At 68.6% G+C, this 57350-nt stretch carries 49 protein-coding genes (2 of these 49 cut by a window edge); 15 read left to right on the top strand and 34 right to left on the bottom strand.

The genetic code is table 11. From position 1 onward, the window contains the following. The 4 genes from AB8M46_RS35885 to AB8M46_RS35870 all read right to left on the bottom strand — a co-directional run. Positions 1-964, bottom strand: partial view of a MoxR family ATPase gene (locus tag AB8M46_RS35885; protein WP_037346290.1) — the 5' portion only. It extends 119 nt beyond the left edge of the window; only the first 964 of its 1083 coding nucleotides appear in the window; the start codon lies at positions 962-964; the stop codon falls past the left edge of the window. Positions 965-977: 13 nt separating this feature from the next. Then, the gene (locus AB8M46_RS35880) at positions 978-2771 is read right to left on the bottom strand and encodes a hypothetical protein (protein ID WP_394363059.1); all 1794 of its coding nucleotides are present in this window, start codon (positions 2769-2771) and stop codon (positions 978-980) included. 170 nt (positions 2772-2941) lie between these two features. Beyond that, entirely contained in the window at positions 2942-3658 is a 717-nt protein-coding gene (locus tag AB8M46_RS35875; protein ID WP_378424546.1) for a S1 family peptidase, read from the bottom strand. Between the two features lie 149 nt (positions 3659-3807). Beyond that, positions 3808-4842 (bottom strand): CdaR family transcriptional regulator, encoded by a 1035-nt coding sequence (locus AB8M46_RS35870; protein WP_125735656.1) that lies wholly within the window; start codon positions 4840-4842, stop codon positions 3808-3810. A 96-nt stretch (positions 4843-4938) separates the two neighbouring features. On the opposite strand from AB8M46_RS35870, the gene AB8M46_RS35865 reads away from it, so the two are divergent. From AB8M46_RS35865 to AB8M46_RS35845, 5 genes are all read left to right on the top strand, one after another. After that, positions 4939-5841 (top strand): alpha/beta hydrolase, encoded by a 903-nt coding sequence (locus AB8M46_RS35865; protein WP_394363058.1) that lies wholly within the window; start codon positions 4939-4941, stop codon positions 5839-5841. Next, positions 5838-7580, top strand: a complete 1743-nt coding sequence (locus AB8M46_RS35860; protein ID WP_394363057.1) for an ABC transporter ATP-binding protein — start codon at positions 5838-5840, stop codon at positions 7578-7580. Before AB8M46_RS35865 ends, AB8M46_RS35860 begins: the two co-directional genes overlap by 4 nt. Further along, positions 7577-9277, top strand: a complete 1701-nt coding sequence (locus tag AB8M46_RS35855) for an ABC transporter ATP-binding protein (protein WP_394363056.1) — start codon at positions 7577-7579, stop codon at positions 9275-9277. The genes AB8M46_RS35860 and AB8M46_RS35855 overlap by 4 nt, the downstream gene beginning before the upstream one ends. A gap of 31 nt (positions 9278-9308) precedes the next feature. Further along, the gene (locus AB8M46_RS35850) at positions 9309-10505 is read left to right on the top strand and encodes a GNAT family N-acetyltransferase (RefSeq protein ID WP_394363055.1); all 1197 of its coding nucleotides are present in this window, start codon (positions 9309-9311) and stop codon (positions 10503-10505) included. A 188-nt stretch (positions 10506-10693) separates the two neighbouring features. After that, a complete protein-coding gene (locus AB8M46_RS35845; protein WP_394363054.1) occupies positions 10694-11899 on the top strand; it encodes an acyl-CoA dehydrogenase family protein in 1206 nt (401 codons plus the stop codon). Between the two features lie 57 nt (positions 11900-11956). Here the strand turns inward: AB8M46_RS35845 and AB8M46_RS35840 are convergent, their stop codons facing one another. The 4 genes from AB8M46_RS35840 to AB8M46_RS35825 form a co-directional block, all read right to left on the bottom strand. Continuing rightward, entirely contained in the window at positions 11957-12922 is a 966-nt protein-coding gene (locus AB8M46_RS35840) for a sporulation protein (protein WP_037346276.1), read from the bottom strand. A gap of 120 nt (positions 12923-13042) precedes the next feature. Next, a complete protein-coding gene (locus tag AB8M46_RS35835) occupies positions 13043-14386 on the bottom strand; it encodes an erythromycin esterase family protein (protein ID WP_394363053.1) in 1344 nt (447 codons plus the stop codon). A 192-nt stretch (positions 14387-14578) separates the two neighbouring features. Then, positions 14579-15421 carry a carbohydrate-binding protein gene (locus AB8M46_RS35830; RefSeq protein WP_037346274.1) on the bottom strand — a complete coding sequence of 281 codons (843 nt, stop codon included), beginning with the start codon at positions 15419-15421 and terminating at the stop codon, positions 14579-14581. A gap of 78 nt (positions 15422-15499) precedes the next feature. After that, entirely contained in the window at positions 15500-16405 is a 906-nt protein-coding gene (locus tag AB8M46_RS35825; protein WP_037346272.1) for an AraC family transcriptional regulator, read from the bottom strand. 135 nt (positions 16406-16540) lie between these two features. Between AB8M46_RS35825 and AB8M46_RS35820 the strand changes: the two genes are divergently transcribed. The 6 genes from AB8M46_RS35820 to AB8M46_RS35795 all read left to right on the top strand — a co-directional run bounded on the left by AB8M46_RS35820 (position 16541) and on the right by AB8M46_RS35795 (position 22395). Continuing rightward, positions 16541-17719 (top strand): glycosyltransferase 87 family protein, encoded by a 1179-nt coding sequence (locus AB8M46_RS35820; RefSeq protein WP_394363052.1) that lies wholly within the window; start codon positions 16541-16543, stop codon positions 17717-17719. Between the two features lie 72 nt (positions 17720-17791). Continuing rightward, complete coding sequence (locus tag AB8M46_RS35815) at positions 17792-18184, top strand: GntR family transcriptional regulator (RefSeq protein WP_037346270.1); 393 nt, start codon at positions 17792-17794, stop codon at positions 18182-18184. Beyond that, positions 18181-19068 carry an ABC transporter ATP-binding protein gene (locus AB8M46_RS35810; RefSeq protein ID WP_394363051.1) on the top strand — a complete coding sequence of 296 codons (888 nt, stop codon included), beginning with the start codon at positions 18181-18183 and terminating at the stop codon, positions 19066-19068. The genes AB8M46_RS35815 and AB8M46_RS35810 overlap by 4 nt, the downstream gene beginning before the upstream one ends. Next, positions 19065-20111 carry an ABC transporter permease gene (locus AB8M46_RS35805; protein WP_394363050.1) on the top strand — a complete coding sequence of 349 codons (1047 nt, stop codon included), beginning with the start codon at positions 19065-19067 and terminating at the stop codon, positions 20109-20111. The genes AB8M46_RS35810 and AB8M46_RS35805 overlap by 4 nt, the downstream gene beginning before the upstream one ends. A gap of 10 nt (positions 20112-20121) precedes the next feature. Continuing rightward, entirely contained in the window at positions 20122-20871 is a 750-nt protein-coding gene (locus tag AB8M46_RS35800) for an SDR family NAD(P)-dependent oxidoreductase (protein ID WP_394363049.1), read from the top strand. Between the two features lie 267 nt (positions 20872-21138). Further along, positions 21139-22395 (top strand): DUF222 domain-containing protein, encoded by a 1257-nt coding sequence (locus AB8M46_RS35795; RefSeq protein ID WP_394363048.1) that lies wholly within the window; start codon positions 21139-21141, stop codon positions 22393-22395. 25 nt (positions 22396-22420) lie between these two features. On the opposite strand, the gene AB8M46_RS35790 is transcribed toward AB8M46_RS35795, so the two are convergent. Next, positions 22421-23617, bottom strand: a complete 1197-nt coding sequence (locus AB8M46_RS35790) for an FAD-dependent monooxygenase (protein WP_394363047.1) — start codon at positions 23615-23617, stop codon at positions 22421-22423. A 19-nt stretch (positions 23618-23636) separates the two neighbouring features. Then, positions 23637-24206, bottom strand: a complete 570-nt coding sequence (locus AB8M46_RS35785; protein ID WP_394363046.1) for a TetR/AcrR family transcriptional regulator — start codon at positions 24204-24206, stop codon at positions 23637-23639. 189 nt (positions 24207-24395) lie between these two features. Between AB8M46_RS35785 and AB8M46_RS35780 the strand changes: the two genes are divergently transcribed. Further along, the gene (locus AB8M46_RS35780) at positions 24396-24584 is read left to right on the top strand and encodes a hypothetical protein (protein ID WP_037346258.1); all 189 of its coding nucleotides are present in this window, start codon (positions 24396-24398) and stop codon (positions 24582-24584) included. Positions 24585-24593: 9 nt separating this feature from the next. On the opposite strand, the gene AB8M46_RS35775 is transcribed toward AB8M46_RS35780, so the two are convergent. Continuing rightward, positions 24594-25550, bottom strand: a complete 957-nt coding sequence (locus tag AB8M46_RS35775; protein ID WP_037346256.1) for a GlxA family transcriptional regulator — start codon at positions 25548-25550, stop codon at positions 24594-24596. 86 nt (positions 25551-25636) lie between these two features. Here AB8M46_RS35775 and AB8M46_RS35770 point away from each other — a divergent pair, with 86 nt between their 5' ends. Continuing rightward, positions 25637-25780: a hypothetical protein gene (locus tag AB8M46_RS35770; protein ID WP_394363045.1), complete on the top strand. Its 144-nt coding sequence runs from the start codon at positions 25637-25639 to the stop codon at positions 25778-25780. Positions 25781-26129: 349 nt separating this feature from the next. Then, complete coding sequence (locus AB8M46_RS35765; RefSeq protein WP_037346253.1) at positions 26130-27875, top strand: BCCT family transporter; 1746 nt, start codon at positions 26130-26132, stop codon at positions 27873-27875. A 63-nt stretch (positions 27876-27938) separates the two neighbouring features. On the opposite strand, the gene AB8M46_RS35760 is transcribed toward AB8M46_RS35765, so the two are convergent. From AB8M46_RS35760 to AB8M46_RS35655, 22 genes are all read right to left on the bottom strand, one after another. Continuing rightward, positions 27939-28304 (bottom strand): DoxX family protein, encoded by a 366-nt coding sequence (locus AB8M46_RS35760; RefSeq protein WP_360127441.1) that lies wholly within the window; start codon positions 28302-28304, stop codon positions 27939-27941. Continuing rightward, positions 28304-28780, bottom strand: coding sequence for a carboxymuconolactone decarboxylase family protein (locus AB8M46_RS35755; RefSeq protein WP_037346248.1), 477 nt, complete (start codon positions 28778-28780; stop codon positions 28304-28306). The genes AB8M46_RS35760 and AB8M46_RS35755 overlap by 1 nt, the downstream gene beginning before the upstream one ends. 29 nt (positions 28781-28809) lie before the next feature. Next, positions 28810-29673 (bottom strand): sigma-70 family RNA polymerase sigma factor, encoded by an 864-nt coding sequence (locus AB8M46_RS35750; RefSeq protein WP_378424501.1) that lies wholly within the window; start codon positions 29671-29673, stop codon positions 28810-28812. 72 nt (positions 29674-29745) lie between these two features. After that, a complete protein-coding gene (locus tag AB8M46_RS35745) occupies positions 29746-31638 on the bottom strand; it encodes an OmpL47-type beta-barrel domain-containing protein (RefSeq protein ID WP_394363044.1) in 1893 nt (630 codons plus the stop codon). 70 nt (positions 31639-31708) lie between these two features. Then, complete coding sequence (locus AB8M46_RS35740; protein WP_394363043.1) at positions 31709-35674, bottom strand: ThuA domain-containing protein; 3966 nt, start codon at positions 35672-35674, stop codon at positions 31709-31711. Between the two features lie 19 nt (positions 35675-35693). Beyond that, a complete protein-coding gene (locus AB8M46_RS35735; protein WP_037346237.1) occupies positions 35694-36710 on the bottom strand; it encodes a multicopper oxidase domain-containing protein in 1017 nt (338 codons plus the stop codon). Between the two features lie 14 nt (positions 36711-36724). Then, on the bottom strand, positions 36725-37612 hold the full coding sequence (locus AB8M46_RS35730) for a sugar phosphate isomerase/epimerase family protein (RefSeq protein WP_394363042.1): 888 nt from the start codon (positions 37610-37612) through the stop codon (positions 36725-36727). Between the two features lie 10 nt (positions 37613-37622). After that, the gene (locus AB8M46_RS35725) at positions 37623-38627 is read right to left on the bottom strand and encodes a sugar phosphate isomerase/epimerase (RefSeq protein WP_037346231.1); all 1005 of its coding nucleotides are present in this window, start codon (positions 38625-38627) and stop codon (positions 37623-37625) included. Further along, positions 38624-41683 (bottom strand): ThuA domain-containing protein, encoded by a 3060-nt coding sequence (locus AB8M46_RS35720; protein ID WP_394363041.1) that lies wholly within the window; start codon positions 41681-41683, stop codon positions 38624-38626. Before AB8M46_RS35720 ends, AB8M46_RS35725 begins: the two co-directional genes overlap by 4 nt. A gap of 192 nt (positions 41684-41875) precedes the next feature. Next, positions 41876-43249, bottom strand: coding sequence for an alkaline phosphatase family protein (locus AB8M46_RS35715; RefSeq protein WP_125735676.1), 1374 nt, complete (start codon positions 43247-43249; stop codon positions 41876-41878). Next, positions 43246-44316, bottom strand: a complete 1071-nt coding sequence (gene eboE / locus AB8M46_RS35710; RefSeq protein ID WP_394363040.1) for a metabolite traffic protein EboE — start codon at positions 44314-44316, stop codon at positions 43246-43248. Before eboE ends, AB8M46_RS35715 begins: the two co-directional genes overlap by 4 nt. Further along, a complete protein-coding gene (locus tag AB8M46_RS35705; protein ID WP_037346221.1) occupies positions 44313-45176 on the bottom strand; it encodes a TatD family hydrolase in 864 nt (287 codons plus the stop codon). Before AB8M46_RS35705 ends, eboE begins: the two co-directional genes overlap by 4 nt. Positions 45177-45180: 4 nt before the next feature. After that, positions 45181-46593, bottom strand: coding sequence for an EboA domain-containing protein (locus AB8M46_RS35700; protein ID WP_394363039.1), 1413 nt, complete (start codon positions 46591-46593; stop codon positions 45181-45183). Further along, positions 46590-47438 (bottom strand): SCO3242 family prenyltransferase, encoded by an 849-nt coding sequence (locus AB8M46_RS35695; protein ID WP_378424563.1) that lies wholly within the window; start codon positions 47436-47438, stop codon positions 46590-46592. Before AB8M46_RS35695 ends, AB8M46_RS35700 begins: the two co-directional genes overlap by 4 nt. Beyond that, on the bottom strand, positions 47435-48592 hold the full coding sequence (locus tag AB8M46_RS35690) for an inositol-3-phosphate synthase (RefSeq protein WP_037346212.1): 1158 nt from the start codon (positions 48590-48592) through the stop codon (positions 47435-47437). Before AB8M46_RS35690 ends, AB8M46_RS35695 begins: the two co-directional genes overlap by 4 nt. 109 nt (positions 48593-48701) lie before the next feature. After that, positions 48702-49871: a Gfo/Idh/MocA family protein gene (locus AB8M46_RS35685; protein WP_394363038.1), complete on the bottom strand. Its 1170-nt coding sequence runs from the start codon at positions 49869-49871 to the stop codon at positions 48702-48704. A gap of 42 nt (positions 49872-49913) precedes the next feature. Continuing rightward, a complete protein-coding gene (locus tag AB8M46_RS35680; protein ID WP_016331780.1) occupies positions 49914-50966 on the bottom strand; it encodes a substrate-binding domain-containing protein in 1053 nt (350 codons plus the stop codon). Between the two features lie 22 nt (positions 50967-50988). Further along, the gene (locus AB8M46_RS35675) at positions 50989-51966 is read right to left on the bottom strand and encodes an ABC transporter permease (RefSeq protein ID WP_228694672.1); all 978 of its coding nucleotides are present in this window, start codon (positions 51964-51966) and stop codon (positions 50989-50991) included. 35 nt (positions 51967-52001) lie between these two features. Next, positions 52002-53504, bottom strand: a complete 1503-nt coding sequence (locus tag AB8M46_RS35670; RefSeq protein WP_016331778.1) for a sugar ABC transporter ATP-binding protein — start codon at positions 53502-53504, stop codon at positions 52002-52004. Further along, the gene (locus tag AB8M46_RS35665) at positions 53501-54718 is read right to left on the bottom strand and encodes an ROK family protein (RefSeq protein WP_394363037.1); all 1218 of its coding nucleotides are present in this window, start codon (positions 54716-54718) and stop codon (positions 53501-53503) included. The genes AB8M46_RS35670 and AB8M46_RS35665 overlap by 4 nt, the downstream gene beginning before the upstream one ends. A 341-nt stretch (positions 54719-55059) precedes the next feature. Continuing rightward, the gene (locus AB8M46_RS35660) at positions 55060-56262 is read right to left on the bottom strand and encodes an ROK family transcriptional regulator (RefSeq protein ID WP_016331776.1); all 1203 of its coding nucleotides are present in this window, start codon (positions 56260-56262) and stop codon (positions 55060-55062) included. A gap of 85 nt (positions 56263-56347) precedes the next feature. Continuing rightward, the gene (locus tag AB8M46_RS35655) at positions 56348-56506 is read right to left on the bottom strand and encodes a hypothetical protein (RefSeq protein WP_394363036.1); all 159 of its coding nucleotides are present in this window, start codon (positions 56504-56506) and stop codon (positions 56348-56350) included. 186 nt (positions 56507-56692) lie between these two features. On the opposite strand from AB8M46_RS35655, the gene AB8M46_RS35650 reads away from it, so the two are divergent. Next, positions 56693-57304, top strand: a complete 612-nt coding sequence (locus tag AB8M46_RS35650; RefSeq protein WP_394363035.1) for a TetR/AcrR family transcriptional regulator C-terminal domain-containing protein — start codon at positions 56693-56695, stop codon at positions 57302-57304. Here the strand turns inward: AB8M46_RS35650 and AB8M46_RS35645 are convergent. After that, a protein-coding gene (locus tag AB8M46_RS35645; RefSeq protein WP_037346196.1) for a response regulator crosses the window boundary here: on the bottom strand, positions 57255-57350 show its final stretch. The gene runs 567 nt beyond the window's last position; 96 of the gene's 663 nt are visible here — the last part of the coding sequence; its start codon lies beyond the right edge, outside the window; it ends in the stop codon at positions 57255-57257. The genes AB8M46_RS35650 and AB8M46_RS35645 overlap by 50 nt on opposite strands.

Genomic DNA, 57350 nt, shown 5'->3' with positions numbered 1-57350 from the left:
GCCCGCCTTCCGCCTTGCTCCGTTCGGCGAATTCCCGGATGAGCCGGTCGCGGTGTTCACCGTTCTCGCCGACCAGATGACCGGCCACGATCGCGGCGAGCTGCTCCTCGTCCGGGTTCTCGATCCGCAACTGCAGGCACCGGCGCAGGAACGCGGGCGGGAACTCCCGCTCCCCGTTGCTGGTCATGACGACGATCGGGAAGGCGTGACAGGCGATCCGGCCGTCGCGGACCACGGCGGTGCGCTGCGGGTCGGCGGTGTGCACGGTGACTTCGGGATGCCGGTTGCGCACACGGGTCAATTCCTCGATGGAGAATTCGCCGTCCTCGAAGATCGAAAGCAGATCGTTGGGGAGATCCGCCTCGGATTTGTCGAGTTCGTCGATCAGCAGGACGCGCGGCAACCTGCTGGGGAGGAACGCGGTGCCGAGCGGGCCGAGCCGGACGAAATCGCCGATCGGCGGTTCCTCCACCTCGTCCCCGCGCTGGGCCTGACTGGTCGCGGCCGCCTGGACCCGGCCGATCGCGTCGTAGCCGTACAACCCGGAACTCAGCGCGGTATGACTGGTGATCGCCCAGCGCAACACCCTGCCCAGCCCCAGTTCCCTGGCGATCCGGTACGCGAGGCTGGACTTCCCGGTGCCCGGGTTCCCGGTGACCAGCAACGGGCGCCGCAGATACAGGGCGGCGTTGACCATGTTCAGTTCGGCGGCGTCGGCGTCCTGCTCCGAAAGCGTGAACGCGGTACCGAGACGGCGTTCCGCCTCGCCGTCGTCCGGCGGCGGTACGTCGTTCTCCGGCGGCGGATCACCGCGATAGGACCGCCACGGTGGTGGCGCGGGCAGCAACTGCGCGAGATCGATGTCGTGAATGGGCATCCCGGTGCCCCGGTAGATCCACCAATCGGGTGCGTCGAGCCGAGGGGTCCGGCCGTCCACGGCCGCGTCCTGATCGTTCCCGCTCATCCGCGGTATCCCCTTACAGTCGAGTCGGGATCAACGGCTGGTCCAGAACGATCACGCGTTTGGGGTCGTCCCACATTACCACCAGATCGTGAGCCAGAGAATTCTTGAACGGTACCGCCATACCGGAATTCGCCAGTTTGCGACGATCCGGAAGTTCGTTGAAACCGCTCTCCGCGGCCAATACCCAGTCGAGCAACTCGCGCAGGGTCTCCGGCTCGGCGTCCGGATGCCAGAGCACGACCGGGAGGCCGCTGCGGAGCGCGCTCGTCAGTTCGTCCGGCGGCCCATCCGGTTTCGCTTGGGGCGACGGGGGTTTCGCCAATACCAGACCGACCCAGTGCTCGTCGCTCAGGATGGCGTCGATCGGGTGATCCTCGACCTCCGGGCAACCGGAATAGTGCAGCCGGTCGGCGGCGGGGTCCTTCACCATCGAATCCCAGCGAACATGCCATGCGCGATGCCAATGCCTCGCCCGCATCCTCTCCAAAGAGCGTATTCCGAGACGGTACCCGTAGCGCAACGGCTGGGGTTGACCGGTCTCATGCTCCTTCGCCCACCGCTGCACCGGCAAATTGATCAATGTCCTGGGCAGGAGGAATTCCACCGAGGCGGACATGCTCTGACCGGACCAGACCGCCTCGGTCTCCAGGATGACGTCATCGACCCTGAGCTCGACTTCTTCGATTTCGATTTCACGCACGCCGCCGAGGGGCGGCGGCCAGACGTCCGGATCGTCCTGTCTCCAGAACGCGAGTGTGCACCGCGTCGGATCAGCGGAAACCGGTTCGAGCATGATCATCAGATGCAGATGGGGGCGGTCCGGAATCGGCGGCCTGGTCAGCCGCTGATGCCCGAGCGCCGGAGCGAGCCGCAGGGACCGGGCCTGGTTCGCCAGCCAGCCCTCGATCATCGCGTCCGCTTTGCCTTCCGCGTTTTCGGCCAGCAGCCCGAGAAAGGTCAGCGCGGGCGGGATGCCGTCCGGTCCCGCGTTGAAGTCCGTGAGCAGCTGAAAGGCTTCCCACGCGTCGGTGACGCCGTCCAGCCGCGGCGGCTGGACCGCGGGGCCGAGCGCACGGCTCATCATGATCGCGAGATTCGGGATCCTCATTCCGGTCAGATGGCGACGCAGGCCCACCAGATCCTTGCGGGGGACCAACTCCAGCACCGGACCGGCCACGTCGGCCGGAAAGAGTTCTTCGGCGCGCACCACCACCGAATCCGCGATGGCTTCCCCGTGCAGCCGTAAATAAGCCATTCCGGTGAACGTCTTCACTGAAACAGGTAGCGGACGGTACAACTCGGGCAACAAACCCGGGTCCTTCTCGATGACGTCCGCGAAGAAACGCTCCGATGAGATGAAGGCGATCATCCGATCGGATTCGGCGAAGGCGTCCTTCACCGGTTGCGCGTCGAGAATGCGAAAAGCGATATCGACCGCGTCCCCGACCCAGCCGTTGTCGTCGCCGATCACTTCGCCGGCGTTGAGGCTCACCCTCAGCCGCATCTGCGCCTGCGGTGTCCGCGTGTGGTTGTACCGGCGGAGGGCGACCCCGAGCCGATCCGGCAGCAGGTCCGCGACCAGGCTTTTGGTCGTACCCGGCGGAAGCAGGACCAAGACGCCGTCGCCGCGGTCCTCGTGCGCGCACGAATCGAAGTCGATACCGCTTTCGGCGAACGCGATCTTCAAGACCTCGTACATGCCCTGGTGCACGGCCAGCCGGTCGAGACGGTTGCGGTCCGGCGCGGTGAACCCCACGACGTCCACCACGACGATCGTGCGGTCGAGAGCCCGCGTCGGTCGCGCCACTGGCCCCCTCCCAAGGTCCACGGCGCCGACCCACCGGCGCCGACCGCCACATTATCGCGTCGACCGGCCCGGAGTTGAGTGTCAATTGACAAATAGGAGGCTGCGGTTCGGTGTTAACGCTCGTGCGTGGTGAGGACGGTTGGAACCGTCCTCACCACTCACGAAAGGGGTCAGACTCCGGCGACCTGCTGGATCCAGCTGCGGTAGCGGGTGATGTTGGTGTACGCGGTGTTGTTCGACCGGTCGCTGGTCGAGGCGACGCCGACCTGACGGCCACCGGAGAACATCGGACCGCCCGAGTCACCGCCGGCGGTGATGCCGTCGACGCGGTTCGCGCAGACCGCGATCCCGCCGTTGTAGTCGCTGCAGCTGACCGAGTTGACCCGGACGGTGGCGACCTTCAGGTAACGGGACTGGCAGTTGATCTCCGAACCGCACTGGCTGGTCGCGCCCCAGCCGTAGACCTGGACGTTCTGCCCGACGGCGACGTTGCTCGTGGTGCCGAGCGGCGAGTAGGTGGCGTTGACCGAACTGGTCAGCCGCACGATGGCGAGGTCCGCGCCCGAGTGGCGGGTGATGCTCGCCGCGGTGGCCATGGTGCCGCCGCTCTGCTGGTCGAGGCTGCCGATGCGGAACGTGTAGCTGCCGCTGCTCGCGACGCAGTGCTTGGCGGTGAGGATGTACTGCGGCGCGATGATCGTGGCGGTGCAGTTCTGCTGGCCGTTCACGAACAGCCGGGCCGCCCAGGGAGCGTTCTGCGCGTACTGACCACCGATGATCATCGGCTGCACGCCCGAGGGTTCGGCGGCGGTCGCGGCGGGGGCGGTCGAGCCGAGCAGTGCCATGAAGGCGGTGCCGGCGAGCAGGACAAGGGAGCGCAGTCGCATGTTCCGACTCATTTCTGCGGCGGGGATCCCGCCGCTTCAGTGGGGACGAACGCGCTGATTCTGTGTCGTGCCAAGGGAAGCCGGAAACCGACGAAAGTTCGCGTGGGCTACCTATTTATTTCGAGGGCCCGGCGAAGATCACTAGGTAGTCACTCGCCTAGCAGGCGCCAAGCGGTGAGGGCGAGCCTCACCCGCGTCAGGCCGAGCGGATCGGTCAGATCGACGGACAAGCTTTTGCCGATCTGGGTGAGCCGCCGCGCCACACTGCTGTGGTGCAGGTGCAGGGAATCGGCGGCTTGGCGCACGGAACCCGTGGCGCAGTAGGCGTCGAGCGTCCGCAGGTCCTCCGGATCCGCGGCCAGCTTCGTGATCGCGACGACGTCGGCGTTGGCCCGCGTGTCCTCCTCTGGAATCCGCGCGAGCAGCGCGAGGGCTCCGAGGTCGCGATAGTGGATCACCGGACGGCGCGCGGTCGTGAACCGCAGCGCGGTCGTCGCGTCCAGCCAGGACCGATGCGGGCATTCGGCGTCACCGATCCCCGCGCGGACGTCTTCGGGGAACCGGGCCGGATCCACCGCGGCGGCCAGGATGATGCCGACGTCGCCGAGTGACGCGGCCTTGACCGGGCGCCCGTGGCAGATCAGGCCCCCGATCTTCTCGAGCGGGAGCCCGGACCGGACGGCGATCACGCGGATCGGCGCGTCACCGGGGAAACCCAGCAGCCGCAAGGCCCGGTTCCTGGCGGCGTCGTCACTGGCGGAGCTGATCACGAGTTCCACCAGCGCCGGATCGGCCATGGTGGTGCGGGCCGGCCCGTAGCGTTCGACGACCGTCGCCACGGCGATCGCGAGGCGGTCCAGCACCGCTTCGTCGAGGGCGGCGGCCTCCCCCTCGCGTTCCAGCCAGACCGTGCCGATCTCCTCGTCGTCGAGGGTGACGGCCATCGTGATGGACGCGGGTACGGAGGCCGGGGCGGCTTCGCGTCCGTCGGGGGCCATGCGGATGGTGCGCCCCGTGCTGTGCAGCCGGATACCCGCCGCGCATTCCGCCAATCCCGCGGTGGCGCGGGCGAGCGCGGGAAGGTCGACCCGGCGCCGCATCAGGGTGTCGTAGAACATCACGACCCGGATCGCGCCCTCGACGTCGGGATCCAAATGCGACAACCGCGCGGCCAATGCCTCCATGTCGGCGAGCCTACGCGGCGATCGTCGCACGAAGGGGCGATCACACGCGACGGATGGCGGCCGCCCTCGGGACCGGGAACCGGAAAGATCGTCGTCATGGACCCCGAACTCGAAGCCTTCATCGCCCTGTTCCCCGCGGCGAACCTCGACGACCCGATCGCGGATCGCGAGAAGCTCGCGAAGCTGGCCATGTCGGTACCGCGGCCCGACACCTCGGCCATGGAGGTCGAAGACCGGACCGTGCCCGGCGACCCGGGCGTCCCGATCCGGATCTACCGGCCAGGGGAGGCGCGGGGCGCCATCATCTGGCTGCACGGCGGCGGCTGGGTGATGGGCAACCTGGAGACCGAACACCCTTGGGCAGCGCGGCTCGCCGAGGCGTCCGGCGCGACGGTGATCTCGGTCGAGTACCGGCTGGCGCCGGAGAACCCGTTCCCGGCCGCGTTCGACGACGTCTACACCGTGCTGACCTGGACCACGGACCACGCGGCCGAACTCGGCGTCTCCCCCGACCGGATCGCGATCGGCGGGCACAGCGCGGGTGGCGGGCTCGCGGCGGCGACGGCCCTGCGCGCCCGCGACGAAGACGGCCCGCGGATCTGCTTCCAGCTGCTCAACCAGCCAGGGCTCGACGACCGGCAGGAGTCGTGGTCGGCGCGGAACTTCACCGACACGCCGTGGATGAACCGCGCGAAGATCACCGCCGCGTGGGGGCACTACCTGGCCGGGAAGCCCGCGCCTTCGCCGTATGCCGCTCCTTCGCGGGCCACCGATCTCTCCGGGCTGCCGCCCGCGTACGTGGCCTCCGCCGAGCTCTGCCCCAACCGCGACGAGAACATCGAGTACGCGCTTCGTCTGCTTCAGTCGGGGGTTTCGGTCGAGCTGCACCACTGGCCGGGCACCTTCCACGGATCACAGGCGATCCTGTCCGCCGAGGTGTCCCGCCGCCAGATCGACGAGCTGGGCGGCGTCCTGCGCCGCGCGCTGGCCGAGTCATGACGGCGCCTACGACAGCCCGGCTGCTGCGCCCGTTCGCCGGGAGTTTCGCCGCCGTCGTCGTCCTGCAGATCATCGGCGCCATCTCGGGGTTGGCGCCGCTGCTCGCGGTCGTCGAGCTGGGCCGGGCGCTGCTGGCGCCCGGCCCGGTCGACGAAGGCCGGGTCTGGACCGCGGTGATCGTGGGCGCGGCCGGATTGTTCGTCCGGCTGGTGCTCACGGCCGCGTCGTCCGGGATCGGGCATCTGCTCGACGGCCGGGTCCAGCTCACCTTCCGCCGTCTGCTCGCCGAACGCCTCGGCCGCGTGCCGATCGGCTGGTTCTCCGGACGTCGCACCGGTGAGCTGGCCAAGGTCGTCGGCGAGGACGTCGGCGCCGTGCACCCGTTCATCGCCCACACACCCGGCGAGCTCGTCTCCGCCTTCGTCGTCCCGCTGGTGTCGCTGGGCTACCTGCTCACCATCGACTGGCGGCTCACCCTGATCACGCTGATCCCGGTCGTGCTGGCGGTGGCGCTGGTGCCGTTGATGATGACGCCCTCCCGGCTGCGCGAGCAGGAGGAGTTCGACCGCGGTATGGCGGGGATCTCGGATTCGGTCGTCGAATTCGTCCAGGGCATCGCCGTGGTCAAGGCGTTCGGCGGAGCGGGCCGCGCCCACCGCAGGTTCCGCACCGCCGCGGACGATTTCGTCGCCACCTTCACCCGCTGGGTACGAGGGATGGCCGGGCCGGCGGCTGGGATGCAGCTGGCCTTGTCGCCGCCGTTCGTCCTGCTGGTGATCCTGATCGGCGGCACGCTGCTGATCACCGGCGGCGGCCTCGCCCCGGTCGATCTCCTGCCGTTCCTGGTGCTGGGCCTGGGCTTGACCGCCCCAGTGGCCGCACTCGGCCACGGCTTCGACGAACTGCAGGCCGCCCGGCGCGCGACCGGCCGGATCCGCGACGTGCTCGGTGTGCGACCCCTGCCGGAACCGGAGAATCCCCTTGTGCCACAAGGGCATCGCATCGAGTTGCGCGACGTCCGGTTCGGCTACGACGCCGACCGCGAGGTCCTGCACGGCATCGACCTGGTCCTCGAACCGGGCACCGTCACCGCCCTCGTCGGCCCGTCCGGCGGCGGGAAGTCCACTTTGGTCAGTTTGCTGCCGAGGTTCTTCGACCCCACCGAAGGAAAGATCCTGCTGGGCGGCGTCGATCTGCGCGAGATCAGTGGCGAGGAGCTGTATCGCAAGGTCTCCTTCGTGTTCCAGGACGTCCGTCTGCTGCGCGCGTCGGTCGCGGAGAACATCGCGCTGGCCGTGCCGCACGCCGATCTCGACGACGTCGTGCGCGCCGCCCGCCTGGCGAACATCCACGACCGGATCCTCGAACTGCCGCGCGGCTACGAAACGGTGCTGCACGAGGAAACCGGCTTGTCGGGCGGGGAAGCCCAGAGGATCTCGCTGGCCCGCGCCCTGCTCGCCGACACGCCCGTCCTGGTGCTCGACGAGGCCACCGCGTTCGCCGATCCGCAGACCGAACTGGCCGTGCGCCGGGCTCTCGCGACCGCACGGGCCGACCGGACGATCCTGGTCATCGCGCACCGGCTGGAAACGGTCGTCGACGCCGACACCGTCGTACTACTGGAGAACGGCGTCATCGCCGAACGCGGCAAGCCCGCGGAACTGCTGACCCGGAACGGGGAATTCGCCGCCTTCTGGCGTTCCCAGCACGCCACCGAACGACAGGGGGGCCCTCGATGATCCGGATGTTGCTGAGCGTCCTCGGCCCCGACCACGCCCCGCCGGTGCGGCGGACCGTGGCGCTGATGACGGTGACCGGGGTCGTCGAAGGGCTGTCCTACGCGCTGCTGGTCCCCTTGCTGCGGGCGCTGCTCGGGAGCACTCCCGGCGACGCCGTCCCGTGGCTGATCGCGTTCGGCGCGGCCTTCTCGGTGTTCGCGATCCTGCGCTACCGCGCCGACCTCTCCGGCTTCCGCACCGGGACGACGTTGCTGCGCGGGATGTACCACCGGCTCGGCGACCATCTCGCCCGCCTGCCGATGGGCTGGTACGGCGGGAACCGGGTCGGCGAGGTGTCGGCGCTCGCCGGACCGGGTGTCCTGCGGGCGATGAGCGTCATCGCGCATCTGCTGGCCCCGTTCGTGGCCGCCTGCGTCACCCCGCTGACGATCGTGTTCGTGATCCTCGCCTTCGACTGGCGGCTGGGGCTGGCCGCGCTGATCGCCGTCCCGGTCGTGGCGGTGATCCAGATGCGGACGGGCCGTTCGTCGGCCGCGACCGACGAGGAGGCCGCCCGGCGCGGTACCGAGGCGACCGGCCGGGTGATCGAGTACCTGCAGGCCCAGCCGGTGTTGCGCGCCGGAGGGCGGGCCGAGCAACGCTTCCGGCTGCTCGACGACTCGCTGCGAGAGGTTCAGCGGGCGAACCGCCGGTCCACCCTGTCCGCGCTGCCCGGGGTCGTGGGGCTGACGTTCACGGTGCAGGCGCTGTTCACCGTCCTGCTGACGCTGGGCGCGTTCCTCGCGCTCGGCGGGCAGATCGGGGCCGCCGAGGTCGTGGCGATCCTCGTCCTGGCCACGCGCTGCGCAGATCCGCTGCTCTCGCTGACCGACATCGGCGGCAAACTCCGCGGCGCGCGTTCGGTGCTGGTGCGGCTCGACGCGCTGCTGCGCACCGAACCGCTGCCGGAACCGCCGGAACCGGTCCGGCCGGAGCGGCACGATCTGGAGTTCGAGTCGGCCGCCTTCACCCGCGGCGGCCGAGCGGTGCTCGACGGTCTGTCGCTGACCGTCCACGAAGGACAGAAGCTAGCTCTTGTCGGCCCTTCGGGCGCCGGGAAGAGCACGGTGCTGCAGCTGCTCGCCCGGTTCCACGACGTGGATTCGGGCGCGGTGCGCGTCGGCGGGGTGGACGTCCGCATGATGAGCACCGACGATCTGATGTCCCGGATCGCGATCGTGTTCCAGGACGTCTACCTCTTCGACGGCACGATCGAGGAGAACGTCCGGCTGGGCCGTCCGGACGCCGGCGACGCCGAGGTGCGGGCCGCGGCGACGGCGGCCCGCCTCGACGAGGTGATCGAACGGCTGCCCGGCGGCTGGTCCGCGAACGTCGGCGAGGGCGGCGCGTCGCTGTCCGGCGGGGAACGCCAGCGGGTGTCGATCGCGCGCGCCCTGCTGAAGGACGCGCCCATCGTGCTGCTCGACGAGGTGACCTCCGCACTCGATCCGGTCAACGAAGCGGCCGTCCACGAGGGGATCGAGCGGCTCATGGCGGGCCGGACCGTGGTGATGGTGGCGCACCGGCTGCGGACCGTCGAACGTGCGGACCACGTGGTCTTCCTGGACGGCGGCCGGATCGCGGAGGAAGGGAGCCACGGCGAACTGGCCCGGCTCGGCGGCCGGTACGCCGGGTTCCTCGAACCGCAAATCGCTTGACGCCGCCGGGCAACGGCAATGCACTGTGCCCATGAAGATCCGTTCCACCACCGCCGACGACCGCGCCGTCTTCGTCGACACCATGTTCACCGCTTTCGCCCGGTTCCCGGACACCGCGGGCGAGACCTGGTCCGCGCTCGAAATGGACCGCGGCCTGCTCGCGGTGTCCGAGGACGGGCGGCCGGTCGGCACGGCCGCCGCGTACTCCTTCGAGCTGACGCTGCCCGGTGAGGTCGTCGTGCCGGCCGCCGGGGTGACCGCGGTCGGCGTCCTGCCCTCGCATCGTCGGCAAGGCGTGCTCAGCGCGATGATGCGGCACCAGCTCGCCGACTTCCGGGCCAGGGGCGAATTCCTCTCCGTCCTGCTGGCGTCGGAGGCCCTGATCTACCGCCGGTTCGGCTACGGACCGGCGACCTACACCCGGCGCCTGACGGTGCAGCGGCACCGGGCCGCCCTCGCCGTCCCCCGGGCGGCCGAGGTGGCCACCGGCTCGATCGAACTGCTGCGCCGGGCCGACTGCGGCGAGATCCTGGAAGCGGTCTACGACCGGTATCGCCGCGCCAGGCCCGGCGCGCTGTCGCGCCCGCACGGCTGGTGGGAAGCGGGGGCCGGGCAACCCCCGATCTCCCGGGCGCAGCGTCACGTCGCCGTGCATCGCGACGCCGACGGCGTCCCGGACGGTTACGCCTCCTATTCACTCACCGAACCCGACACCCTGACCGTCGACGAGACCATCGCCACCGACGACGCGGTGTCCACGGCACTGGCCAGGTTCCTGCTCGGGCACGACCTCGTCAGCGAAGTCGTGTTCAAGCACCGTCCGCTCGACGATCCGCTGCGCTGGCAGCTCGAAGACTTCCGCGCGGGCGAACTCGGCGGCGACACGGACTGGCTGTGGGTGCGGCTGCTCGACGTCCCCCGCGCGCTCACCGCCCGCGGCTGGCCGACCGACGGCGAGCTCGTCCTCGACGTCGGCGACCCGGCGCTCGGCGAGCACGGCCGCCATCTGCTCACCGTCCGGGACGGCGAGGCGGCCTGTGTCCCGACGGAGCGGGAACCCGATCTGTCCCTCGACGTGAGCGATCTGGGCTCGATCTATCTCGGCGGTACCACTCCGAGCACACTCGTGCGGGCGGGCCACATCCGCGCCCATCACCCGGAGGCCGCGGCGATGGCCGACGCTCTGTTCCGCACCGAGCGTCCGCCGCACTGCCTGCACTGGTTCTGATCGCGAGAAGGGCGCGGTCTCAGAGCGCGGACGTTCGTTGACACCCCAAAGTGCCACTGCTCTACTCGGACGCATGCGCTGTACGGCCTGAACAAGTGTCGCTCATCTTAGAGAAACACCCGGGAATTCCGGGCGCTCCGCCCTGCCCGGAATTCCCGTTCGCCCTCGCACAGAACGGAATTCACCCCATGACCACGACCGAGCCCCGGATCCGATCCGCCAATGAATGGCTGTCGGCCGCGAAGGAGGTCGCCGCGGAACTCGCGGTGAACGCGGCCGAGCGCGACCGGAAGAACGAAACGCCCTACGCGGAAGTCCGGCTGCTCAAGGAATCCGGCCTGGTGACGCTGCTCGGCCCGGTCGAGCACGGCGGAGGCGGCCAGAGCTGGGAGACCGCCTATCGCGTCATCCGCGAGGTCGCCCGAGGTGACGGCTCGATCGGCCAATTGCTCGGCTACCACTATCTCTGGGCCTGGGCCGCCCGCCTCGTGGCGACCGACGACCAGATCGCCGCCGTCGAAGAACTGTATACGCGAAACGATTTCTTCTTCGGCGGTGCGGTCAACCCCCGCGATTCCGATCTGAAGATCACCGAGGACGGCGACGAGATCGTCTACAATGGACACAAGTCGTTCTCCACCGGAAGCAAGGTCTCGGATCTGACCGTGCTGGAGGGCGTCCTCGAAGGCACCGAGGACCACATTTTCGCGATCGTCCCGTCCGACCAGGACGGAATCGTCTTCCACGACGACTGGGACAACATCGGCCAGCGGCTCACCGAATCGGGCAGCGTGACCATCACCGACGTGCGCGTCCCTTGGGCGAGCGCGGCGGGCTACGTCGACAAGAAGTTCCACCCGCTGACCTACAACACGCTCAACGTCCCGGCGATCCAGCTGGTGTTCGCCAACTTCTATCTCGGCATCGCACAAGGCGCCCTCGAAACCGCGCTGGCGTACACGCGCGAGCACACCCGGGCGTGGCCGTACGGCGGCGACAACAAGCCGTCCGCCGGCGAGGAGTGGTACATCCTCGACGGCTACGGGGATCTCCAGTCGAAGCTGTGGGCCGCCGAGGCGCTGGTGGACAAGGCCGGCACCGCGATCTCCGCCGTGCTGCACGCTCCGCGCGAGGAACTGACCCCCGAGGCACGCGGCGAGATCGCGGTTCTCATCGCCGCCGCCAAACAGCGCGTGATCGACACCGGCCTCGAAATCGGCACGAAGATCTTCGAGCTGACCGGCGCCCGCGCGAGCGCCACGAAATACGGTCTGGACCGGTTCTGGCGGAATCTGCGGACGCACTCCCTGCACGATCCGGTGGCGTACAAACGCCGTGAAGTCGGTGCTTACGCGCTGCTGAACGAACTCCCGGAGCCCACCTGGTACACCTGAGTCCCGGCGAAGTGACTTCTGGGCACACCGGCGAGCCGGTGTGCCCAGAAGGCCGGATCACTCCTCGAAACCCTCGTCGCCGCCGTCGAAGACGTCCTCCATGACCTCGCCGAGGATCATGCCGCCGACCACACCGGCCGCGGCACCGGCGACCACACCGCCCATCCCCGGACCACGCCTGCCGTGGTGCCCGTGGTGGTCGTACTCGTGGCCGTAGTGCTCCTGGTGCCCGCCGAACATGGCGTGCCCGCCGCCGGATTCGGCGACCTTGGCCAGCCAGCCGTCGATGGCGGCGGCCCAGTCGGTGCGCAGCGCCTCCTCGTGCGAGACGTGGAAGCGGCCGAAGGAGTCGCCGCCGGAGCGGAACATGCCGCCGCGCTTGTCCGCCTCCAGCACCACCACGAGGTCGTCCGGGCTCGCGACGAAGGTCAGCTCCACCTGGCTGACCCGCCCGGCGTAGCGCGACGGCGGGAAGAACTCGATCTCCTGGAAGAACCCGAGCTCCTGCCGCACGCCGTGCAACCGCCCGGCCTCCACGTCGGCACTGCGGAAGGAGAAGCCCAGCTCGCCGAACGCCTCCAGCACCCGGTCCTGCGATTCCAGCGGCCCGACGAGCACCGGGTCGAGGTCGCCCTTGTCCGGCGCGCCGGCGATGACGAGTTCGGTGCGCACGCCGACGACCATGCCCGGCAGCTCACGCCCGCCCACCGCGCTGATCGGCGTCTCCCACGGCAAGGCGATCTGGAACGGGACGGTCGTCAGCTGCCCCGCCGTCACCCGTACCTTGCGGCCGGCACTGACCCGCAGGAACTCCGCGGTCCCGGCCCGCTCGTGGTCGCCGTGCTCGACCTCGACCCTGGTGACCAGCGAAAGCAGGATCTCCTCGATCTGGGCGTCGCTCGAACCGCCCTGGATGCGGACCTGGCCGGTGATCACCTCGCCGGGGACGGCGTGCGGCGAGTCGAGCACGGTGTCGACGGACGGGCCGCCGACCCCGAAGGCGCTGAGCATCCGTTTGAACATCAGGGATTTCCTCCGCTGGGTACTGGAACAGGGGGTACCGGAACACTTCGACTACTACCGAGATCCGTCGCGGCACGCCAGGAAAACCGGGTTAAAAACCCCTAAACGGGCGCGACGTCACTACCTTCTCAGATCAGCCTGGCGGACGTCGTGCAGGTGGATGACGACGTCGTAGGAGCGGCCGAGCGAGATGTCCGCCGGGTCGACGGGGAACAGCGTGCCGATGGTGCGGGTGGGCCGGGCGGTGTCCAGCCAGGCGCGGGCGGCGGGCGGCGCGGTGCGCAGGTCCAGGTAGAAGTCGTCGAACCGGACCCGGTCGAGGGTGTCCTCGTTCGTCCCGGACGGCGCGGCCGGGACGGAGAACGGCTTCCACTCGCCACCGACCGCGGTGTCCTTGGACAGGAAGGAACCCCGGTCGAAGCTGAACCCGATCGGCAGGTAGCCGCGGCCCAGCGTCTCGCGCAGGAAGGCGCCTTGGGTCTTCGGGTAGATCGACGGCATGTCGGGGATGTACGCGACGTGGGCGTTGTGGGCGGAGAGCAGGATCTTGTGGCCGGTCCGCCGCTGCCACCAGGCCACGTTCTGCGCCATCGCCTGGTCGCGCAGGATCTGGGCCGCGGGCAGCCCCTTCGGATCCGCGAGATCGACGGCGAGGAAGCGGGCGGTCTGCGCGACGAACCGGGCGTGCTGCTCGGTCCAGCCGTGGGCGTCCGCGCCGGTCAGCCCCTTGACCAGCTCGAAGGCCTGCTCCGCCTGTGTGGCGAGCCGCCGTCGCTCGTCGACGGGTTTACGCACGTAGGCGAACGCGTCGTCGATCGGGCGCAGTCCCGTGTACAGCTCGTTGAGCCGGGGCAGCGCCTCCGGATGATGCCTGCCGATGTAGTCGGTGATCCGCGCGAAGAAAGCGTCGTTCACCGAAGGCGCGCCGAGGTCGTCACCGACGAAGTGCACCGTGCGATCGGGGTGCGCGCGGTTGTGATCGCGCATCCACCGGATCAGGCTGACGAACTCCTCGCGATCCCACGGGGATCCTGCCAACGTGCGCTTCGCGATCTCACGGGCGTCGCCGCGCCCGGTCTGGACGTACTCGTCGATCTCCAGGCCGGCGGACCAGCTGAGCTCCAGCGCGAAGGCCCGGAACCCCTTTTCCTCCACGAGGTAGCGGAACACCCGCTCCTTCATGGTGAAGAACTCGTGGGAGCCGTGGGTCGCCTCGCCGAGGCCGACCACCTTCGCGTCGGCGATCATCCCGCCCAGCGCCCGGAGATCGGCAGTGTTGCGGCCCGGTTCGGTCGAGCGCAGCGGATACGCCGCCCGGTCCAGCGACCGCACCGGATCCCGCCAGGTCGTGGTCGTCTCCGCCGCGAGAGCCGGACTCGTCAGGGGAGCGAGCATCGCCCCCGTCACCACCACGGCGGCGGCCACCACTCCCCGTCTAGCCCACCGTTTCCGGCCGTTCGTCATACCGTTCATCCCTTCGTTCCGCTGTCGAAATCGATCATCGTCGACGGAACGGTGGGCCCGCATTGAAGCAAAGCTCCTACTTGGGGTGGGGTTTTCCTCACCCCAAGGGAAGCGGGTGGACCCCGCCGCCGGGGTGTGGGACCCGGCGGCGGGAATCCACCCGCGTTTATCTCCCTCCGCAGCGGCTGTCCGTCACTCCGCGCGCCACAACGCGGGTGTGGACGGCGGCTCCCAGCCGGGCTGGGCGGTGTGCGCCTGCAAGCACACGTAACCGCGACCGCTGTAGGTGACCCGGGCGCCCGCGGAATAGCCGGTTCCCGCCGCCCAGGTCGTCCCGCCGGGCGGGTTGGAGGTCGAAGTCGACGTCGTCGGCGTCGTACTGGTCGGCCGCGAGGTCGACGTCGGCGTCTGCGGCACGTTCAACACGAAGTCGAACGCCGCCTCCTTGGCCGTGCCCGCGTCCCGGACGGTCATCAGCAGCCGCGGATCGAAGATCGTGTCGGTGTTGTTGCGCGGCTCGTTGGGGAAGTAGAGCTGCGTGGTCAGCACCGGCCTGCCGGGCGCCTGGACCTTGACGTGGATGTGCCGCGTACGACCGGGGTACAGGCCGGGCACGATGGTGCTCAGCGAGAACGCGCCCTGGTCGTTCGTGAACTGGTGACCGCGGAAGGTGTACCCCACGTTGTCGTAGGCGCCGTTGACGTCCGCCTGCCAGAAGTCCAGCAGTGCCCGCGCGATCGGCAGGCAGCCGAGCCCGAACACGTAGCCGGACACGGTGAGCCGCGTTCCCGGCGTGCCCGCCGTGACGAGCGAGGTGCGCTGCGGGGAATTCGGCTTGAAATAAGGACCTTCGGTCTGCGGAATGGTCGGGTCGTCCCCGTCGTCGCAGTACGGGGTCAGCTCGGGTGCCTGGCCGCTCGCGACGGTGGTGCGTGCGAGAGCGGGGCCGCCGATCAACGCGACCGGAGCCGCCACACCCGCGGCGATCGCGGCCTTCAGCACGGTCTTCCGGCTGAGCTTGTTCTCTTCGTCCATACCTGCTCCTCGTGGGGGCTTCGGGAATCACCCTCGACGGTATGGAGAAGATCAGCTGCGGACGATGGACTGGGTTGGTCAGTCGTGGTGAATCTCCGGGGGCGCGTCTCCGGTCCGGCGGTAATCCCCGGGGCTCAACCCCGTTTCCCGCCGGAAGAACCGGCAGAAATACGCGGGATCCGCGAAACCGACCCGGCTGGCGACCTGCCGCACGGTGAGATCCGTGCCGAGCAGGAACCGTTTCGCCTCCCGTGTCCGCGCCTCGCGCATCAGTTGTGCCGCCGTCCGGCCGGTCGCCGTTTTCACCGCGTCCGTGAGATATCCCGGCGTGACCCCGATACGTTCCGCGAGCGCGCCGACCGACCAGAGCCCGAGGTCGGGTCTGCCGAGCAACCGGGCGAATTCCGTGCCCACCGCCTGAGCCCTGGCAGGCGGACGCGGATCCGCCAGGCCGGGAAGCCGTCCCGCCCGCACGATCAGCACGTGCATCAGGGCCCGCAGCACCGAATCGGTACCCTGCCCGCCACAACGGAATTCCTCGTCGAGTTCGGCGACCAGCCGCGCCGTCTCCTCGGCCGCGCGTTCGTCGAGCCGCCACGGCTGCTGGCTGAGCCTTCGCAGGGTTTCGCGATCCGACGGGTGTTCGAGCAGGAAATCGTCGGTGAACAACACGACGAATCCGGTGAGATCGCGGGCATCCCAATGATGCACCTGCCCCGGTGTTATGACCGCGAGTTGCGGCGGCCCCAATTCCCATCGGGTGAAATCGATGACGTGGTCACCGGTGCCGCCGGTGACATGGACGATTTCGTAGAAGGTGTGCCGATGCGGGAACGCCGCCCGCGACATCGGCCCGATCGTGTCGAAGGTGCCGACCGTGAACGGCAGGGCGTCCGGCGCGCGGACCTCCAGCCGATGCAGTGGCAATTCCCCCGCCTTCGGTTTCAGGCAAGGCGTCCTCGGCAACACCGTCGTTCCGCGCATGGATCGGTCCCTTTCACCACACTGGGGAATGAAAAGTCTAGACCAATGTTCGCGCCGTGACTGCCGACGGAAGTCGCTTCTCACCCGCCGGGTACAGTCGAGATCATCGACGCACGTCCGAAGGGTCACCACGCGATGTCTCCCACCCAGTCGCGCGGTCGGGCCCGATGGTCGCTCGGCGCGTTCGCCGCTTTGGCGCTGGCGTGCGCCGTGGCCATGGCGACGGCGGGCACTTCCCACAGCGACCTCGAGATCTACCGTTTCGGCGTCGACACGCTGTGGAGCGGCGGCGATCTCTACGGCGCGTTGCCGCTTTCCGACGCCGGCATCCCCCTGCTGTTCATCTACCCGCCGTTCGCCGCGTTGGTGCTCACCCCGCTGACACTGGTGCCGTGGACGGGCGCGGTACTCCTGCTATTCGCGCTCAGCCTGGCCGCGCTGGGCATCACCTTCTACGGGATCGTCCGCACGCTGTGGCCGTCTGGGAACCGGCGGAAGGCGTTGCTCGTCTCGTCGCTGGCGATCACCCCGGCGCTCTTCCTCGAACCGGTCCGCCAGACACTCGGTTTCGGCCAGATCAACCTGTTGCTGATGGGTCTCGTCGCGGCCGACTGCCTGCTGGCGCGGGGCCGTTACCGGGGTATCGGCGTCGGTCTCGCCGCGGCCGTCAAGCTGACGCCGATGGCGTTCCTGCTGTTCTTCCTGGTGCGCAAGGACTTCCGTGGCGCGCTGACCGCGGTGGGCACGTTCGTGGCCGCCTCGGCCCTCGCGTTCGCGGTCGCGCCGGAGGCGTCCGCGCGCTACTGGTTCGGCGGGCTCGCCGGGGCGTCCGGGATCAGCGGCACGTCGTTCCACACCAACCAGACCCTGCAAGCGGTGCTGGCGCGCTTCGGCGTCGAGTCCGCCGCGAAACCGCTCTGGATCGTCCTCACCGGTGTGCTGCTGGTGCTGGTGACGGTGACCATGTACCGCTCGGCGCCGGTGCCGGCGCTGCTGCTGAACGCGACGTTCGCCCTACTCATCTCGCCGACGTCGTGGTCGCATCACTGGGTGTGGATCGCCCCGGCGCTGTTCACCACCATCGCCTTCGCCGTGCTCAGGCGTCAGGATCGCCGCAGGGCGGCAGCCTGGCTAGCCGTCACCGGCGTCGTCGCCACGATCTTCGTCGCGGCCCCGTTCCGGTACTTCCCGGCCTTCGACCGGCCGGGCCAGACATGGACGACCGCCCAGCAGTGGCTGGGAAACTGCTACGTCCTCGCGGGCTTGGTCTTCCTCGCCGTCGCCGGTGTGCTCGCGCTACGGAAGCGCGTTTAGCGATCCCTCCGTCTTGACACCGCGCTCCTTCATGTCTCTATAGTACTAGGTAACTAGATAAATGGAGTTACCATGATCGAGTTCCACCTCGAGGACCACTCCGGCCTGTCGCCGTACCTGCAGCTCGTCCGCCAGGTGCGGCAGGCGCTGCGGCTCGGCCTGCTCGCCGAGGGCGACCAGCTGCCGACGGTCAAGGAAGTGGTGGCCCGGCTGGCGATCAACCCCAACACCGTGCTCAAGGCGTATCGCGAGCTCGAACACGAGGGCCTCGTCGCCGCGAGGCCGGGCGTCGGCACCTTCGTGACCGCGACGCTCACCGATGGATCCCTCGCCGCGCACGGCCCCCTGCGGATGGATCTGCAGCGCTGGCTGGCGAAGGCCCGCAAGGCCGGGCTCGACGACGAGAGCATCGAGGCGCTGTTCATGACGACCTTTCGGACCGTCGCCGGAGAGGAAATAGCATGACCGCCGTCCTGCGGACAGAGGGTCTCGGCAAGAGATACGGCAAGAACTGGGCGCTTTCCGAGTGCACGCTGGACATCCCGGCCGGGCACGTGGTCGGGCTGGTGGGCCCCAACGGAGCGGGCAAGACCACGTTGCTGAACATGGCCGCCGGCCAGCTGCCGCCGACCACCGGCCGGATCACCGTGCTGGGCGGGCGTCCCGGCGCCAGCCCGGCCCAGCTCGCGAAGGTCGGCTTCGTCGCGCAGGACACCCCGACCTACGCCGGTCTTTCCGTCGCGGACCACCTGCGACTCGGCGCACGGCTCAACCCAGGCTGGGACGACGCGCTGGCCAGGGACCGCATCGCCCGGCTCGGTCTCGATCCCACGCGCAAGGCCGGGAAACTCTCCGGCGGTCAACGCGCCCAGCTCGCCCTAACCCTCGGCGTGGCGAAACGGCCGGAACTGCTGCTCCTCGACGAACCGGTCGCCGCGCTCGATCCCTTGGCGCGCCGCGAATTCCTGCAGGGGCTGCTCGAAGCCACCGTCGAGCAGGAACTGAACGTGGTGCTGTCGTCCCATCTGGTCTCGGATCTGGAACGCGCCTGCGATTTCCTGATCGTGCTCATCGATTCCCGCGTGCAGGTGTCCGGCGAGGTCGAGACCCTGCTCGCCACCCACCACCGTCTCACCGGCCCGCGCCGGGACGCCGCCAGGCTCCCGTCGAGCCAGCACGTCGTCTCGGAAAGCCATACGGACGTCCAAAGCACCTTCGTCGTGCGCACCGAGGAACCGATCCACGATCCGGTGTGGACGGTGAGCAAGCTGAGCCTCGAAGATCTCGTCCTGGCCTACCTGACCAAAACCACCGCGAACCACCGGCGGATCCTGGAGGTCCGGAGATGATCTGGCTGACCTGGCGTCAATTCCGGCTCCCGGCCGCGGCCGTGTTCGGGGCCTTGGCGGTACTAGCGCTCGTCCTGGCCGTCACCGGGCCGGCCATCTCCGGCGAATACGCCACCGGGATCGCGACCTGCGCGGGCGACACCGCCGCCTGCGACGACTTCATCGAGCGCTTCCTCAACGACCACCAGAACACCTTCCTGGCCGTCACCGCGCTCGTGCTCCTGCTGCCCGCGCTCATCGGCCTCTTCTGGGGCGCGCCGCTGTTCACCCGCGAACTCGAAGCCGGGACGCATCGGCTGATCTGGAACCAGAGCGTCACCAGGACACGGTGGCTGGCGGTGAAACTCGGGATCACCGGCGTGGCCGCGATGCTCGCCGGTGGCGTGGGCAGCCTGGCGGTGACCTGGTGGGCGACCACCTTCGAAACGGCCGCCGTGAAGGATTTCCCACGGCTTTCGGCGATGGTGTTCGACGCGCGCGGTGTCGTCCCCATCGCGTACTCCGCGTTCGCCTTCGCGCTCGGCGTCACCATCGGCATGCTGGTGCGCCGCAGCCTGCCCGCGATGGCCGTCACGCTGGCCGCGTTCGCGGTGATCCAGGTCGCCGTGCCGATCGTCGTGCGGCCCCATCTGCTGCCCTCGATCGACGCGACCCTGGAACTCTCTCCGTCCACTGTGGATGGAATCGGCCGGAACCCGAACACCGGGGTGCTGCATTTCGAAGCCAAGGCACCGGATCCCGGCGGCTGGCTGCTGGCGGGCGAAACCGTCGACGCTTCCGGCAAACCCGTCGAGAACGTCACCATGCCGACGTCGACCGGCCCGTGTTCGTCCTCGGCGCCACCCGGCGGCCGCGGCACCGGAGCGGACCCGATGGACCTGTGCCTGGCCGAAATCAACCAGCTCGGCTACCGGCAGCACGTGATCTACCATCCGCCCACACGATTCTGGCCGTTCCAATGGATCGAAAGCGCGCTGTATCTGGTGCTCGCCCTCGGTCTCGCGGGATTCTGTTTCTGGTGGATCCGCCGCCGTCTCGCCTGAAAGGACCCCGATGCTCGACCTGACCGGTACCACCACGCTCGTCACCGGGGCCAGCGGCGGGATCGGCCGCGGCATCGCGCTGCGGTTCGCCGAGGCGGGCAGCGCCGTCGCCGTGCACTATCACCGTGACGAGGCATCGGCGCTCGCCGTCGTCGACCGGATCCAGGAGGCGGGCGGCACCGCGAAGACGTTCGCCGCCGACCTCACCGACGACGGCGAATGCCGACGGCTCGTGACGGCTGCCGCCGCCTGGACCGGACGACTGGACACCCTGGTCAACAACGCCGGCGTGCAGCCGATCGAACCCCTGCCGGAGATGTCGGCGGAAAGCTGGCGCGCCGTCCTCGACGCGAACCTCACCAGCGCGTTCTCGTGCACCCAAGCCGCGGCCGCGGTGATGAACGGCGGCAGCGTCATTCATATCGCCTCGATCGAAGCGACCCAGCCCGCGCCGGGACATGCGCACTACAGCAGCGCGAAGGCCGCCCTGGTCATGCACGCCCGCGCCGCCGCGCTCGAATACGGCTCGCGAGGACTGCGCGTCAACGCCGTCTCCCCCGGCCTGATCGAGCGCCCCGGCCTCGACGACGCCTGGCCGGAGGGCGTCCGCCGCTGGCGACAGGCCGCGCCGCTGGACAGGCTCGGCACTCCTGGCGACGTCGCGAACGCCTGCCTTTTTCTCGCCTCGCCGCTCGCGTCGTGGATCACGGGGCACAACCTGACGGTGGATGGAGGTGTCTCCGCGCGTCCCACTTGGTGATCGCGGCGTTTCTTGCCCAGGTGACGCGGCCGGCAGGCATGGTGTACGGGTGGCACGGCACTTAACGACGGGGATGAGTCCTTATAGGACAGCGCTGCGACGGCCTTGTGCGGGGCACCCGTATTTCCTCCATGGGCAACCCCACCCGAAGCTTCCGCGTGAATCCTTCAGCATCCGCTTCGGCGAATCAAGCCACCGTTTTATTGAGAACGATATAGTCCGAACGTACGATAGCACAGGTGTTCGAACCTGCGTACCGTTGATCTTGTGTCCAGCGACGATGTATCCCCGAAGACGTCCACCGAGTGGTGGCGCGTCGACACCGCGACGCTGCACGCGCGTAAACAGGAACTCGAAGTTCTTAAGCGCCAACTGGATGCCGAGCAGAACGCGATCCTCGCTGAGATCAATTCCCGCGGGATTCGGGGCTGCAGCGGTCATTCGACGCTGGCTGGGCTGATTCTCGAGGATTTCCTGGTGTCGGACAAGGAAGCCGCCGCCCGCGCCGACCGGGTCCTGGCCCTGCATCCCGGCCCCGCTATCGGCGGGGATCCCGAACCACCGTTGGCGCCGTTGACGGCTGAGGCTGCTGCGGAGGGCGCGATCGGTGGTGGCCAGATCGACGCGATCATCAAGACTCTCGCCCGGATCCCGTCCAGTGTTCCTGAGGACGATGTGCGGGCCGGGGAGAAGATCCTCGTCGAACTGGCCAGACATGCGGGGCCACGGCAAATCGCCCGCGCCGGACGCCGCCTGCTGGACGAACTCGACCCCGACGGCAAAGAACCCCGCAACGACGATCCGAAAGACACCCGCCCGGAACTACGGTTCATCAAACACCGCGACGGCACCCTCGGCCTCAAAGCGAGACTCGACCTGGAAACCTACGCCCGCCTCAAATCCGACCTCGATCCGATGGCCAAACCCCACAAAGCCATCGACGGAGTCCGCGACTCCCGCACCCAGGACGAACGCTACGGCGACGCCTTCACCGACTACGTCCGGTTGAAGACCACCAGCCGCAACCTCCCCGGCCAAGCCGGGGAAGCCACCCACATCCTCATCACCATGTCCTACGACGACCTGATCCGCGACATCGGCGAAGCCCACCTCGACCTCGTCGGACCGATCAGCGCCACCGACGCCCGCATCCTCGCCTGCGACGCCCGCGTCAGACCCGGAGTCCTCGGCACCGCAGGCGAACCCCTCGACATCGGCCGCTCCAAACGCACCGTCTCCCTCGCCCAGAAATACGCACTCACCCTCCGCGACGGCGGCTGCGCCTTCCCAGGCTGCGACATGCCCGTCCCCCGCTGCACCGCCCACCACATCGTTTTCTGGCGACACCACGGCGAAACAAAAATCGACAACCTCGTCCTGCTCTGCACCAAACACCACCGGCTGATCCACCGCAGCGAATGGAAAGTCCAGATCGCCCAAGACGGACTCCCCGAATTCACCCCGCCCGCCTACCTCGACCCGACCGGAACACCAAGGAGGAACACCATGCACCTCAGGACATAGGCCGACCCCGCGAAGCTTCCGAAAGTCACCGGCTCCGGATCTCGGCCCCACGCTTCAGATTCGTCACCAACGCCGTCGATTTACCCGTGACGGCGGCCGCGAGTGGTCGTTCGAGTCCCGGGAGCCGGGCCACGTGAAGGAACGCCCGGCGCGCCAGGAGCAGGAACCGATTGGCGGGCAGGAACCATCGCGCGCCTCGCCGGGCGACCTGCTGCTTTTCGGTCACCACCGGGCGGACCAGACGCTCGTACTCCGCGAGCGCGGTCTCGATCGAGGGCGCCCGGGTGAGTTGCTCGGCCAGAACGAACGCGCCCGCGATACCCAGTGAAGCGCCCTGCCCGGCGAGAAGTGAGACGGCGTAACAAGAATCCCCGACGAGCACGACCCGCCCACGGCTCCAGGAAGACATCTCGATCTGCGCGACCTGGTCGTAGTACACCTCGCCCGGCGGCGGGCACAGATCGAGCGCCTTCGGCACCGCCCAGCCGAGCGAACCGTAAGTCGCGCGCAACGCCGCCCGCGTGTCGTCCGGCAGGGCCGGGTCCGTCGTGCGGTGCACGGCGAACGCCGCGAGTTTGCCGTCGCGGAGACCGTAGAAACCCATCTGCATCCCGACCGTGTCGGTCAGACAGAACCGCTCGCCCACCTGCGCGCGAATTTCCTCGTCCTCGAAAACGAAGGCCGCCGTATGAAAACCGAGATGACGCAAGAACCGGCTCTCTTCACCGAAGACCAGCCGCCGCACGGCCGAATGGATCCCGTCGGCCCCGACCAGCAGATCGGCTTCGAGGGTCTCGCCGTCCGCCAAGGTAACCCGCACGCGGTCGCCGAGGTCCTCGACGCCGGTGACCCCGGCACCGAATCGAACGTCCACTGTGGATGGAAGACCGGTACGCAGTACCCGTTCCAGATCCGGCCGCATGATGCTGCAGAGCCGTCCCCGCACCGATTTGGCGAACTGGACGTAGTCGATCGCCGCCCGGCGGCGGCCGCGCTCGTCCAGCAAGCTCGCCTCGTCCACCTGATACGCCGCTTCCTCGACCTGGGGCAGCAGTCCCATTTCCTCGACGGCGTCGAACCCTGGACCGAAGAAGTCGATCATGTACCCCTGTTGCCTCGGCCCCGCGGCCCGTTCCAGCACCACGACTTCGACATCCAGCGCCGCGAGCCGGTGCGCCAGCGCCAGACCCGTGATCCCGGCCCCGCAGATCGCCACCTTCATGGGGGTCCCTCCCTTTCGTTCAGCCGACCAGCCTGCGCAGGACGGCCGGGGAGACGATCCGGCCGGACTCCGGTCCGAGCGCCCGATGCAGCAGAAGCCCGTCCACCGCGGCGAGGAGTGCCGCCGCCGTGTCCTCGGCGTCGGCCACTCCCCGCTCCGCCAGCCACCCACCGAACCTGGTGCGCAAGCCGGCGAGCAGTTCGCGGATGCCTTGGCGCAAGGTGTCATCGCGGGTCGCGGCGAGATAGGCCTCGGCGAACAGCAACGACATCGGGTCGGTGCCGGAGTATTCGCCGACCGACGCCAGCAGCGCGTCCACCGCGTCGGCCGGTGTCTCGACGGATTCCAGCGCCGGCTCGAAAGCGACCGCGACCTCACGCATCGCGCCGAGCACCGCCTCGATCATCAAGGCCTGCAGCGACGGGAAGTGGTAGTGCACGACGCTCGGCGTGACACCCGCGCGCTCGGCCAGGATCCGGGTGCTGACCGCGGACCAGCCGAGTTCGGGCACGAGTGCGACGGCCGCTTCGAGCAACCGTTGCCGGACGAGCTTGCCACGCGCCGCGGCCGGGGATCCTGCCACCGTCATCTCCTAGGGCGTTCGTCCTGTACGACTGCCCTGATCGTATGCCCGGATCCGGCCGCGGTGCAAACTCATGCCCTCTTCGGCCCGCGCCCGGGGTTCACCCTGAAACCCCCGCACGGGGCAAAAATGACCTCTTCCTCCCCCGGAACGGTCGCGAAGCTTGCTCTTCCGAACCCGTTTCCTGGAGGACACATGGTCTCGAAACCCCGCCTCGCCCTGGGAATGCTCGTCTTGGCCGCCTTGGCGGGCGGGCTGCTCGCCTTGCTCATCTCGCTCGACGTCGGCGCGTTCTGGGCCAAGACGCTGCCGCTCGTCTTCCTGGCCGGTGGCGCGGCGTTCGCGCAATCCCTCGGGTTGTTCAACAAGCCATCGAAGGACTGAGACCGAACGTCAAACCCGCTGCGGCGCGAAGGTTCGTCGGTAGTCCTGCGGGGAAACGCCGACGACCTTGTGGAAATGGTGACGCAGCAAGGCTCCTGAGCCGAAGCCGCAGCGACGCGCGACCTCGTCGATGCTCATCGTCGTCTCTTCGAGCAGCGACCTCGCGTGCAGAACCCGTTGTGTCGAAAGCCATCGGTGCGGTGTGGTGCCCGTCTCCGCGACGAACTTGCGGGCGAAGGTGCGTTCGGACATCCGTGCCCGGCGGGCCAGATCGGCGACCGGATGTTCGTGGTCGATGGTGTCGAGCATCCAGGCGAGCACCGGCTGAAGGCTGTCCCCGGTGCATTCCGGGATCGGCACCTCGACGAACTGGCGTTGCCCGCCTTCCCGTTGCGGGGGCACCACCATGCGCCGGGCGATCGCGGTGGCCGCGGCGGAGCCGAGTTCGCGGCGGACCAGATGCAGGCACGCGTCGATGCCGGCGGCCGTTCCGGCGCTGGTGATGATGTCGCCGTCGTCGACGAAGAGGACGTCCGGATCCAGCTTCGCCTCGGGAAAACGCTTCCGGAACCGCTCGCTGTGCCGCCAGTGGTTCGTGCACCGCCGCCCGTCGAGCAGCCCCGCGGCGCCCAGCACGAACGCGCCGGTGCACACCGAAAGCAGCGTGGCCCCTCGCGCCGAAACCGCACGGAGCGCCTCGAGTACGGCGGGTGGATATTCGTCGCGCACGTCGCAGGCGGGGACGACGACGAGGTCCGCGTCTTCGGTCGCTTCGAGACCGTGTTCCGGGGTGACCTTGACGCCGTGACCGAGGCTCAGCGGCTCTCCGGCCCGCTCCCCGCACACGCGGAAGTCGAGCAGCGGCACTCCGTCATCGGTGCGGTCGTAACCGAACACCTCGCAGACGACACCGAACTCGAACGCGGCGAAGTCGTCCAGCAGCACCACGGCGACGCTCTTCAGCATGTCCGAAGCATAGCTGGCAGGATTTTGTCGCACAACGACAGAACTGCCACTTTTGGCAGGATGTCGAGCGGCGCAAACTTACTGCCATGACCGCAATCATCGTCATCCTCGCCCTGATCGCCCTCGTCACCTACCTGCTGGAGCGCAACCACGCGCGGCAGGGCCGCCCGGACACCGCCGGCGGCGACCCGCTCGGCCGGCCCTTCTGGAAAGGAGGTGCCACGGCCTAATCCCTTCAAACCGGAAGCGGCTTGTCGCCGACCGCACGAACTTCCCCGAAGCCCGTCGCCGCGCGTGCTCTACCGCTGGGTACCCGACCGATGGCAGGAACCCCAGTTCAGCAGGGCTCTCTGCGAAAAACTCGGCTCGCTCCCCTGACCACCGGTGTCACGAGGGACACGTTCCCCGCCGAGACCGTCGAACGAACGCACATCCGCCGAGGTCAGGCCCACAATCACCGGTTTAAACCTCTTCGCCCGCATTTTCTGCCGGTTACCAGTTTTCTGGTTAGGGTGCAGTGGTGCAAACGGGTTAACTCGGGCGGAAGGAGATCGCGCCGTCATCGGCGCGTGTCTGAACATGAGTTCGCAGGACGGTAAACAAGCGGAAGAAGAGGTCGTCGCGGAGACCGCGTCGGACCTCGCCCACGCGCCGGACACGACAGGTCCGGGGCACCCGCCCGATGAGCACGTCCCGCTCGACCTCGCCGCCGAACGACCCGCCGAAACCGACCGGACCGTTTTCGGTGTGGCGGCGGCCCTCGCGCTCGCGATCATCATCTGGGGTGTCCTGTCCCCCGAGAGCCTCGCGAGTGTCGCGTCGACCCTCCTCAACGACGCCGTGATCCCTTACGGCGGCTGGGCCTTTGTGCTGACCGCGAGCGGTTTCGTGCTCTTCGCGGTCTGTCTGGCCATAAGCCGCTATGGCCGGATCCCGCTGGGCGGGGACAAGGAACTCCCCGAATTCCGGACGTCGTCGTGGATCGCGATGATGTTCAGCGCCGGCATGGGCATCGGCCTGATGTTCTTCGGGGTGTACGAACCGGTCTCCCACCTCGCGAGCCCGCCCCCGGGCACCGCGGCCCCGAACTCCGACGAAGCCGTCCACACCGCGATGGCGACGACGTTGTTCCACTGGACCGTGCACCCGTGGGCGATCTACGCCGTCGTCGGTCTCGCGATCGCGTACAGCACCTTCCGGAAGGGCCGCAGCCAGCTGATCAGTTCGGTGTTCGCACCGCTGATCGGCAAGCGGCGCACCGAAGGCCCGCTGGGCAAGGCGATCGACATCATGGCGATCTTCGCGACCCTGTTCGGTTCGGCCGCTTCGCTCGGTCTCGGCGCGCTCCAGGTGGGTGGCGGTATGGGCGCCGTCGGCTGGATCGACGATCCCGGCAAGGGACTCCTGGTCGCGATCATCGCGATCCTCACCATCGCGTTCATCGCTTCGGCGGTGTCCGGGGTGGCCAAGGGGATCCAGTGGCTGTCCAACATCAACATGGTGCTCGCCGCGGTGCTCGCGGTGTTCGTGCTGGTAGTCGGGCCGACCGTGCTGATCCTCAACATCGTGCCCGGCGCGATCGGCGACTACTTCCGCGAACTGGCGGAGATGTCCGGCCGTACCGGGATGACCGGTGGCGAGGAGATGCAGACCTGGCTCGGTGGCTGGACGGTCTTCTACTGGGCGTGGTGGATCTCGTGGACGCCCTTCGTCGGCATGTTCATCGCGCGGATCTCGCGCGGCCGCACCATCCGGCAGTTCATCTTCGGTGTCATCGCGATCCCGAGCATCGTGAGCCTGATCTGGTTCGCGATCTTCGGCGGCGCGGCGATCAGCAGGCAGCGGGCGGGTACGGACATCGCGGGCGCGGGCAGTGCCCAGTCGGCGACGTTCGAACTGCTCGAGACCCTGCCGTGGTTCGTCCCGATCGCGATCCTGGTGATGATCCTGGTCTCCATCTTCTTCGTCTCCGGCGCGGACGCGGCTTCGGTGGTGATGGGCACCTTGTCCCAGCGCGGGAGCGTGCACCCGAAGAAGGGTGTCGTCATCTTCTGGGGCGTGCTGATGGGCGCCGTCGCGGCGGTGATGCTGCTGGTCGGCGGGGACAAGGCGCTGACCGGGTTGCAGAACCTCACCATCCTGATCGCGGTGCCATTCGTGTTCGTGATGGTCGGGTTGTGCGTGTCGGTCTGGAAGGACCTGCGCAACGACCCGCTGATGAAGCAGGAAGACGCGATGATGTTGTCGCTGAAGGAACTGCACGAGGAACGCACCAACGGCCACGCCCGCCGTCGTCTCCTCGGACGGTCGAAACAGCGCACCTGAGCTGATCCCGCGTGAAGGCCCCCTTTCCTCGACTGAGCCGAGGGAAGGGGGCCTTCACGTACTTCAGGCGCGTCCGATGGCGACGAAGGCGCACAACGCGAGGTACCCCAGGTCCAGCAGCGCGATCAGAGGCTCGCGGCGACGCCACCGGACGACCAGCGCGCCCGCCATGACCAGCGCCAGTCCGAGGGCCGCCAGCGGCACCAGGGCCGGCGCGATGTCCAGCAGCGCGGGAACGACCAGGCCCACCGCGCCCAGGATCTCGACCACCCCGATGAACTTCACCGTGCCCGGGCCGAAATCCAGCACCCATCCCGCACCCGAGGCCACTCCGGCGATCGTTTCCCTGCGCAGGAACAGTTTCCCGACACCGGACACGAGATACATCACGGCCAGCAGACCGGCGACGATCCACAGTGCGGTCTCCATCAGTGCGCCGCGAACTGGCCGGGCGTGTAGTCCCCGGCGGGCTGCCGGGTGATGACGTTCAGCCGGTTGAAGGCGTTGATGAGCGCGATCTGGGCCACCAGCGCCACGAGCTGGTCCTCGTCGTAGTGCTTGGCGGCGGCCTCCCACGCCTCGTCGGTGACACCGCTGCCGTCGGCGAGACGGCAGCCCTGCTCGGTGAGTTCCAGCGCGGCGCGTTCGGCCTCGGTGAAGACCGTCGCCTCACGCCAGCAGGCGACCAGGTTCAGCCGGGTCGTGGTCTCCCCCGCGTGCGCCGCGTCCTTGGTGTGCATGTCGAGGCAGCCCGAGCAGCCGTTGATCTGGCTGGCGCGGATGTTCACCAGTTCCCTTGTCGCCAAAGGAAGTTCGCTGCCGTCGAGCACCTTCGCGGCCGAGACGAAGTGCTTCACCAGCTTCGGCGCGAGAGCGGTCTTGAGGAATTCGAGCCTTGCCTGCATGGGATTTCTCCTTCTCGTCGGTCCTTCACTTACTTCGACGAGGAGGACTCCCGAGAGGTAACACCCATGGCCGCGAGGCGACGTGGATCACTGACCGAGTCGATTCCGACGATGCGGCCGTCGACGATGGTGCAGGACATCACGCCCAGCAGTTTGCCCGTCCGGCTCCACGACACGATCCCCGGTTTGCCGTTGACCAGCGCGGGACGGGTCATACCGGCGGCGCGCGCTCCGCGCTGGACCCGGGTGGCGACCTCGGCCGCACCCAGCCGGACGACCTCGCCGTGACGGCTCTGCGAGCGCCACGTCACGTCGGGGTCGAGCATCTCCATCAGCCCGTCGAAGTCCCCTTCGCGCGCGGCGGCGAGGAACGCGTCGACGACGGCGCGTTGCCGCGGCTCGTCGGCCGGACGCTGTCCCCGCACCTTCCGGCGGGCCCGGCTGGCGAGCATCTTCGCCGCGTCCGCGGATTTGCCGAGGATCTCGCCGATCTCGGCGAACGAGACGGCGAACAGGTCGTGCAGCACGAACGCCAGCCGCTCGGCCGGGCCGAGGGTGTCGAGCACCACGACCAGCGCCACCCCGACCGATTCGGCGAGCAGCGCGTCCTCTTCCGGCGAATCGTCGAGCACCAGCAGCTCGGGCGGCTCGTCGTAGGAGTCCTCGGGACGGGTCTTGCGGGAGCGCAGGGTGTCGATGCAGACGCGGCCGACGACGGTGGTCAGCCAGCCGGACAGGTTGTCGATCGTGTCGGCGTCCTGGCGCGCGAGCCGCAGCCAGGCCTCCTGGACCGCGTCCTCGGCGTCCGTGCGGGAGCCGAGCATCCGCTGGGCCACGGCCACCAGACGCCCGCGCTGCTCCTCGAACGCGCTGGCCAGCGCCTCACCGGTCATGTCGATACCTTTCTCGCGCCGAACCCGTCATGGACATGACGAGCGCGACGCGAGAAAGGTAACCGACTTCGCTCAGACGTCCCGGATCGGCGTCTTCACGGTCTTCTTCATGCCGGGGTTCTTCGTCTCCGGCTTCTTCTTGCCGGGCTCCGGTTCCGGCTCGATGGCCGTGCCGCCGATACCGGACTCGATCGCCGCGGTGACGATCAGGTTCCGCTCGTCGGACGAGATGATCTCGCCGTCGAGGAGTTCCTGGGTCACGGCCCGCACGTAGGTCACGAACTGGTCGTTCGACGAGTAGTCCGACTCGTCGTCGATCACGTCGTTGATCGTGCAGCCGTCGCCGGTGTCGCGGTTCTCGACCTGGCTGTCCGCCGTCCCGAGGATCACGGTGTCCCGGAGGTCGGAGTCCGGGCACGCGTCCGGGCCCGGCGGCGCGGCGACGATGGTGAACGCGCCGCCCTGTTCCGCCGAGACGTTGCCGGCCTTGTCCGACGCGCGGTAGGCCAGCGTGTGCGTGCCGAGCGCGGTCACCTTCACCGGCGCGGTGTAGACCGTCCAGGCCCCGCCGTCCAGCCGGTACTCGATCTTGTCCACCCCGGACCCGGCGTCCGTCGCGGTCAGGTTGATGGTCGCGTCCTCGATGTACGACCAGCTTCCGTCCAGATCACCGCTCACCACCACCGAGACGACCGGCGCGGTGTTGTCGTCGCCTTCGACGATGGTGAACGTCGCCGTGCCTTCGGCCGAGACGTTGCCCGCCTTGTCGGTGGCGCGGTACTTCACCGTGTGCGCGCCGACCACGGTCAGCGCGAGCGGCGCCGAGTAAGTGAGCCACGGGCCGCCGTTCAGGTTGTACTCGACCTTGCCGACACCCGAGCCGGCGTCGGTGGCCGTGAGGGTCACGGTCGCCTTGCCGACGTAGTTCCCGGCGGTGTCCTTGGTCCCGGTCACCTCGGACGTCACGGTCGGCGCGGTGGTGTCACTGCTGACGACCGTGAAGTGCGCCATGCCTTCCGGCGAGACGTTGCCCGCCTTGTCCGCAGCACGGTAGGAGACCATGTGCATTCCGGGAGCGGTGACCGCGACCGGAGCGGTGTACGCGGTCCACACGCCTTCGTCCACTTTGTACTCGACCTTGTCGACACCGGAGCCTGCGTCCGTGGCGGTGAGCTTCACCGTGGCGGTGTCGAGGTAGTTGCCCGCACCGTCCTTGGTCCCCGTGACCTCGGCCGTCACCGTCGGCGGTGTCGTGTCACCGGGCTGTCCGGTGACGACGGTGAAGGACGACATCCCTTCCGGCGAAACGTTTCCGGCCTTGTCGGTAGCGCGGTAGTGGACCATGTGCGATCCGGCCGCGGTGACCGCCACGGGTGCGGTGTACGCGGTCCACGCGCCGCCGTCGAGCTGGTACTCGACCTTGTCCACGCCGGACTGACTGTCCGAAGCGGACAGATTCACCGTCGCGGAACCGACGTAGTTCCCGGCGGTGTCCTTGGTGCCGGTCACGTTCGCGGTCACGGTCGGCGGGGTGGTGTCGGCGCCGCCGCCGTCGGTGACGACGAACTCGCCCATCATCTTGGTATGACCCTGGATCGTGCAGTAGTACCGGTACTTGCCTGGGGTCAGCGTCACCGTGGCCTCGTGCACGCCGCCCTTGTCGTCGTAGGGGTTGGCGAGGATGTTGAGGTTGACGTCGTGGTTGTAGCCCGGTGTCGAGGTGTCGAACGTCAGCGTGTGCGACATCGTCGAGCCGAGCTCTTCGGTGTTCTTGAAGACGATCGTGGTCTCACCGGCCACCGCGGTCGACGGCGCGCTGAGGTAGTGGTCGGTGCTGTCGCCCGCGGTCCATTCCAGGGTCTGGACGGGTGCGGCGGAGGCGGGGGCGGACGAGCCCGGTAACACCAGGCCCGCCAGTGCGAGTGTCGCGGCCACCAGGGCCACGACGAGGGTTCTTGGGGACATCGCAGGGAAACCTTCCGTACAAAGGGAGACCGGCCGGGCACGCGGACCCGCGCGCCCGGCCGGTTTCGCGCTACAGCTGCCGCACCCGGATGTTGCGGAACTCCATCAGGTCGTTGTCACCGTGGTTCTGCAGACCGATGAACCCGCTGACGAACTGCCGGAAGTCGGTGGACGGGTCGCCCGCCCGAGACGACTGGATCCCCGGCGCGTTCTCGAACTCGTTGATCACCACGCCGTTGCGGATGATCGTGTACTTCTGCCCGACGACCTTGATCTCGTACTCGTTCCAGGTCCCCTTCGGCTTCACACCCGCCTGGTCCAGCGGCCGCGGGTCGAAGTTGTAGATCGACCCGGTCTTCTGCGGCTCACCGGTGGCGCCGTCGTACAGCTGGACTTCGTGGCCGCAGTAGATCGCGACCCAGGCCTGCGACGTCCTCGCCGAACCGACCGTGCCACAGCTGCCCGGCGGACGCTGCTCCAGCGGGGTGCGCGGATCCGGGAACCGGACGAACACACCGCTGTTGGCGCTGCCGGTCGGCGCGATGTCCTTGAACTGCAGCTTCACCGAGAAGTTGCCGAACTGCCGTGCCGAGTACCACAGCATGCCGAGCCCGCCCGACGGTCGCAGTGACCCGTCCGGCTGGATGGCGAACTGCCCGGACGGCGCCTGCGACCAGTTGCGGAACGATTCGGCCGTGCCGTCGTAGATCGCGTCGTAACCGGTGACGCCCTTGTTGCCGATGGGCGACGCGGCGGCCGCGGCGTTGATCTTGTCCGACTCGGCCGCGTTCAGCACGCCGAGGTCGCCCAGCCGGTCCACGGCCTGGGTGACGTGGTTGACGAAACCGGCGTGGGAGGTCCACGTGCTCTCGTCGTCGATCATGTCGTCGACCGTGCAGCCGCCACCGGCGTTGCGGTTGGTCACCCCGGTGTCGGTGTCGCCGATGGTCACCGTGGCACTGGAATCCGCCACGAGACACCCGACGCTGACCGAGTTCCGCGTGGTCACCGTCTCGCCGTCCGCGTAGGTCACGGTCAGCTTGGCGGTGTACAGACCCGTACGCGGGTAGGTGTGCCGCGGGTCGGGCTGGGTCGAGATCGTGCCGTCGCCGAACTCCCACTTGTAGGAGACGCCGCCGGACTTCGACCCGGTGAAGGCCGCGGTGAGCGGCTTGTTCTGCACCATGGTCGACGCCGCCGCCGCGGACGGCGTGGCCTCTCCGCCGGTGTAGCTGATCTTCAGCAGCTTCTGGTTGTTGGTCAGGGTGAAGAAGCCGCCGCCGTAGTCGAGCACGTACAGCGCGCCGTCCGGCCCGAACTTGGCGTCCATCCACTGGTTGAGCTTGGTGTCGCCACCACCGGTCGGGATGATCTGCCGCACCGTCTCGGCGAACACCGGCGGATCCTGCTTCGCGACACCGTTCGGGTCGAGGGTGACCGCGATCCGGTTCTGCCCGTTGCTCTGGTCACCGATGAACCACTTGTCGTTCCAGTACGACGGCCACGCGACGCCGCTGTTGGTGTTGACCAGTTCGCGGTGGTACGTCGGCCCGGTCATGACCGCCTGGCCGCCGCCCTTGAGGTAGGGCTGCGTGTAGGTGGCCTCGGCCGCGTTGTACGTCGGGACGGAGCTGTTGGGGCGGTTGGGGAACACCGGCCCGCCGCCGTCCGGCGCGTACCAGATCATGTTCTTCTTGATCGGCGGCAGGTTCACCAGGCCGGTGTTGCGCGGCGAGGTGTTGACCGGGTTGTCGCAGTCGTACCAGCCGGTGAGCACCGCGGCGTCGGTGCTGCTGCGGTCGCGGTACGGCTGCTTGTTGCCCATGCAGTACGGCCAGCCGTGGTTACCGGCCTCGGTGATGACCGTGGCGGTCTCGTACTTGGCCGGGCCCAGTTCCGGGCTCGGCGAGGTCGCGTCCGGGCCGACCCAGGCGGCGGTCAGCCAGTTGGTCTTCTTGTCGACTTGCAGACGCGAGATGTTCCGCACGCCCATCACGTAGATCTCGGGCCTGGTCTTGTTCCCGGGGTCGTTGGCCTCGGGGAACAGGTTGCCCGCCGGGTTGGTGTAGGTACCGTCCGGTTCCGGGTGGATCCGCAGGATCTTGCCGTTGAGGTCGTTGGTGTTGCCGGCGGTACGGCGCGCGTCCTGGAACGAGACGCCCTTGTAGTCCTGGGTCCAGTTGTTGCCGGAGTACCCGTTGGAACCCTGCGACGAGTTGCTGTCACCGGAACCGATGTAGAGGTTCCCGTCCTTGTCGAAGTCCATGCCGCCGCCGGCGTGGCAGCAGCTGTGGACCTGGACGTCCCACGACAGCAGGTCCTTGCGGGTCGCCTGGTCCAGCGTCTGGTTCTTCAGGTCGTAGGTGAACCGCGAGACCGTGCGCTTGCCGATCCGCTTGTCGATGTCGACCGACGAGTGCGGCATCCAGTAGGCGTACATCCAGCCGTTCTCGCTGAACTTCGGGTCCAGCACGAGACCGAGGAGGCCTTCCTCGTTCTTGACCAGTTCGTCGCCGCTGCCGCGGTTGCCCATCACTTTCAGCGTCGTGAGCAGCTTCGGCTTCTTGGTGACCGGGTCCCACTGGTGGATCGTGCCGCAGCCGGCGCCGATCTCGGGGTTGGTCCAGTCGTTCGGCGCGGGCACCGTGTTGCCGGCGCAGGCGGCGCGGCCGATGTAGAACACCCGGCCGTTCGGCGCGATGGTGAGCCCGTGCGGCTCGCCCATCTGGTCGAGCTGGCCGGGCTGGTTGATCCCGGTCAGGCGTTCGACCTTGTAGTTGGCCGCGATACCCGCCTTGCAGTCACCGCGCACCATGCCGGTGGTCCACTTGAGCGCGCCGAGGATGTGACTGCGGAACTGGGCCTCACCGTAGCTCGCCTCGGTCCGGCCCATACCGCTGTAGAAGGAGCGGCCGCCGTCGTAGTCACGGCACCACGAGATCGGGTGGAAGGCGCCGTTCGCGCCGACACCCGGTTTGTAGGTCGATTCCTCGACCTGCGCGACCGTGTGCACGGTCCCGACCGGGTTGACCTCCCAGTTGAGCCACCGGTCGGTGCGCACCCACTTCTGCGGCAGGCCCGCGGTGGCCGGGTTCGCCTTGTCGAGGACGTCGACCGTGGCCTGCGCCGGGTCTGGCTCCGGCGGCGGCGGAGTGGTCGAGTTGTCCTTGAACAGCTTGAAATCGGCCAGCTGGATGAGCGGCTCGCCGCCGTTGGCGGTGATGTTCAGCCGGTAGTTCGAGTACGCCGTGGTGTTGGCGAAGGTGAACGTCCGGCTCACGAACCGGTCCGGGAACGTCTCGCCTGTGCGAGTGTCCAGATCGATCCACGTGGTCCCGTCGTTGGATCCCTGCAGGGTCCAGTTCTTGGGGTCACGCCCGGCGTAGTCGTTCGCCGAGACGAGCGCGTAGCTGCTCACGGCCACCGGGGCGGCCAGCTTGTAGGCGACCCAGCCGGTCGGCTGGAAGGCCAGCCACTTCGTGTTCTCGTTGTTGTCGGTGAGCTTTTCCTTGGTCTCGTTGGGCGGGTTCTCCGCGCTCGCGGTGACCGACGCGACGGCCTCCGGTGTGGGACGCGCCCCCACCGGACGGGCACCGATCAGCCCCGAGAACCACTGCGAACCGTCCTGGGCCCGCGCGGCGTCGGACAGGCCGAGGAACCCGCCGCCCGCCTTCATGTAGTTCTGCAGCGAGGTTTCCTGGTCACGGTTGAGCGTGATGCCCTGCGCGGAAAGGAAAACGACGCCGCGGTACTTCGCGAGGTTGGCCGCGGTGAACACCGCGGGGTCCGAAGAGGACGAAACGGAGATGCCGTTCGCCTGGCCCAGGCTCGCGATCGCGTCCGTGGCCCGCAGGACGGGGTCCTTCTGGTCCGCGGCGGCGCCGTGGAAGACCAGGACGTTGACCGGGACGTTCGTCGCGGCTTCGGCGGTCACCGGCGCGATGGCCAGCGGCAGCCCGGAGGTGACGACGGCGCCGACCGCGAGCGCGGCCAGTGACCGTCTGCGGAGCCGGCGTTGCGAAAATACTCGTCTCAAGTTCTCGCTCCTTTCAAGACTAGTGGTGGTGGGCCGAGGCGCCGGTGGCGTTCGGTGTGGACGTGGTGGTGTGCTGGTGCCCCTTGAAGCGGTCGATCGCCTCCTGGGCGCCCGCGGGCATCCCGCCGTCGGCGTTGCGGACCAGGAACACCCCGGACATGCCGTCGTCCGAGTGCTGCTGGACGTGGCAGTGGTACATCCACGCGCCCGGCCCGACGCCGTCACCGGCGATCACCTGGAATCCGAAGGAGTTGCCGGGGTCCAGGGTCTTGTTGTCGAGGATGGGGGCGTTGTCGGTCGCGCTGGTGAGCATGCCGGTGCGGGTGTCCGCCCAGCGGTGCGCGTGCAGGTGGAAGGTGTGCATCAGGTTGCCGTGCCCGATGCAGATGAACTCGACGCGTTCGCCGAGGTTCGCCTCGAAGATCGGGGTGTTCGGGGCGACCTGGTGGTTGATCCACATTTCGGTGAACACCACGGTGAACTGCTTGCTGGGCAGCAGATCGCCACGTTTGCGCACGATCAGGCCGCCGTAGAGACCCTTCATCAGGCCCGCGGTGCCGTGGTCGCCGCCGAACGCGTGGTCGTGGTAGTGCCAGTACCCCGCGCTGCCGGGCATCCAGAAACCGTTGGCCGCCTGATACGCCGTGCGGGTCTTCCAGGTGTAGGTCTTGGTTTCGTAGGGCTTGTTGAACGAATCGTTGAACGGCGAGCCGTCGGACTTGGTGTCGTAGTTGACACCGTGCGGATGGATCGAGAGGCGCTGGTCGGTGTTGTTGACCAGCTCGATCACCAGCGTGTCACCCTCGTAGCACTCCAGGAGCGGCCCGGGGATCGTCGGCTTGCCGGGCTCGAGCCCGTAGCCGACCCGGGTCGTGCCGGGAACGTAGTCGGCGTAAATGGTGATGTTGCGGGTCATCCCGGCCGCGGCGGCCGGTGCCGAACCGGCGCTGGCCGACACCACGACCGGGGCGATCACCCCGGCCGCGGTGCCCGCGAGCATCGATCTGCGGGACAGCCCGCGTTTCTTGTTGTCCATTGTGGATTCCCCAGTTAGAAGCGGACGTTGCGGAGATAGGTGAATCCGGTCTGGGCGGTGCTCAGGGGATCCGTGGGGTTGTCGTGCTCGACGATGTATTCGGCGAGGTGGGGGCGGGTGTGGCGGAAGATGCGCGGGAAGTCGATGACGCCCTTGCCGGGGTCGACCATCTCGCCCGCCGCGGTCCGGTCCTTGACGTGGTACTGCACCACGCGCGGACAGTGCTGCCGGTACAGGGAAACCGGGTCCATCCCGCCTTCCACCGCCCAGAACAGGTCGATCTCCAGGTGCACGTACCGCGGGTTCGTGTTCCTGGTGAGCACGTCGTACGGGCGCACGCCGTCGATGGGCGCGAACTCGTGCGCGTGGTTGTGGTAGCCGAGCGGGATACCGGCCTGGCGGAACTTCCGTGCCGCCGCGTCCATCCGGCCGGCGAACTGCTTCCAGCCGTCGATGGTGCCGAAATTCGCCCACGGCACGTTGGCGCGGGTGTTCCCGAGGATCTTCGCGTCCGCGATGGTCTTGTCGAGGTCGCCGTCGATGCCGACGTGGGTGGACGTCGCCTTGATGTGGTTCTTGTCCAGCAGACCGCGGAACTCCTCGGCCGAACGGCCGTAGGTGCCCGCCAGTTCGACCTTCCGGTAGCCGATGTCCGCCAGCGCGGACAGGGTTCCCGGCAGATCGGCCTGCAGCGCGGTGCGCAGGGAGTAGAGCTGGATGCTGATCTTCTCCACCGGGACCCGGCCCCGTCCGTGGTGGCCGGAGCCCTGGGACTCCGCCTCGGTGGCGGCACTGGCCACGCCCGGCAGGGCTACCGCCGCGCCGACCGCGACCGCCGCCGTCGCCGCGCCGCGCAGGAGCGCCCGCCGGGAGTGGAACTGCTCAGCTTCTTCACCGCACATGAAACCGCCCTCACTTCTGGTTGCTGAAAGCCGCGTCGAAGGCCGCCGACGGCTTGTCGAACAGGAGCCCCCGCAGAAAGGTCACGGCCTCCGCCGCGCCCCGGAGCCGGTCCATGCCGGCGTCCTCCCACTCCACCGAGATCGGACCGGCGTAGCCGATCGAATTCAGTGCGCGGAAACAGTCCTCCCAGGGCACGTCGCCGTGCCCGGTCGAAACGAAGTCCCAGCCGCGTCGGGGATCTCCCCAGGGGAGATGCGAGCCGAGCCGTCCGTTCCGTCCGTCGAACCGTTTCCTGGTGTCCTTGCAGTCCACGTGGTAGATCCGGTCGGCGAAGTCGAGGATGAAGCCGACCGGGTCGAGGTCCTGCCAGATGAAATGCGAAGGATCCCAATTCAGCCCGAATGCCGGACGGTCGCCGACAGCTTCGAGCGCACGTTTCGTGGTCCAGTAGTCGTAAGCGATCTCCGACGGGTGGACCTCGTGGGCGAACCGTACGCCCACCTCGTCGAAGACGTCGAGGATCGGGTTCCACCGGTCCGCGAAGTCCTGGTAGCCGTCGTCGATGACCGCCTGCGAGACCGGCGGGAACATCGCGACGTACTTCCAGGTCTTCGAGCCGGTGAAGCCGATCACCGTGTCCACACCGAGTTTCGCCGCCGCGCGGGCGGTGTCGGCCATCTCCTTCGCCGCCCGCTGCCGGACGCCTTCGGGCTCACCATCGCCCCACACCCTGGCGGGGATGATGGCCTGGTGGCGTTCGTCGATCGGGTCGTCGCAGATGGCCTGGCCGACGAGGTGGTTGGAAATCGCCCACACCTTGAGGCCGTGCTCGGCGAGCAGCTTGAGACGGCCGGGAATGTAGTCCTCTTCGGACAGTGCGCGGTCGACCTCGAAGTGGTCGCCGGAACACGCGATTTCGAGGCCGTCGTAGCCCCATTCACTGGCCAGCCTGCACACCTCGGTGAACGGGAGATCCGCCCACTGGCCGGTGAACAGGGTGATCGGACGGCTCATGCTTGCTCCTCGAAGGTGATCGCGTCGACGTCGAACAAGCCGCCGGAACCGCCCTTGAACACGAGGAACAACGGGCCGGTGCCGCCGGGGTCGGTGATGGCGGAAGCCGGGATGTCGGCGTAGGTGTCCCAGCCGCCGGTGTTGGCGACGGTGACCGTCTGGACCAGCGGTCCGTCCACCGCGCCCGAGCGCACCTCGATCGTGCCGCCCGCGCCGCCGGACGAGACCCGGTAGCCGATGCCGCTGACACCCACGAGGTTCACCGGGTCGAATTTGATCCAGTCGCCGGATTCGATGTGCCCGACGCGTTTGCCGCCACTGGCGCCGGCGTGCGCGACGACCTCGATCCCGCTGGACTGGGTGTAGAACTCGGCCTGCTTCAGCTTGGGCTGCAGGATGGATTCCGCCTCGCCGGTGAGCGCGGGCACGCCGTTTCCGCCGTTGTCGGTGTAGCTGGCGTTGATGACGCCGAAGACGTTGGCGTCCGCGCCGTGTCCTTCGTCGGCGGGCGTGGCGATGGTGCCTTCACAACCGGTCGCGCGGCTCAGCGGATGTCCGTGGCCCTCGTGGCCGAGGATGTATTCGACGGTCACCTTGGAGCAGTCGATCGGGTTGTCCTCGGCGTCGGTCACCTCGACCTTGAACGGGACCATGTCGCCGAAGCTGAACACGCTGCCGTTGACCGGGGTCTTCAGCGTGACCACCGGCGCGGTGTTGCCGACGGTGACCACCACACTCGCCGAACCGGTCAGCCCGGTGGAGTCGGTGACCGACAGCTTCGCCGTGTACTGGCCGTTCGCGGCGTAGGTGTGGGAAACCGGGGTGGCCTCGGTGGAATCGGTCGTGCCGTTCCCGTCGAAGTCCCAGGCGTAGGTGAGCGCGCCGCCGTCGGGGTCGTTCGTCCCGGCCGGGTCGAACTTGACGGTCAGCGGCGCCTGGCCGGACGTCTTGTCCGCGGCCACCTGGGCGACCGGCGTGCGGCGGCCCTTGGTGTGGTCGATGCGGTAGACGGCGGATTCCTTGGAGCCGCCGAAATAGCCGGTGCCGTAGTCGAGGACGTAGAGCGCACCGTCCGGGCCGAACTCGAGGTTCATCGGGCGGACGAGGTCCATCGAGTCGAAGAACGGCTTGATGGCGCCGCGTTCACCGTTCGGGCCGACGGTGATCTCCTTGATCCAGCCGCGTTCCCATTCGTAGGCGAAGGTCTTGCCGTCGAAGTACTCCGGGAACTTCGTCTGCGACGGGTTCTTCGCGTCGAACTGGTAGACCGGGCCACCCATCGGCGACTCGGGGCCGGTGCCGAACTCGGGCAGCGAACCGCCGTCGTAGGGGATCCACGCCTTCTCCACCGGCGGCAGCTCGGTCAGGCCGGTGTTGCGCGGGCTGGTGTTCTTCGGTTTGGCGCAGTCGAAGGCGGCGTCGGACTGCTTGGTGGCGAAGTCGTAGTCGATGAACGGCAGGTTGTCGCCGACACAGTACGGCCAGCCGAAGTTGCCGGGCTTCTTGATCAGGTTGAACTCGACCGTGCCGCCGGGACCGCGCTTCGGGTCGGCCGCGCCGGCGTCGGGACCGTAGTCGGCCAGGTGGATCCAGCCGGTCTTGCGGTCGACGGCGAACCGGAACGGGTTGCGGAAGCCCATCGCGTAGATCTCGGGCTTGGTCTTGGCCGTGCCCTTGGGGAACAGGTTGCCCTTGGGGATCGTGTACTTGCCTCCCGCGCCGACCTTGATCCGCAGCACCTTGCCGCGCAGATCGTTGGTGTTGGCCGACGTGCGCTGCGCGTCGTACACCGGGTTACGGTCGGCGCGTTCGTCGATCGGGGTGAAACCGTCGGAGGCGAACGGGTTGGAATCGTCCCCTGTGGACAGATAGAGGTTGCCCTTGGCGTCGAAGTCGATCTCGCCGCCGGCGTGGCAGCAGATGCCGCGTTCGGCCGGGACCTGGAGGATCTTCTGCTCGCTCGCGAGGTCGAGTTTGTTGTCGGTGCCGAGTTTGAACCGCGAAAGCTGGTTGTAACCCTTGAACGGCTCGAAGTCGGCGGGGGTGCCGTTCTCCGGCGCGTCACCGGCCGGGGTGTTCAGTTTGGGCGCGTAGTACAGGTAGACCCAGCGGTTCTTGGCGAAGTCCGGGTCGATGGCGACGCCCTGAAGGCCGTCCTCGTCGTGGTTGTAGACGGGGATCTGCCCGGCCAGCGAGGTGGTCGCGGAAGAGCTGGTGTACCAGACGCGGCCGTCGCGCGAAGTGTGCAGGACGTCGCGGTTGGGCAGCACGGAAAGCGCGATCGGCTCGCCGGTCTTCTCCTCGCCCTTGGCCAGGGTGATCTGGTCGAAGTCCGCGTCGACCGGGTCTTCCTGGGTCTTGGCGCAGCCCGCCTCGCTCAGCTTGGTGGCGTACTTGATGCCGCCCGCCAGATGCTTGAGGAAGGCAGGCTCGGCGTAAGAGGCCTTGGTATGGCCGCCGCCGGTGTACCAGGAGCGGCCGCCGGAGTTCTCGTGGCACCAGGCGATCGGGTGATCGCCCATCGCGCCGTCGCCGGGCTGGTAGCTCTTCTCGTCCAGGCTCGCGAGCACGTGGACGTTGCTCCGCGGGTTCTCGCGGTAGTTGTACCACTCGTCGGTGCGCGGCCAGGTCTCCGGAAGATCCACAGTGGACACGTGCTCGTGGTCTTCGACCTTGACGTTCGCCTGCTGGATCTGCGGATGGGACTTGAAGTACGCCCCGACCAGCTCGCCGTACCAGGGCCAGTCGTACTCGGTGTCGGAGGCGGCGTGCACGCCGACGTACCCGCCGCCTCCCTTCACGTACCGCTCGAACGCGGTCTGCTGGTCCGCGTTCAGCACGTCACCGGTGGTGGAAAGCCAGACCACCGCGTCGAACCGCTTGAGGTTCGCATCGGTGAAGGCCGCCGCGTCCTCGGTCGCCTCCACCGCGAAGTGGTTCTGTGCCCCCAAATCCTTGATCGCCTTGATGCCGTCGGAGATCGAATCGTGCCGGAAGCCCGCGGTCTTGGAGAACACGAGCACCGTGGCCGCTTCGTGCGCCGATGCTGTCTGCATCGGTAGCGCGACGCCTGTCAGAGCCGTGACCACGGATGTGACGAGCACACCCAATCGTCGTTTCAAAGACATAGCAGTGGCGATCCTTTCGATGAGCGGCGGCGATCAAGGAAGGACTTGCGTTGGTCGTGAGTGGTAAGTGTCGTTAGAACGTCACTTACCACTCACGACCCACTGGACCGAGGACCTCCTCTACTTCAGTCCCTGCAGCGACAACAGCAGCGGGTGCACGTCGGTGGCCCCCACACGGCCGGACGGCTGGAAGGCCGGATCCGAACAGAGCAACACCGGACCGTCCTCTGCGGAATCCGGCAGCCGTCCGTGCGAGCCGCGCACCCAGCGCGGATCGGTCGGGACGACGTCCATCGCGTATCGGAGCCCGGCGAACTTCTTCGCCAGGTTGAGCCCGGCCCGCGCCTTGGCGAACTTGTCCTCCGGGTCGAAGAACAGCTCGGCGGGGTCGTAACCCGGTTTGCGGTGGATCTCGACGCCGCGCGCGAAGTCGGGCTTCCGTGCGTCGTCGAGCCAGTAGTAGTAGGTGAACCACGAGTCCGGCTCGGCGACCGCGACGAGTTCGCCCGCGCGTTCGTGGTCGATCCCGTACTTGGCCTGCGCCTCACGGTCGAGGACCTCGTCGACGCCGGTCAGCTCGCCGACGATCGAACGCACCCGCTCCAGATCGGCGGAGTCGCGGACGTAGACGTGCGCGACCTGGTGGTCGGCGACGGCGAACGCGCGCGACGCCCACGGGTCGAGGTACTCCATGCCCGCCTGGGTGTAGACCTCCAGCAGCCCCTCGCGCCGCAGTGCCCGGTTGATGTCGACCGGCCGGTGCACGTTGGTGATCCCGTACTCGCTGAGCGCGACCACGGTCGCCCCGGCGTTGCGGGCGTCGTCGAGCAGCGGCGCGAGCGCGTTGTCCAGTTCCCGCGCGGCCTGCCGTGCCTGCGGTGCGTCGGGGCCGAAGCGCTGCAAGTCGTAGTCCAGGTGCGGGACGTAGGTCAGCAGCAGATCCGGTCGCTTCTCCCGCAGGATCTGCCGCGATGCCCCGATGACCCACTTGCTCGACTTGAGCGACGCCGTCGGGCCCCAGTACTGGAAGAGCGGGAACTCCCCCAGCGCGCCGGTCAGCTGGTCGTGCAGTTCGGGCGGGCGCACGTAGGCGTCCGGCGACTTGCGGCCGTCGGCGTGGTAGATCGGCCGCGGGGTCACCGTGACGTCGGTGCTCATCCCCATCGCGTACCACCAGCACACGTTCGCCGACGTGTAGCCGGGGTGCGCCGCCCTCGCGGTCTCCCACAGCTTCTCGCCGCCGACGAGCCGGTTGTGCTGGCGCCACAGGAAGATCTCGCCCAGTTCGCGGAAGTACCAGCCGTTGCCGACGATCCCGTGCTGCGCGGGCATGAGCCCGGTGAGGAACGTCGACTGCGCGCTGCAGGTGACCGCGGGCAGCACGGTGCCCAGTTCGGCCTGCCAGCCGTCGCGGGCGACGGCGGACAGTTTCGGCATGTCCCGCAACGCCTTCGGGGTCAGCCCCACGACGTCGATGACGACCAAGGGTTTCACGCGGACGCCCCTTCCTTGACGAGGTTCGCCTGTGCCCATTCGAGTTCCGCGGCGATTCCGCCGACGAGGTCACCCGCGTCCGGGAGCACGCTCCAGGTGTAGGTCTCGACTTCGATATGCGGTTCGCCGGGCAGCTCGGCGGCGACGGTGCGCAGGACGTCGGTCGTGGTGGACAGCGGCGCGGCAGGCGCCTGGTGCAGCGGCATGTGGAAGTGCACGCGCCACGGCCCCTCCCCCGGCAGGTCGGTCCACGCCTCGGGCAGGTCGTCGGCCTTGCGCACGACACCACCCGAAAACTCGCGGACCTGGTGCAGGTATCGCGGTTCCGCGAACGCGGCGAGCGCGTCACGGGCTTCGGCAGGATCCTCGACGTGCAACGCGGCGGAAGCCTGCACCTTCACGATGTCCACATCGGACTCGGCGATCGCCCGAAGCGTCTCCGCCGGATCGGCGAACGACACCGCGAGATGACAGGTGTCCAGGCACAGCCCGACGTACTCCGGATCGACGCGGCCGGACAGCCAGCCCAGCGCGTCGGCCACGGTGTCGAGCACGCAGCCGGGTTCGGGTTCGACGGCCAGTTTGATCGGCCGGTCACCGATCGCGCGGACGACCTCGGCGAAGGCTTCGGTCGCCCGGCGATCGTCCTGTTCGCCCCACGGTTCACGCCAAGCCAACGGCAGCGTGGATATGCTGCCGTAAGAAGCATCCTCGGCGAGAAGGTCGGAAAGCACGTTCACACAGTCGATCGTGTAGGCGACCCGGTCCGGGTGTGTCCACTCAGGACTGTAGACCGAGTGCTTGACGACGTCGTCGTGGAAGCCGCCGTACGGGAAGGCGTTGAGCGTGTACACCGACAGCCCGCGGGCGTCGAGTTCGGCACGGAAACGCTTGCGCGCCCCGGCGTCTTCGGCGAGCCCGCGCGCGACCGGCGCGGAAAGCCACAGCCCGACGCCGAGCCGGTCGGCGCCCAGCCGCTCACGCACCGGGAGCGCGTACCGCTCCAGCTGCGCGACGATGCCGTCGACGTCCTCGGCCGGGTGGACGTTCGTACAGTAGGAGATCATTTGCGGGCACCCCGCAGCACCGAGTTGCCCTCGAACGTCACGGCCTCGCCGGTGAACCCCGGCAGCGGGTCGAGGGTGAGCCTGCCGCTGAGCCCGTAGAAGTCGACCGGGTTCTGCCACAGCACCTTGTCGACGTCGGCCTCGGTGAACCCGCCGTCGAGCATCGCCTGCCCGGTCTTGGCGGTTTTCAGCGGATCGGACCGGCCCCAGTCGGCGGCCGAGTTGACGATCATCTGGTCCAGTCCGTACTGGCGCAGGATCTCGACCATCCGGTGCTCGTCCATCTTGGTGTCCGGGTAGATGGAGAAACCCATCCAGGCGCCGGAATCCTTGACCAGCTTGACGGTGACCTCGTTGAGGTGGTCGACGACCACGCGCTCCGGCGCGACGCCGGCCTCGCGCACGACGTCGAGCGTGCGCTTGGTGCCTTCCAGCTTGTCGCGGTGCGGGGTGTGCACCAGGACGGGGAGGTCGTGTTCCAGCGCCATCGCCAGCTGCTGGGCGAAGACCTCGTCCTCTTCCTTGGTCATCGAGTCGTAGCCGACCTCGCCGACCGCGACCACGCCGTCCTTCGCCAGGTATCGCGGGAGCACGTCGAGCACCTCGCGGCAGCGGGGGTCGTTGGCCTCCTTGGGGTTCAGCGCGATCGTGCAGTGGTGCCGGATGCCGAACTGCGCGGCGCGGAACCGTTCCCAGCCGATGAGCGCGTCGAAGTAGTCGGTGTACGAGCCGACGCTGGTACGCGGTTGCCCCAGCCAGAACGCGGGCTCGACCAGCGCGCGGACACCGGCCGCGTACATGGCTTCGTAGTCGTCGGTGGTCCGGGAGGACATGTGGATGTGGGGATCGAAGATACGCACTGGCTCAGTTCTCCTTGAGGAGTTCGAGGGCGTCGGCGGGTACGTCACGTCCGGCCGCCCTGCGTTCGTCGGCGAAATCGGCGAGCATTCTCCGCAGCTCGTCGTCCGCGCGGGAAGTGAGGTCCGCGACGGCGGCCAGCGGCACACCGACGAAGACGCATTTGAGGACGCCGTGGCGCCACGTGTGGTCGTCCAGGAACCGGGCGAAGGCACCCATGGCGGCGGCGACCAGCCTGATGTCGTTGGCGCGCAAGGCGTCCTCGACCAGCTTGATCCCGGCATCGGTGACTTCGGCGCCCGGCGACTCCAGCGCGGAGAGTGCCCGCAGGACCCCGCGCCGCTCGGCGTCGTCGCCGTAGCGGTAGAGATCGCGCAGTTCCGCGGCCAGCGCCGCGTCGTCGAGGACTTCGGCCAGCACCGACACGAGCCGGACCCGTGCCCGGTCGTCGACCGTGCCGTGGACCAGGCCCTGCGGATCGACGTCCGGGCGCAGCGCCTCACGACCGACCTCGCGGCCGACGGCCGGGAAGATCGAGCCGATCACCGACGGCTTCTCCCGGATCCGGCGTTCCGCCTTGGTCTGCCACGTCTGCGGCATCGCCGCGGTGAGCGCCTCGAAGGCCCGCCGCGCGGTGTCCGGCGCGGCGTGGCTGTGCCGCGGCAGTTCGACCGCGGCCAGCCCGGTGTAGCCGATCTCCGCCAGCGCGGCGAGCGTCCCCGGCAGATCCAGATGCCCGTCGCCGAACTCCAGATGCTCGTGGACCCTCGGCAGCATGTCGTCCAGCTGGACGTTCCACAGCAGCGGACCGGCGAGGCGGACGCATTCGGCCGCGTTCACCGGCTCGACGGCGACACAGTGCCCGACGTCGAGCGTGACCCCGAAGAGGTCCGGCTCGCCGAGTTCCTTGCGCAGGTCGAGGACCTGGTCCAGATGCTGCACGAGGTGGCCCGGCTCGGGTTCCATCGCCAGCCGCACGTTCAGCCGCGCGGCGTGCTCCAGGACCGCCGCGACCCCTTCACGCAACCGCGACCAGGCCAGATCCTTGTCCACAGTGGACACGCCGGACCAGAACGACACGCAATCCGCACCGAGGTCCCCGGCGATTTGCAAAGCTCGCGCCAGGAAGTCGATCCGCAACGCGGGGTCGTCCGAAAGCAGCGTCGGCGAGTGCTTGCGCCACGGGTCGAGCAGGTAGCGCGCGCCGGTCTCGATGACGACCCGGTTCAGGCCGAGCGACGAAAGCCGGGAAGCCACGTGGTCGACCTGCCGCGCCAGATCGTCGGCGAACGGGTCGAGGTGATCGTGGTCCAGCGTCAGCGCCACCCCGGTGTAGCCGAGGTCGGCGATCACCGCGAGCGCGTCGTCGAGGCGGTGGTTGGAGAAGCCGTTGGTGCCGTATCCGAGGGAAAACGTCATGTGGGGCTCACCTTCCTCGACAGCTTGCGGGCGATCGGCAGCGCGGCCGCGACCAGCGCCGCCCCCAGTACCGAGCCCTTGGCCGTGACCGCCGCCTGCAGCGGGACCATGCCGTGGATGCCGTTCTTGGTCGCCGACCGCACGGATTTCGCCGACGGGTCGCGGACGGCGTCCGCCTGCGCCCGGCCGACCAGGCCCGCGTAGCCCGAACCGGCGGCCATCGAGGCGGCGCGATGCCAGCCCCCACGGGCCGGTCCGGTCAATGCCAACGTTGTCGCCGCGCAGCTGGTGGCCAAGGCCGCCCGGGCGGTCGCCGGGTTCGCCCCGTGGACCTCGCCGGTGGAGAGCGCGGTGACGCCGAGCGTGTGGACGCCCACCGCCGCCGCGGCCGTGGCTGCCTTCTTCGGCGAATCACCGGCACCCAGCAGGACGTCGAGCGTGCGGCACGCCGCCATCGCCACCGGTCCGGCCGGGGTCGGTTTGAGCACGGTGTCGTAGGCCCACACCGACGCCGCGAGCGGGACCGCGACGCGCATCGCCCGGCGGCCGCCGCCGAGCGCGGCCAGGCCGAGTCCGGCGGCGGTCAGCGCGGCACCGGTGGTGAGCGCCGCGCCCGCGCTCACCCGCCCGGACGGGATCGGGCGCTCGGGCCGCTCCACGGCGTCGAGGTTCCGGTCCGCCCAGTCGTTGAGGGCCATCCCGGCCCAGTAGAAGGCGACCGAGGACAGCGGCAGCAGCAGCCGCCGTCCGGTCATCTTGAGCCCCGCGGCGGCGGATCCGGCGACCGTGTCGCCGAGCACCGTCAGCGCCGCGGGCGCCCGGACGAGTTCCACATAGGCCTTCACAGGTCGGCCGCCCAGGTGACCAGGCGGGCGGTCTGCTCGGCGAAGCGGTGTTCGTCGCTGCCCAGCGGATCCTTGAAGAAGAAGCCGAGTTCGGTCAGCGCGCCACTCTGGCCGGCGGCGTGCGCCGCGGTGACGAAGCGGGCCAGATCCAGGATCAGCGGCGCCGCGAGCGCGGAGTCGTAGCCGGTCCAGGTGAACTGCAGGCTCATGCGCGCGCCGAGGAAACCCTCGAACGACACGTGGTCCCACGCGGTCTTGATCTCGCCGAGGTCGGGCACGTTGTCGATGTGCAGCGGCGCCGTGACGTCCTCGCCGAGCAGCGCCGCGAGCCCGCGTGCCTTGGATTCCAGCTTGCTGTTCGCGGTCACCGGGTCGGCGAGCGTCTCACCGTCGCCACCGCCCAACAGGTTGGTACCCGCCCAGGAGCGGACCTTCAGCGCCCGCGCGCTGAACATCGGCGCGAGGACGGTGCGCAGCAGCGTCTCGCCCGTCTTGCCGTCGCAGCCCGCGTACGGCAGGCCTTCCCGCTCGGCGAGCTTCCGCAGCGCGGGCAGGGTGATCCCCGCGGACGGCGTGAACTCGACGTACGGGCTTCCCGCCTTCAAGGCCGCGTAGGCCGAGAGGGAGCTCGACGGGAGCACCGCCCGCGCCGGATCGGCGAGCGCCGCCTCGAGCGCGTCGAGGTCGTCGTGTTCGGGCAGGTGGGGGCACGGAGCCTCGGTGGAGGACACGTTGACCACCACGACCCGCGCGAGGTCGTGCCGGTCGGCGAAAGACCGGATGTCCGCCGTGAGCCGGGCGGCCGCGTCGGCCTGGGCACCGGTGTGCGTCGCCGGGTGGTAGCCGTCGCGGATCTCGGCGTCCACCTCGGCCAGTCCGGACCGGACCGCGGAGAACACCGAGTGCCCGAAGACACCGGCGTGCGCCAGCTGTTCGGCGCGCTTCTCCAGCGGGGTGTGCACGATGTCGTGCCCGCCGAGGACCAGATCGTCCCAGCCCGGCAACGGAACCCCGGCGAACGCGGGCAGCTCGGTGACACAGCCGCCACCGCCGGCCACCCCCGCGCGGAGCGCGAGGAGCCCGACCGCCGCGGTAGTGGCGACAGACCCCCTCGCCCCGATCAACCAGATGCCCGTACGCTCGTGAGCAGGCATTTCTCCACCTTTCAAGAACCCGAGAACCCCAACCTCCGATGGTCGGATGTTTCGGATCGAACCAAGTCGCAGTGATAGCCGTCATGCGACTTTCGGCTGGATCTACTCCTCAGTTACTCCCCTTCACGGTGACTCCGGGCACAGTGGTCCATCGCGCCTCGTCGGACGCGCTGCGCTCGACCGCGTCCAAGACCTGCTGAACCCTCAATCCGTCCTCGAAGGACGGTTCGGGATCCTTGCCTTCGCCGATCGCGGTGAGCAGATCGGCGACCTCGTTGGTGAAGGTGTGCTCGTAGCCGAGCAGATGGCCCGGCGGCCACCACACCCCGACGTACGGGTGCTCGGGTTCGGTGACCAGGATCCGGCGGAACCCGGCCTCGGTGGGCGGCTGGCCACCGTCGAAGAAGGACAGTTCGTTCATCGACTCGAAGTCGAACGCGAGGCTCGCCTTCGACCCGTTGATCTCCAGCCGCATCGCGTTCTTGCGGCCCAGCGCGAACCGGGTCGCCTCGAAACTCGCCACCGCGCCGCCGGTGAACCGGCCGAGGAACAGCGCGGTGTCGTCGACCGTGACCCGCCCGGTGCCGCCGTCGCCGTCCGGCCGCTCCTTGACGAAGGTGTTGGTCAGCGCGGAAACCCCGGTGATCGTGTCGCCGGTGACGAACTGGGCGGCGTCGACGATGTGCGCGCCGAGGTCGCCCAGCGCGCCGGAGCCCGCCTTGTCCTTGTGCAGCCGCCAGGTCATCGGCGCCTGGGCGTCGGACAGCCAGTCCTGCAGGTAGACCGACCGCACGTGGCGGATCTCGCCGAGCGCCCCGCTCGCGACCAGTTTCCTGGCGTGCGCGAGCGCGGGCACCCGGCGGTAGTTGAACGCCACCATGGACCGGACGCCGTTGGCCCGTGCCTTCGCCGCCGCCTCAGCCATCGCTTCGGCCTCGGCGAGGGTGTTGGCCAGCGGTTTCTCGCACAGCACGTGCTTGCCCGCTTCGAGCGCGGCGATCGCGATCTCGGCGTGGCTGTCGCCCGGTGTGCAGATGTCGACCAGGTCGACGTCGTCGCGGGCGATCAGCGCGCGCCAGTCCGTCTCGACGTCTTCCCAGCCGAACCGTTCCGCCGCGGCCTTCGCCCGCCCCTCGTCACGGCCGCCGAGCACGGCGAGTCGCGGGATCAGCGGTGGCGTGAAGAACCGGTGCACGCTGCGCCACGCGTGCGAATGCACCGCACCCATGAACGCGTGGCCCACCATGCCGATCCCGATCGTTTCCGTTGCCGTGCTCAATACCCCTCCTATGTCTCCGCTTGCGTGTCGGGTACGCGGGTCTTACGAGTCGAAGCCGACGTCCATGTACTTGTCGACGTTCTCCTTGGTGACCACCGCGGAGTACGTGGTGATCTCGGCGGGGATCTCGTGCTCTGCGAAGTCGCCGGCGCCCTTGCCCTGGCCGAGCAGGCGGGCGAGGGAGATCGCCGAGGACGCCATCGACGGGCTGTAGAGCACCGTCGCCTTCAGCGGTTCGGCGTCGGACTTGATCAGGTTCATCGCGTTCTTCGACCCCGCGCCGCCGACCATCAGGAAGTTCTTGCGGTTGGCGTTGTTGATCGCCGCGATGACACCGACCCCCTGGTCGTCGTCGTGGTTCCACAGAGCGTCCAATTTGGACGCCGACTGCAACAGGTTCGAGGTCTGCTGCTCGCCCGACTCCGGGGTGAACTGCGCCGAGACCCGCGGGCCCACCGTGAAACCCTGACGGGTCAAGGCGTCCTTGAAGCCCTTGCTGCGTTCCTGGGTCAGCGGCAGCGAGTCGATGCCCGCGACCTCGCCGATGACCGGGTTGGCGATGTTCTTCGCCTTCATCTGCTGGGCGATGTAGTTGCCGGCGTTGACACCCATGCGGTAGTTGTCGCCGCCGATCCAGGTGCGGTATGCCAGCGGGGTGTCGAAGACTCGGTCCAGGTTGATCACCTGGATCCCGGCGTCCATCGCCTGCTGGCCGACCGCGGTCAGCGCCTTGCCGTCGAACGGCAGGATCACCAGGACGTTGACCTTGGCGTTGATCAAGGTCTCCACCTGGGAGATCTGCTGGTTGACGTCGTTGGTGCCCTCGGTCGCGTTGAGCGTGACCTCACTGAACTTCTGCGCCTGCGCGCGGGCGTTCTTGGTGATGGCCGCCATCCAGCCGTGGTCCGCGGCAGGCGCCGAGAATCCGATGGTGACGGGGGTTCCGGGCTGCGAGTTCGCCCCGGCGTTGGCCACGTTGGCCGCGTTGTTCTGCGCCGGTGCCTCGTTCGAGGTGCACGCGGTCAGCAGCGCACCCGCTCCGACGGCCGCGCCTCCCAGCAGGAAACGGCGGCGGTGCAGGGATTGTTCGGTCATGACGACTCTCCATCCACGGTGATCAAGTGCTCGTCTTTGTCTTTTTCACGGAGCGGAACTGCAGCAGCGCGGCCAGGACGATGATCACGCCCTTGGCGATGTTCTGGATGTCGGTGTCCAGGTTGTTGAGCGTGAAGATGTTGGACAGCACGGTGAAGATCAGCACGCCGATCAGGGTGCCGATGAGCGAGCCGCGGCCACCGGTGAGCAGGGTGCCGCCGATGACGACCGCCGCGATGGCGTCGAGCTCGTAGAGCATGCCGTTGGTCGAGGCGCCCGCGGTGGTGCGGGCGACGACCATCAACGCGGCGATACCGCAGCACAGCCCGGCGACGCCGTAGACGAGCGCGGTGTGCCGCTTGACGTTGATGCCCGCCAGCCGCGACGCCTCGGCGTTGCCGCCGACGGCGAAGGTGCGGCGGCCGAACGTGGTGCGGTTCAGCACCACCCAGCCGATCGCGAACACCAGCGCGAACATCCAGATCAGCACCGGGATGCCGAGCAGGTCACCCCGGAAGAAGTCCAGGAATCCCGCTTCGGACACCACCTGCGTGCGGCGGCCGCTGATGCGTTCCGCGAGGCCGCGGGCGGAGACGTACATCGCCAGTGTGGCGATGAACGGCACGATCTTCCCGTAGGAGACCAGGATCCCGTTGATCAGCCCGCAGCCGAGGCCGACCAGGAGTCCACAAAGGATCATCACGAACGGGCCGTAGGACTGGGTGGCCAACGTGGTCAGCCAGACACTGGACAGCGCCACGATCGACCCGACCGAGAGGTCGATGCCACCGGCGATGATCACGAACGTCATCCCGACGCTGACCACCCCGATGGCCGCGGCGAGCCGCAGGATCGTCGAGATGTTGCCGTCGGTGAAGAACTGGTCGGGCCTGGTCACCTGGCCGACGATGCACAGGATCACCAGCACCCCGGTCAGCCCGAGCAGCCGGGGATCGGCGGTGAATTTGAACCCTGTCTTCTTGGGGGGCAAAGGTTCCACGGCGCTCTCCGTACGCACCGATTCGGCTTGGTCGGTCACGCCGCACTCCCTTCGAGAATCACGTCGAGCACTTCCGCCTCTGTCAGCTCCGCGGACGGCTTTTCAGCCAGGACACGTCCTTCACGCAGCACCAGCACCCGGTCGGACAGGCCGAGTACCTCGGGGATCTCGCTGCTGACGAGCACGATCGCGACCCCGGTCGCGGCCAGTTCCTCGATCAGCCGGTACAGCTCCGCCCGCGCGCCGACGTCGACCCCGCGCGTCGGCTCGTCCAGCAGCAGGACCCGGCAGCCGCGGACCAGCCAGCGCGCCAGCACCGCCTTCTGCTGATTGCCGCCGGACAGCGTGCGGATGATCCGGTGCGGGTCGGCGGGCCGGAGATCGAGACGCCGCAGGCTTTCCCCGGCGTCGTCGAGTTCCCTGCCCCGTTCGGTGAACCCGAACGTCGCGTACTTGCTCAGGCTCGCCAGGGTCACGTTGTGCACGACGGGCAGGTCCAGCAGCAGTCCCTGGCTCTTGCGTTCCTCGGGCGCCAGCCCGATCCCGGCCTTGACCGCCGCGGACACACTGCCCGGCCGGACGGGTTCGCCGTCGACCGACACCGAACCCGTGTCCTGTTTGCGCGCACCGAAGATCGTCTCCAGCAGCTCGCTTCGGCCCGAACCGACGAGGCCCGCGATCCCGACGACCTCCCCGGCGTGCACGGTGAAGTTCACGTTCTCGAACTCGCCGACGGTGGTCAGGTTCTCGACCTTGAGGACCTCGTTGTCCGGGTCGACGTGTTCCTGGTGGCGCGGACCGAAGACGGTTTCGACCTTGCGGCCCGCCATCAGCGCGACGAGGTCGGAGGTCGGTGTCTCCTTGGCGTCGAGGCCGGTGGAGACGGTCTTGCCGTCCTTGAGCACGGTGACGCGGTGGCCGATCCGGCGCAGTTCTTCGAGCCGGTGGGAGATGTAGACGATCGCGACACCTTCGGCGGTCAGCTCGCCGACGATGCGGAACAGGTTGTCGACCTCTTCGCCGGCCAGCGCCGCGGTGGGCTCGTCCATCACCAGCAGCTTCGCGTCGTAGGCGAGCGCCCGCGCCATCGAGACCAGCTGCTGACCGGCGGCGGACAACTTGCCGACCTCGGTCGACGGCGCGATCTCGGGATGCCCCAGCCGCGCCATCAGTTTCGCGGCCTTGTTCCGGGACTCGCTGATCCGCGTGAACCCGAACTTCGCCCGCTCGCGGCCGAGGAAGATGTTGTCCGCCACGGAAAGCCCGGGCACCAGGTCGAGTTCCTGGTACATGGTCGCGATGCCGATCTTCAGCGCGGCGACCGGCGAGGGCAGCGTGACCGGCTCGCCCTGCCAGAAGATCTCGCCACCGTCGGGCCGGTGGGCTCCGGCGAGCGTCTTGATCAGCGTGGACTTGCCCGCGCCGTTCTGGCCGAGCAGACAGTGCACCTCGCCGGGTTCGACGTCGAAGTCGACCCCGTCCAGCGCACGCACCCCGGGGAACGTCTTCACGATCCCCCGGACGGATAGCAGGGTCATGCCGGAGCCTCCTCGGCCGTGGTGGGAACTAGCGTCGGATCGGCGAAAAGCCGTTCGGTGGCGAGATGTGCGGCGCCACGTAGCGGGGCGGTGGTGCCCAGCGGCGACGGCTCGACGCGGCAAGCGGGCTCGTGCCCGAGCGGACGCGCGGACAGTTCGCGGCGCACCGGCTCGACCAGCCACTCGCCCAGTTCGGCGAAGTAGCCGCCGAGCACGACGAGGTCCGGGTCGAGTACGTCGACCACGGTGGACACCGCGATGCCGAGCGCGACCCCGAGTTCCGAGACGGCCGCGACCGCGCGCTGGTCACCGCGCTGCACGCGGTGCTTGAGCAGCCCGACCCGGCCGTCGACGCCGAGCGCGGGATCGTGCAGCGGGTCGCCCGGCGAGGCGGCGCCGCGCAGGACGGCGTTGAGCCCGGCCTTGGTCTCCAGGCAGCCGACCCGGCCGCAGGGGCACTGCTCGCCCGACGGGTCGACGGTGATGTGCCCGACCTCGCCCGCGAAACCCCTGGCACCGCGCAAAATCGCGCCACCGGACACGAGCCCGCCGCCGACCCCCGTGCCGCCGCTGAGGTAGAAGAGCTCCCGCACGCCTTTTCCGGCCCCGGCGACGGCCTCGCCGACCGCGCCGAGGTTGGCCTCGTTGTCGACCGTGATGGCCTCGACCGGCAGGCCGAGCCGGGCGGCGAGGAGATCGGCGATCTCGGCGTCGCGCCAGCGCAGGGTCGGCGCGAACCGGAGGACGGCGGCGGCCGAATCGACCAGGCCGGGCACCGAGACGGTGACCCCGACCGGCCTGCCGTCCAGCAGCACGGTCCGGGCGAGGAAGGCGAGTTCGTCCATGCTCCGGTGCAGCCCGAGCGCGGCGACGTCGGCCGTCTCGGTCCGCTCGGCGACCACGCGGCCGTCGAGGTTCGTGACGACGGCGGCGAAACGGTCGGCCTCGACGCTGAGCGCGAGCCCGCACGCGCTGCCGCCGTTCAGCTCGACCAGCTGGCTGGGCCTGCCGTTGCCGCCACCCTGGAGTCCGGCGGAGCGGACGAGACCGCGTTCGGACAGCTCGGTGATCAACCCGGAGACGGCCGCCTTGGTGAGCCCGCAGCGTGCCGCGAGCTGGGTGCGCGAGAGCGGCCCCTCGCGCAACGCCCGCAGCAGCGCGGCGAGGTTCGCCGTACGGGGGCTGACTGGGTCGAGCCGCCCGGATTCCGTCACCGCCACACAGTCCCCACTTACGAATCGGCCGTAACAAACTTTGTTACTTAGCCAGCGAAAGTAGGGTGGTGCCCGTCACCCGTCAAGGTGACAACAGGACAGAAATGTCGACTAAAGCCCGCCGTCACCCGATTAGCCGTCCCAAACCGCGCAGACTTTCGCACTTTTCGAGCGAAAGTCTGTACGATCTTGACGTTACTAATCGGAATCAGGTGAGTGCCCAACGTGCCGCCGGATGCTCACCCAACGCTCCGGCCCAGATGTCATGAAAGGGCCGTTCAGGACGTAATTTGTCCTGAACGGCCCTTTCATGACATCCGGAACCGCGGCGGCCCGGCTTCTCAGCTACTGAGCGTGAAGGCCCGGTCCGTGGCGGACCAGGCGGCCCCGATGACCCCCGCGGTGTCCCCCAGCTCGGACAGCACGATCGGCAGGTTCCCGGTCGCGAGGGGCAGCGACCGCCGGTAGACCGAGCTGCGGATCTCGGCGAGCAGCTGATGCCCGAGCTGCGCCACGCCGCCGCCGATCACGACCATGCCGGGGTTCACGAAACTCACCAGCGACGCGACCACCTGGCCGAGCCGCCGCCCGCCGTCGCGGATCAGGTTGACCGCGCCGAAGTCGCCCGACGCCGCCGCGCGGCCGACGTCCTGCGCGGTGATCGCGCCGCGGGCCGCGACGACGTCGGCGAGGTACGTCGACCGGCCGCTGCGCGCGAGCGTCAGCCCGTCGCGGGCGAGCGCGGCGCCGCCGAAGTACGCCTCGAGGCAGCCCGTCTCACCGCAGGCGCAGGTCGGCCCGTAGTCGTCGAGGCGGATGTGCCCGATGTCGCCCGCGGTGCCGGCGACGCCGCGGTACACCTTGCCGCCCAGCACGATCCCGCAGCCGATACCGGTACCGATCTTGACGAACACCAGGTCGTCGATGGAGCGCGCGACCCCGGCGTGCCGTTCTCCGAGCGCCATCGAGTTCACGTCGTTGTCGACGGTGACCGGGCAGCGCAGCAGTCCGCCGAGATGGTCGCGCACGGAGAACCGGTCCCAGCCGGGCATTATCGGTGGCGCGACCGCCATACCCTCGGCGAAACTCACCGGCCCCGGCAGGCCGATCCCGGCGGCGATCAGTTTGCCCGGCGCCTCTTCGCGGATCTTCTCCGCCAGCGCGACGACGCGTTTGAGCACGGCGTGCGGCCCCTGCCGGACGTCGCAGTCCTCGACGGTGTGCACCAGCACCTCGCACGAAGCGTCGGTGAGCGCGACCCCGACCGACGTCGCGCCGACGTCGACCGACAGCACCCGCAGGTCTCCCGCGAGCCGCACCAACGTGGACCGCCTGCCACCGCGGCTCGCCGACGGACCCGCGGTCTCGACGAGGCCGACCTCGGCCAGCCGCGCGACCTCGGCCCCCACCCGGGCACGCGGCAGCTCCAGCCGCTCCCCCAGTTCGACGCGGGACATCGGTCCCTCATCGCGCAACAGGGTGAGCAACTGGGTCTGGTGCCGGGTTTCGACCGTCGGATGCTCCGACGTGGGTGCCGTGCTCATTCACCTGAGCCTACGGCGTTGTCCACCCGCTGTCCCGGATGACACTGGAAACCTTCACGCCCGCCGGACGGGAACAAACCCACCGTCACCGGTCAGTCCTTTGTGGACATTTCGGCGCGGATCCGGGAGCGGCGGCGAGCCACGCGGTGACGACCGCGGTCAGGGCCGACGTCCCGAAGGATCCGCCGATCCGTTGCAGCATGGCGAAGAGCGGCATCGCGTGGGAAATTCGCTCTTTGGGCACCGGCGCGACGGTCGACGTGACCATCGACGCCGAATCCGCCACTGGTCAAGATCGCGGCCGTCCTCCCAGGCTCTCCATCGAGACTTCCAATCATCCTACCAGCAGATCTTATCACCGTTAAGTTCTTAACAGTGATAAGGTACTGCCGAGTTGTCAACTTCGATACGGACCGGCGAAGGTGTGCGCATGGTCGTGAGACGGGATGGCTACGTTCGAGCCGCGCTGGAGCTCCTCGACGAGGTCGGGCTGGACGGGTTGAGCCTGCGCAAGCTCGGGGAGAAGCTCGGCGTGCGCGGTCCCGCGCTCTACACGCATTTCAAGAGCAAGCAGGCGTTGCTCGACCAGATGGCCGAAACGATGCTGGACGACCGGCTCGCCCCGCTCGACGATCCCGCGGCGATGGACGACTGGGCCGAGTGGCTGGCCCGGCGCGCCCGCACCATCCGCGCCACGCTGCTGTCCTACCGGGACGGCGCCCGCCTGCACGCCGGCTCCCGCCCGACCGGCCGGTCGGCGATGACACCGCTGATCAAACCGTTGCTGCGGGCCGGTTTCGCCGAGGAGGACGCGACGCACGCGATCCTCGCGATCAGCCGGTACACCCTCGGCTGCGCGATCGACGAACAGCAGCACGCCGAGGGCGACCACGACGAGGATCCGGCCGCCTCGTTCGAGTACGGCCTCGCCCGCCTGATCGCCGGGCTCCGCGCCGACGTCGCGCATTCAGAGGACGAAATGCGGGGAGGGGTCACGACCAGAGATAACGGCGTTCGGGCCGTCCCGTCCCACCGTACTTGAGCGTCACCTCGGCCTTCCCCGTCGCCACGAAATGCTCCAGGTACCG

The organism is Amycolatopsis sp. SB7-3 (genome assembly GCF_041021335.1).
GTDB classification, from domain to species: Bacteria; Actinomycetota; Actinomycetes; order Mycobacteriales; family Pseudonocardiaceae; genus Amycolatopsis; species Amycolatopsis japonica.
The sequence above is the reverse complement of the archived record's forward strand: the minus strand, read 5'-3'. Positions and strand labels throughout refer to the sequence as shown.

Excerpts from the sequence above, each read along its gene's own strand:
- AB8M46_RS35780 (WP_037346258.1), top strand. The coding sequence starts at position 24,396 with ATGGTCTCGAAACCCCGCCTCGCCCTGGGAATGCTCGTCTTGGCCGCC.
- AB8M46_RS35805 (WP_394363050.1), top strand. The coding sequence starts at position 19,065 with ATGATCTGGCTGACCTGGCGTCAATTCCGGCTCCCGGCCGCGGCCGTG.
- AB8M46_RS35730 (WP_394363042.1), bottom strand. The coding sequence starts at position 37,612 with ATGTGCGGTGAAGAAGCTGAGCAGTTCCACTCCCGGCGGGCGCTCCTG.
- AB8M46_RS35670 (WP_016331778.1), bottom strand. The coding sequence starts at position 53,504 with ATGACCCTGCTATCCGTCCGGGGGATCGTGAAGACGTTCCCCGGGGTG.
- AB8M46_RS35650 (WP_394363035.1), top strand. The coding sequence starts at position 56,693 with ATGGTCGTGAGACGGGATGGCTACGTTCGAGCCGCGCTGGAGCTCCTC.
- AB8M46_RS35660 (WP_016331776.1), bottom strand. The coding sequence starts at position 56,262 with ATGAGCACGGCACCCACGTCGGAGCATCCGACGGTCGAAACCCGGCAC.
- AB8M46_RS35845 (WP_394363054.1), top strand. The coding sequence starts at position 10,694 with ATGACCACGACCGAGCCCCGGATCCGATCCGCCAATGAATGGCTGTCG.
- AB8M46_RS35775 (WP_037346256.1), bottom strand. The coding sequence starts at position 25,550 with ATGCTGAAGAGCGTCGCCGTGGTGCTGCTGGACGACTTCGCCGCGTTC.
- AB8M46_RS35725 (WP_037346231.1), bottom strand. The coding sequence starts at position 38,627 with ATGAGCCGTCCGATCACCCTGTTCACCGGCCAGTGGGCGGATCTCCCG.
- AB8M46_RS35835 (WP_394363053.1), bottom strand. The coding sequence starts at position 14,386 with ATGACGAACGGCCGGAAACGGTGGGCTAGACGGGGAGTGGTGGCCGCC.
- AB8M46_RS35770 (WP_394363045.1), top strand. The coding sequence starts at position 25,637 with ATGACCGCAATCATCGTCATCCTCGCCCTGATCGCCCTCGTCACCTAC.
- AB8M46_RS35700 (WP_394363039.1), bottom strand. The coding sequence starts at position 46,593 with ATGACGTTTTCCCTCGGATACGGCACCAACGGCTTCTCCAACCACCGC.
- AB8M46_RS35855 (WP_394363056.1), top strand. The coding sequence starts at position 7,577 with ATGATCCGGATGTTGCTGAGCGTCCTCGGCCCCGACCACGCCCCGCCG.
- AB8M46_RS35820 (WP_394363052.1), top strand. The coding sequence starts at position 16,541 with ATGTCTCCCACCCAGTCGCGCGGTCGGGCCCGATGGTCGCTCGGCGCG.
- AB8M46_RS35830 (WP_037346274.1), bottom strand. The coding sequence starts at position 15,421 with ATGGACGAAGAGAACAAGCTCAGCCGGAAGACCGTGCTGAAGGCCGCG.
- AB8M46_RS35810 (WP_394363051.1), top strand. The coding sequence starts at position 18,181 with ATGACCGCCGTCCTGCGGACAGAGGGTCTCGGCAAGAGATACGGCAAG.
- AB8M46_RS35760 (WP_360127441.1), bottom strand. The coding sequence starts at position 28,304 with ATGGAGACCGCACTGTGGATCGTCGCCGGTCTGCTGGCCGTGATGTAT.
- AB8M46_RS35850 (WP_394363055.1), top strand. The coding sequence starts at position 9,309 with ATGAAGATCCGTTCCACCACCGCCGACGACCGCGCCGTCTTCGTCGAC.
- AB8M46_RS35840 (WP_037346276.1), bottom strand. The coding sequence starts at position 12,922 with ATGTTCAAACGGATGCTCAGCGCCTTCGGGGTCGGCGGCCCGTCCGTC.
- AB8M46_RS35790 (WP_394363047.1), bottom strand. The coding sequence starts at position 23,617 with ATGAAGGTGGCGATCTGCGGGGCCGGGATCACGGGTCTGGCGCTGGCG.
- AB8M46_RS35750 (WP_378424501.1), bottom strand. The coding sequence starts at position 29,673 with ATGACCGGTGAGGCGCTGGCCAGCGCGTTCGAGGAGCAGCGCGGGCGT.
- AB8M46_RS35755 (WP_037346248.1), bottom strand. The coding sequence starts at position 28,780 with ATGCAGGCAAGGCTCGAATTCCTCAAGACCGCTCTCGCGCCGAAGCTG.
- AB8M46_RS35800 (WP_394363049.1), top strand. The coding sequence starts at position 20,122 with ATGCTCGACCTGACCGGTACCACCACGCTCGTCACCGGGGCCAGCGGC.
- AB8M46_RS35745 (WP_394363044.1), bottom strand. The coding sequence starts at position 31,638 with ATGTCCCCAAGAACCCTCGTCGTGGCCCTGGTGGCCGCGACACTCGCA.
- AB8M46_RS35735 (WP_037346237.1), bottom strand. The coding sequence starts at position 36,710 with ATGGACAACAAGAAACGCGGGCTGTCCCGCAGATCGATGCTCGCGGGC.
- AB8M46_RS35865 (WP_394363058.1), top strand. The coding sequence starts at position 4,939 with ATGGACCCCGAACTCGAAGCCTTCATCGCCCTGTTCCCCGCGGCGAAC.
- AB8M46_RS35860 (WP_394363057.1), top strand. The coding sequence starts at position 5,838 with ATGACGGCGCCTACGACAGCCCGGCTGCTGCGCCCGTTCGCCGGGAGT.
- AB8M46_RS35690 (WP_037346212.1), bottom strand. The coding sequence starts at position 48,592 with ATGCCTGCTCACGAGCGTACGGGCATCTGGTTGATCGGGGCGAGGGGG.
- AB8M46_RS35870 (WP_125735656.1), bottom strand. The coding sequence starts at position 4,842 with ATGGAGGCATTGGCCGCGCGGTTGTCGCATTTGGATCCCGACGTCGAG.
- eboE (WP_394363040.1), bottom strand. The coding sequence starts at position 44,316 with ATGATCTCCTACTGTACGAACGTCCACCCGGCCGAGGACGTCGACGGC.
- AB8M46_RS35785 (WP_394363046.1), bottom strand. The coding sequence starts at position 24,206 with ATGACGGTGGCAGGATCCCCGGCCGCGGCGCGTGGCAAGCTCGTCCGG.
- AB8M46_RS35765 (WP_037346253.1), top strand. The coding sequence starts at position 26,130 with ATGAGTTCGCAGGACGGTAAACAAGCGGAAGAAGAGGTCGTCGCGGAG.
- AB8M46_RS35825 (WP_037346272.1), bottom strand. The coding sequence starts at position 16,405 with ATGCGCGGAACGACGGTGTTGCCGAGGACGCCTTGCCTGAAACCGAAG.
- AB8M46_RS35815 (WP_037346270.1), top strand. The coding sequence starts at position 17,792 with ATGATCGAGTTCCACCTCGAGGACCACTCCGGCCTGTCGCCGTACCTG.
- AB8M46_RS35875 (WP_378424546.1), bottom strand. The coding sequence starts at position 3,658 with ATGCGACTGCGCTCCCTTGTCCTGCTCGCCGGCACCGCCTTCATGGCA.
- AB8M46_RS35680 (WP_016331780.1), bottom strand. The coding sequence starts at position 50,966 with ATGACCGAACAATCCCTGCACCGCCGCCGTTTCCTGCTGGGAGGCGCG.
- AB8M46_RS35720 (WP_394363041.1), bottom strand. The coding sequence starts at position 41,683 with ATGCAGACAGCATCGGCGCACGAAGCGGCCACGGTGCTCGTGTTCTCC.